Here is a 57671-nt window from a genome sequence, read left to right on the forward strand (position 1 = left end):
TCTGAATAGCCCCGAGTTTCGTAGACACCCTCGGGTTAGATTTTCTGCTGCTTCTCGAACTCGACGGGTGACAGCATCCCGTTCCTGACGTGTTTGCGTTTCGGGTTGTAGAACATTTCGATGTAGTCGAACACGTCCTGGCGAGCTTCATCGCGTGAACGGTAGACCCTGCGACGTATCCTCTCTCGCTTCAGAAGATTGAAGAAGCTCTCGGCCACCGCATTGTCATGGCAGTTGCCGCGTCGGCTCATCGAGTGAACCAGATTGTGGTGCCTGAGGAACGAGGCCCAGTCCATGCTGGTGAATTGCGAGCCCTGATCGGAGTGGATCAGCACTTTGTCCTTCGGTTTGCGTCGCCACACCGCCATGAGCAGAGCCTGCAATACGACGTCCGTGGTTTGGCGGCTCTGCATCGCCCAGCCGATGACCCGGCGGGAATAGAGGTCGATGACGACGGCCAAATAAGCAAAACCTTCGCAGGTCCGGATATAGGTGATGTCCGTGACCCAGGCCTTGTCCGGAGCCGCTACGTCAAACTGCCGGTCGAGCGTGTTGTCGATAGCGACGGCAGGCCTGCCGCCATAGATGCCGGGACGGCGTTTGTAGCCAATCTGCGCCTTGATCCCGGCGAGACGGGTCAGACGCGCAACCCGGTTCGGGCAGCATATCTCGCCCTGATCGAGAAGGTCGTCGTGCAGCTTGCGATAACCGTAGACCTTCCCGCTCTCTTCCCATGCCTTCAGGAGCAGATCGGTCTGTCGTTTGTCCTCGTTGGCTCGCCTGCTCAGCGGGTTCTTCAGCCAGGTGTAAAATCCACTGGGATGAACCCGCAGAAGGCGGCACATCGTCCGCACCGAAAACTGCAAGCGATGCAGAGCAATGAACGCGTACTTCACTTTGCATCCCTGGCGAAATACGCGGCCGCTTTTTTTAGGATATCTCGCTCCTCGGTAACGCGAGCCAGTTCCTTCTTTAGCCGCCTGATCTCCTCGGTCTCGTCGTTGCCCTTGGCGTTCGACGCAGCAAACTTCTTCTTCCATTCGTAGAGCGAATGCTGGCTGACGCCGAGACGCTGCGAAACCTCAGCAACCGGATAGCCTCGCTCCGTGATCTGGCGCACCGCGTCACGCTTAAACTCTTCGCTGAAATTCGATTTGCTCATGATGCTCTTCTTGCCTCAAAATTAGGAAAGAAGGCGTCTACAAATCTCGGTGCTATTCACCGTCACGCTTAAACTCTTCGCTGAAATTCGATTTGCTCATGATGCTCTTCTTGCCTCAAAATTAGGAAAGAAGGCGTCTACAAATCTCGGTGCTATTCAAACGCCGGCAGGAGCGACCGCTCTTTTGGGCATCAGAGGAATTGGTCCAGAGTTCGCTACAATACTCTACACGGAAGGCCTGTTCCGACACTCAGCGGGAAATCCGCGATTGCGAGCGACAATGGTCGAGCTCGCCTGGCTATGGCTGCGGCATCAACCAAAGTCGGCGCTAACGATATGGTTCAAAGAGCGCATCACACGCAACAGCGGCCGCCTTAAAACGCCGATGATTGTAGCACTGGCTCGCAAGTTGCTGGTTGCTCTGTGGAAGTACGTGAGTTCCGGTGTCGTAATAGAGGGCGCGATCATGAAAAGCGCCTGAACGCAAACGCAGACACTATCGTCAGCACACTCATCCTCAGGGCCTGATCAGTCCTGACGGATCCAGGTGGACGGACCGGGAATCCTTTTGGCTCTCAAACGCCGATCTTGAGTTTGGTCCCGTTCTCCTGAGCCCGTGCCCGTCGAAAACGGGATAGTGGTGCAGCCGCTACGGACGGCGACCGAATGTGAGGTTGTACAGGCCCGCGAACGGGCCGGTAAGACTATGGGCTCAGACCGTGGATCCGCCAAAACGGAGAAATTCGATGCCACTCGAATGACCAATTGACAAAGATCCTGATGTGAACGGATTCGAAGCTGCCAAGCCGGTTTGCCTCATGATTAGGCCGATCGACGGTGACTAGGAAAGAAACCGACGGCAACCTCCTGACCGTCCCAGAATAGGAAACGGCAGCCTGTCCACGGCCGCCGTTTCGTGAGAAAATGGAGAAAACTGGAAGGACCCGCTCAACGGGTAAGCCGGGTCGGGCCCAGTCACGTTTCTGCCTGTCGAATAGATGGCCGCGGATCATGGAACTTCTCGTCGCCCTTGGCCTTATCGCCCTCAAGATCGCATTGCTGATCGCAATGCTTCTACTCTTGCCTTTGCCGGTGACCTGGCTGGAGCGAAAGATTGCCGGCCACATGCAGCAGCGCATGGGTCCGATGCGCGTGGGGTGGCACGGCCTGCTGCAGCCGGTGGCTGACGGTATCAAGCTCCTGACGAAAGAGGATCATATCCCTGCAGAGGCAGATCGCTTCCTATTCAAGCTGGCGCCGATCCTGGCGCTCGCTCCGCCCTTTGTGGTTTTTGTCGCAATCCCCTTCGGCGAGACCGTCTCAGTGCTCAATGCAGAGATCACGCTCTACGTTTCCAACCTCAATGTGGCTCTGCTCTTCGTCTTCGCGGTGATGGGTCTGGAGGTCTATGGCGTCATCTTCGGCGGCTGGGCCGCCAACAGCAAATACGCCGTTCTCGGCAGTCTGAGGACCTGCGCACAGATGATCAGCTACGAAATCCCGATGGGTTTCGCGGTCGTCGGCGTCGTGATGCTCGCACAGTCGATGAGCCTGGTGGACATCGTGCGCGCCCAGAGTGATCTCTGGAACATCGTCTACCAGCCGATCGGGTTCTTCGTCTTCTTTGTTGCGGGATTGGCCGAAGCGCAGCGCATTCCCTTCGACCTGGCCGAAGCGGAAGGGGATCTCGGCGCAGGGTTCCATACCGAGTACAGTGGTATCCGTTTCGCGTTCTTCATGGTCAGCGAATACGTCATCGTGCTCCTGGTATCGGTCCTCTCCGTCATCCTGTTTTTCGGCGGCTGGAACGGTATACTCATTCCGCTGCCGCCGCTTCTCTGGTTTGCGCTCAAAGTGGCATTCTTCATTTATGTGTTTATGTGGTTCCGTTTCACCTTGCCCCGCTATCGCTATGACCAACTGATGGCGATCGGATGGAAAGTCTTGCTTCCTCTGTCAATGGCGAACATAATTATCACTGGTATTGCTTTCACTTAGGAGCCAAGGCGGCTTGTCCACGCGCCTTCTAGGTTCGGTGTCGATCTGACGAAGATGCGTGCAGCAATCGAAGGGACTACAGCGACCCTCCCGCGTTGGAATAGACGCACGCCGCTGTAGAACGGCGCGACGATGTCACGCGTGGTCGACAGAGCTGGAACATGGATCGGCTGGGCGCTTTTTGCCGATCTGGCGAGCGCCTTTACGCTGACCTTTGGCTATATGTTGTCCAAGCCGGTGACCATGCAGTATCCGGACAAGGAGAAGTGGCTCCCCTATTCGCGCTATCGCGGCCATCACTTCCTCAAACGCGACGAAGAGGGCGAGATCAAGTGTGTCGCGTGCGAGCTTTGCGCTCGCATCTGCCCCTGCGACTGCATCGAAGTCGTTCCCTACGAGGACGAAAACGGCAACCGACACCCAGCAAAATTCGAAATCGACACGGCCAGGTGCCTTTTCTGCGGCCTGTGTGAGGACGCCTGCCCTGCGGACGCCATTGCACTTGGCCAGCAGTACGAATTCTCGAGTTTTTCGTCACGCGACCTCGTGATCGGACGCGACGATCTGCTCGAAAAACCTGGAAAGGCAATGACCGGCGGTGGTGTCGTCGCCGCACGCCTGAATACGGATGAGGACGTGCTGGTCGAAACGAGCGAACCGCGCGGATACAACTGGTGGCGCAATATCCGGCGAACGTGAGGAGCAGCAAACCGGGTCGCGCATATAGGAGGCTCAGATGCTTGTCGGTGAAATCGTGAAGGATAAGGGTGCTGGAGTGATCGCAGTCGCTCCCGACCAGGCGATGGTGGAGATCCTGCGGCTCTTTCGTGACAACAATATCGGCTTCGTGGTCGTCAGCCACGCGCCCGGAAGGTACATGGGCACGGTCTCGGAACGGGATTGCTGCAATGCGCTTGCGGAATATGGGCCTGAGGCAGCGCTGATGCCGGTCGCCGAGATCATGAACCGCAACGTGGCGATCTGTTCGGCTGTCGATGGGCTGCCCCTGGTGATGTCGATCATGACCCAGAGACGGACACGTCATGTGCTGGTCATTGAGGAGGAGGCCATTGTCGGCGTCGTCAGCATCGGCGACGTGGTCAAGCACCGGCTCGACGAGGCGCAGCGCACGGAGCGGCACCTGTTCGAATACATTGCCGGGGCCGGCTACCACTGAGAGTGGCTTTGCGCCCAGAGGTCGGGACACGGGCCTTGCAGGCGCCTCGCGCGCAAATCCTCATGCTCCTCGCCAGACCCGGTTCGTGCCGTCGATTGCGTGCGCTGTTGCTGCCTTGTGAACCTTAACCGGACACGGGTATTCACCGCGCCTCATCAAGCTGTTGAGGCGAAGAGACCGATAGTTTTCGGGAACAAAGACAAGACCCTTGGGAAACGGCTTTTCGACCTTGAGCTGCGCTACCAGTTCACCGCGGGTTGAACAAACGACCACCTGGTCGCCGTCCGAAAGGCCAAGCTTAGCCGCATCCTCAGCGCTCATCGCGACATAAGGATCGTTGGCGACCGTGTTCAGGATCTCCGAACGCTCGGTCAGATAGCCATTGTGGAATAGACAGTTGCCGGTGACGAGCAGGAGCCCGTCGTGCGGTTGCGAAACGGTCGGCGGTGCATGGAAGGCTTCCGCCGGTGGCGTCGGGCCTTCTTTCGTGAAGGCACCGTCGGCACCAAGTCCGGTCCAAGTGAGCGCCTGATAGGCCGGTATCAGCCGGGCGATCTCATCGAAAACCGCGACATGCGTCGAAGGCTGCAATATTTGGCCGCGCTCAGCTGCGACAAAATCGAAGATAGCGAGATTGCCCCGCGCCTCAAAGACTGGTTCCCGGAACTTGGCGACCTGCTGGATGCGACCCTCGTTGTTGGTAAAGCTGCCGGGCTCTTCACCGTAGCCCGCCGCTGGCAAGACAACCTCGGCCAGTGCGGCCGTCTCGTTAAGGAAACTGTCCTGCACGATCAAGAGATCAGCGGCGCCAAGTGCCCGCGCCACGAACTCCCTGTCCGGATAAGAGACCAGGGGGTCAGTTCCGACAAGGTAGAGCGCCCCCATTTGCCCAGCCACGCAGAGATCCAGCATCGCGTCGAGGTCACCACCCGGCCCATGGGGGATTTCGGCGCCCCAGTTCCGGGCAAGAGCGGCGCGCGCCGTCTCGTCGACAACCGGCTGCAGCCCCGGCAAGCCGCCCGCCAGGGCCCCCATATCAAAGGCGCCCAGCTGGTTGGCGCGGTCGAAGAGGAACTGCAATGCTGGGGTCTTGCCGAGGAGGCGAAGCAGTTGCAAGAGATTGGTGAGTTGCTGCAACGCTCCCCGCGCGTCTGACGATCTCAGGAGGTCGACACTGACAAGCACGGTGACAGTGCTGCCTTCGTTGAGTGCTGCGGCCAGACGATCCGGTCCATCGCCGCCATTGCCAGCCACCGGGCCGCCGACTGCCACGCCGATCTCTGCAACAGCGTCACCTGACAGTTTGTCACCGACGGCCGCAGCAAGTCCGGCAACCACGGCTGCAAGGCTCGCGACCTCTCCGCCAGGCGATACACGAACCACAGCCTTAGCATCGGCGTCGAGGCGGGACGGTCGCGTCGAGAGCATGAGTAATCCAGTCCCGCGCCGCCTGGCGGCATCCCGCAGCAGATACTCGGTGACCGGGTTTTCCTCGGTCACGTTGCCGCCGATAACAAGCACGCGATCGACGCCGATCACGTCCGTCAAAGGTGCACGACTGTAGCCTGCCATCAACGGGGCAAGCGCGTCGAAGGGTGTGGACCAGCGCGACGAGCTGTCGATGTTGTTGGTCGCAAAGACCGTGCGCATGAGCTTTTGGAACTGATAGAGAACTTCATTGGGCAGGCGCGGCGAGACAAGTCCGCCGGAAGCCTTGCTTTCGACCGCTGCTAGCCGCCGGCGCAGATAGTCTCCTGCTTCGTCCCAGGAGACCGGCACAAGAGTGCCGTCGCGGCGGATCATCGGTCGTTTGATCCGATCATGCCCTTCGATGAAGTCAAGGCCGAAACGGCCGCGTGCGCAGAGCGTTTCGCGGTTGACGCCGTGTTCCTCCTTGGACCGGACACGCATGAATTCGCCCTTGCGCGCGCCGACGGTCAACTGACATCCCGTGCCGCAATGCGGACAGATCGTGTCGACCTCGGCGAGATCCCAGGGCCGAGCCTTATAGCGATAGGGAAAGCTCATCAGCGCGCCGACCGGACAGACTTCGATGCAGTTGCCACACTGGTCGCAACTGGCAAGACTGCCCTCAAAGCCGGTGACGGCCGTATCCATGCCTTTCTCGACGGTGCCAAGGGCGACCGCGCCGACGACCTCCTCGCACATGCGCACGCAGCGCTGGCACTGGATACAGCGGTTGACGTTCATGATGACGACCGGGCTCAGGCGAATGTCGCGAGAATGGAAGACCCGCTTGGGATCGTGAAAGCGGCTTCTCCCCGGACCGTAGGCCATCACCATGTCCTGAAGCTCGCATTCGCCGCCCTTGTCGCAGATCGGGCAGTCGAGCGGGTGGTTGGCAAGGAGCATGTCGAGCATGGACGAACGTGTTTCATCAATCAGTGGCGTATCCGTTCGCACGACCATGCCTTCAGTGACGGCTGTGGCGCAGGACGGCTGTAGCCGCCGCAGTCCCTCGATCTCGATGAGACACATGCGGCAGGAGGCAAGCGGCGGCAGGCGCTTCAGGTAGCAGAAGGTCGGAATTTCGATGCCCAAGCGCTGGGCGGCCTGCAACACCGTCGAGCCGGCCTCGACCTCCAGTGTTTGCCCATTGATCGTAACGCTCACCATGACCTACTCGCCCGCGCTAGGCGCTCCTTAGTGGAACGGACACTTCCGCTCCTCGATATGGGCGACAAACTCCTCGCGGAAATGCGCAAGCGAGGCCCGCAACCCCATCGCAGCACCGTCACCCAAAGCACAAAACGTATTGCCGAAAATGCCCTTGCAGAGCATATCCAGCTGCTCCATATCGCCGGGGGCGCCCTCGCCCGCTTCGATCCGGCGCAGCACTTTCACAACCCAGTTCAACCCCTCGCGGCAAGGCGTGCACTTGCCGCAGGACTCGTGGTGAAAGAACTCGATGATGCGGGTGGCGACCTTGACCATGCAGGTCGTGTCGTCGACGACGATCACGCCTGCCGAACCCAGCATCGTGCCGGCAGCGGCAAGCGAGTCAAAATCCATTCCGACGTCCAGCCCCGGCTCCGGGATCACCGGGGCCGAAACGCCACCTGGTATTACCGCCTTGATCTTGCGACCGGCCGGCGGCCCGCCGGCATGGTCCTCGACCAGTTCTCGAAGCGGGATCCCCATCGGCAGTTCGTAAAGCCCGGGCATGCGCACCTGTCCGCTGACGCAGTAGAGCTTCGGGCCGGGGCTCTTTTCGGGTCCGATACCGCGGAACCAGTCAGGGCCCCGCGCCACGATATGCGGCACGCAGACCAGCGTCTCGACATTGTTGATGACAGTTGGGCTGGCATAGAGCCCCGCAACCGCCGGGAACGGCGGTTTCAGGCGCGGCTGCGCCCTCTTGCCCTCGAGCGAGTCGAGCATCGCGGTCTCTTCGCCACAGATATAGGCACCAGCACCGCAATGGACGTGGACGACGAAGTTGAAGTCCGAGCCCAATATCCGCTTTCCGAGATACCCTTTGGCCTTGGCCTCGGCGATCGCCTGTTCCAGCCGCCTGATCGCCAGCACATACTCGCCGCGAACATAGACATAGGCGACCTCTGCCCCGATCGCATAGGCGCTGATCGCCATGCCTTCGACCAGCTGGTGCGGGTCGCGCTCCATGACGATCCGGTCCTTGAAGGTGCCGGGCTCCCCTTCGTCAGCGTTACAGCAGAGATATTTCGGCTTGTCGGCCCGCTTGGGTACGAAACTCCACTTCATGCCGGTCGGAAACCCTGCTCCGCCACGGCCACGCAGGTTCGACCGCTTGATGAGATCGATGATCTCGTCGGGCGTATGTTCCTTGAGGGCTTTGTGAAGCCCTCGGTAGCCGCCGCCGGCCTCATAGGTCGAAAGAAGATGCCCATCCTGCACGCTCACATTCTTCAGAAGAACCGGTTCGTACATGGCTATTCCCCCGGCCGTTCGACGGCAGCGAGATCGGCGCCGGTCGTGTCAGGCACCATGGCGCGCAGCCGGGCAAGCAGCGCGTCGATCCGCTCGATGTCGAGATTGCCGTGATAGTCGTCGCCGACCTGCATGACCGGAGCCATTTCACAGGCGCCGAGGCATTCGACGGTCGAGAGCGTGAACAACCCATCGGGGGTCGTGCCGCCCTTCTTGATTCTAAGGACGTCCTCCATATGCATCAGCAGATCTTCGGATCGGCGCAGCATGCAGGAGACATTGTCGCAGAGCTGCAGGTGGAACTTGCCCACTGGCTCGGTATGGAAGAGCGTGTAGAAGGTTGCGAGCTCGTAGACCCAGATCCGCTCGACGCCGAGGATTTCGGCGACTTCCTCCAGCACCGGGCCGGGCAGATGGCCATGTTCGCGCTGCGCGATCAAAAGTGCAGGCATGATCGCCGAGCGCTGGTCGGGATACCGCGCCGCCGCCTGTTCGATCTTCTCACGCATCGCCATCACGTCCAAATCTCCGCTACTTGTCGACCTCCGCCATCACAGGATCGAGGCTGCCGAGCACGGCGATCATGTCCGCCAGATAGCGGGCGTTCGTGACGCCGAAAACGCCTTGAAGGTTGACGAATGAGGGTGCCCTGACCTTCATGCGGAACGGTTTCGGCGACCCGTCGCTGATGATGTAGAACCCAAGCTCCCCCTTGGGCGCCTCGATTGCCGAATAGACCTCGCCCTTCGGCACGCTGAAGCCATAGGCCGACAGGTCGAAATGCTGGATCAATGCCTCCATCGAGCAATGCACCCGTTCCTTGTCGACGGGGAAGGCAATCGTCGGCATGTCGACCTGGAACGGCCCCTCGGGCATCTGCTCGATGCATTGTTCGATGATGCGCATGCTTTCACGCATCTCATCGACCCGGCATCGCCAGCGCGCATAACAATCGCCTTCATTGCGCGTGATGACATTGAAATCGAGCCGGTCGTAGATCTCGTAGGGCTCGTCACGACGGATGTCCCAGTCGACGCCGGAAGCACGCAGGTTCGGACCGCTCAGGCCGAGATCGATGGCGTCTTCGGCGGTGATGACGCCGATCCCTTGGGTGCGTTTCAGGAACACCCTGTTGTCTTCGAGCAGCCGCTCATAGTCGCGGATGCGGTTTGGGAAGATGTCGCAGAACTCCCTGATCTTTGCGAAGAACCCATCAGGCAGGTCCTCGCGAACGCCACCGACCCGGCAGAAGGAGGTGTGCATGCGCGCGCCGGTGACCATTTCGAGGAGATCCATGATCATTTCGCGCTCGCGCATGACGTAAAGCAGCGCGGTCATGGCGCCGAGATCCATCGGAAGCGCGCCGGTGATCAAAAGATGACCGGATATGCGCGCGAGTTCCGCCATCATCACGCGGATATATTGTGCCCGGATCGGGGCCTCGATGCCCAAGAGCTTCTCCACCGCGAGCGCGAAAGCCAGGTTGTTCGAGGGCGGGCAGAGGTAGTCGAGCCGATCGGTCAGCGGGAAGATCTGCGTATAGGTAAAGCTTTCTGCCAGTTTTTCCGTGCCGCGATGCAGGTAGCCGATATGGGGGTCCACCCGCTTGACATACTCACCGTCCAGTTCGAGCACGAGCCGGAGGACCCCATGGGTGCTGGGGTGTTGGGGTCCGAGATTGAGAAGCACTTCCTTGCTGTTGAGCGCTTCTCCTTCCGGCCTCGTGAGCTCGGTGACTTCGGTCATCTCAACTTTCCGGTATCGATCGGTCTCCGTGGTTCATGTGGTTTCGGGGCGGTCCAAAAGGAAACCGCCCGCACTTCCTCCCCCTATGGAATGTTCCGTGTGGCGAGGTCGGGCTGGGTCGGCGGCGGACCTTCGGCGCCAAACGGGTTCAGCTTGTCCTTGTACCCCTTAAGCGGAAAGTCCTTGCGCTGGGGAAAGCCCTCGAAGCCCTCCCACATATAGATCCGTCGCAAGTCGGGATGCCCCTGGAACCGGATGCCATACATGTCCCAGGCTTCGCGCTCGTGCCAGTTGGCGGTGCGCCAGACCCCGGTGACCGAGGGAACCTCGGGCGGATCGCCAAGCCGACACTTGATACGGACACGCCAGCGGTTGGGCAGCGAATAGAGATGGTACACCGCCTCAAAGCGCGGCGTTTCGGGATAATGGTCAACGCCGCAGATGTCGGAAAGGAAGTTGAACCTGAACTCGGGTTGGTCCTTCAGGAACCGGCAGAATTCGACGATCTTTTCGGGCGGAGCCACGAAGACATCGATGCCATGCGCAGTCCCGAGATCCTCGATCGCTTCCCCGAAGCGCTCCAGGATCAAAGCGCGATTGAGAGACGGCTCGACACTCATGATGCCGCCGCCCGATCGAGAGGCGTTCCGGCGAGCGCACGGGACTTCTTGATCTTTTCTTGCAATAGCAGGAAGCCATGCATCAGCGCCTCGGGCCGTGGCGGACAGCCGGGCACGTGCACGTCGACTGGCACAAAGGTTTCAGACCCTTGCACCACGGCATAGGTGTTGTAGACGCCCCCTGAAATGGCGCAGGTCCCCATGGCGATCACCCAGCGCGGCTCCGGCATCTGGTCGTAAAGCCGGCGCACAACGGGGGCGAACTTCCGGGTCACCGTGCCGGCGATGATCATCACGTCGGACTGCCGCGGCGAAGGGCGAAACACCACGCCGAACCGGTCGAGGTCGTAGCGCGCGCAACCCGCCGAGATCATTTCTATGGCACAGCAGGCGATGCCGAAGGTCTCGGGCCACAAGGCCGACCTTCGGCTCCAATTGATGACGCTCTCGGCCGTGGTGAACAGCACGCTGTCCTGGATGGTGTTTCCTACTCCTCCCATTCCAGCGCTCCCTTCAGCCAGGCGTAGGCAAAACCCACGAGAAGCAGCACGATGAAGACGAACATTTCGAGATAAGCGACGAGACCAATCTCTTTGAGGACGACTGCCCAGGGGAAGAGAAACATCGCCTCGACATCGAAGACGACCAGGAGGATCGCAAGGATAAAGAACTGCACCCTGAAGCGTCCCCCGGCCGCCTCGCCTGCCGGGTCCATGCCGCATTCATAGGGCATGTTCTTTTCGGGATAAGGATTGGACGGCCGCAACAGCGAGGAAACAAAAAGCGTCGCCCCCACCACCAGAACAATTCCGGCGATCATGAAAAGAACCGGCAGGAAATCCGCTGCAGACATATCGCGCAGCCCGGTCACCCATCGGGGGCGTTGCTCAAGCCGCGATCGGCTCCTTCGGGCCGGTAACGCGGCCGCCCAGTAGGCGGCTAAGGGCATTCCTTTCCTAAACTGCTAGTTTATTCTGTCGGATAGGCCAATGCAAATGCGATCGCTCAGCCGCCGAAGGCCGACTGCTGGGCGAGCTTCAGAAACCACGCCGGAAACAGGCCGATGCCAATCGTGCCGGCGGCCGTGACGGCGAGTGCGGCACCGACGAGGGGCGTCAGGGCCGGCTCGAACGCCCGCTCCGGTTCGCGCATGAACATCACCATGACGATGCGAATGTAGAAATAGGCGGCGACGGCGCTCAGGAGCACCGCGATCACCGCCAAAAGGACGAAACCGCGCTCGACGAGCGCGACCAGCACGTAGAACTTGGCAAAGAAGCCTGCCGTCGGCGGAATGCCCGCCAGCGAAAACAGATAGAGCAACATCAACAGCGCGAGCCCCGGATGCAGCTTGGCGAAGCCGGAATAGTCCTCAATGACTTCGCCCGAGAAATTGCCGTTCCGCATCATGATGACGGCGCCGAAGATGCCGAGGTTCATGAAAGTGTAAATCAGAAGGTAGAGCATTACGCTGGCGATCCCATCCGCACCGCCGGCCACGATGCCCAAAATGGCAAAGCCGGCGTGGGCGATGCTGGAATAGGCGAGCAGGCGCTTGAAGTTATCCTGCACCAGCGCCACGAAGCTGCCGAGCGCCATCGTCACCACCGCGATAACGGCCAGTATGATCCAGACGTTGGAGCTTGCGACCAACGGGTTGAGGAACACCCTGAGGATCACCGCGAAGCCTGCCGCCTTGGGCCCGACGGACATGAAGGCGGTAATCGTCGTCGGGGCACCCTCGTAGACATCCGGCACCCACATGTGGAACGGCACCGCGCCGATTTTGAAGACCAGCCCCGCGACAATGAACACGACGGCCACAAGCAAACCCGGATCGAGCGGATCATTGCTGACTGCCGCCGCCATCCGGTCCAGTTGCGTCGTGCCGGTAAGGCCATAGACCAGCGAAACACCATAAAGAAAAATCCCGGTCGAGACGGCGCCAAGGATGACGTATTTCAGTGCAGCTTCGTTTGAGCGTTGTTCACGCCGAAGGAAGCCAGTCAGCACGTAGGTGCACAGCACCATCAGTTCGAGGCCGACATAGATCGACAGGAGATCGGTCGCAGACGCCATGATCATCATGCCGGCAAGCGCAAGCAGCAGCAGCACATAGTATTCGCTGCCGCCGATCCCTTCGATATCGGCATAGTTTCGCGAGAGCAGGAACGTGAGCAGGATCGACAGGTAGAACAGCGATTTGAAGAAGATGGAGAAGGGGTCGGCGACGAACATGCCCGCATAGGCCGGCTGCGCCTCTCCTGACAGCGTGAATGTCGCCACCGCAGCGACCAGCACGACCGCGACCGAGGCCCAGACAAGAAGAGCGTCCTTTCCCTTCGGCAAGAGTTGCCCGCCAATCAACAGGATTGAGGACCCGACAACCACGATGATTTCCGGCAGGCTTACAAGGATCGACGCAAGGAGCGCTGCGGCGGTCATGGGCCGTTCCCCCTGTCGTGGACCTGCTGCAAAAGATGCGTGACCGAGCTGTCGATGATGGCGAGAAAGGGCTTGGGGTAGAACCCGACCCAAAGCACGAAGACGGCGAGCGGCAGGATCGCCACCAGTTCGCGGCCGTTGACGTCACGAACCTTGAACCGCGCGCCGACGGTTGCCGGACCGAGCGCGACTTTCCGGTACATGCCAAGCAGATAAGCCGCGCTCAGCAATGCGCCCAATACGGCGACTGCGCCAAGGGTGAGGTTGGCCGCAAACCCGCCCGATAGCACCAGCAACTCGCCCACGAACGCGTTCGTTCCCGGCAACGCCATCGACGACAGCACGAACAGCGCCAGAAATCCGGTGTAAACGGGAGCCACCTTCATCAAGCCGCCATAGTCGGCGATGCTGCGGGTATGGGTGCGCTCGTAGATCAGGCCGACGAACAGAAAGAGCGCGCCGGTCGTCACGCCGTGATTGAACATCTGCAGGATGCTGCCTTGAAGCCCGAGCGGGTTGAGGGCAAAAATCCCAAGCGTCACGAAGCCCATATGGCTGATGCTCGAATAGGCCACCAGCTTCTTCAAATCGTCCTGCGCCAAGGCAAGCAGCCCGCCATAAACGATCGCGAGTGCCGAGAGTGCCATCATCAAGGTCGAATAATAGACTGAAGCCTCCGGCAGCATCGGCAGCGAGAACCTCAGGAACCCATAGGCCCCCATCTTCAGGAGTACGCCGGCAAGGATGATGCTGCCGGCCGTCGGAGCCTGCACATGGGCGTCCGGCAGCCAGGTATGGAGCGGGACCATCGGCACCTTGACCGCGAATGCGACGAGGAAGGCAAAAAACAGCCAGGATTGAATGTCGAACGGCAGGTCGAGTGCCATCAAGGCGAGGATGTCGAAGGTCCTGCCACCCTCGAAGTAAAGAACGATGACGCCGATCAGGAACAGGAGGCTGCCCGCCAGGGTGTAGAGGAAGAACTTGAACGCCGCGTAGACCCGGCCGCCACCGCCCCAGACCCCGATGATCAGATACATCGGGATCAGCATCGCCTCCCAGCAGACATAGAAGAGAAACAGGTCGAGCGCCGTGAATACACCCAACATCAGGGTCTGCATGGCGAGCAGGCAGACCATGAACTGCTTCACTTTGCGGTCGATGGCGATCCATGAGGCGAGCACCGAGACAGAGCCCAAAAGCGCGGTCAGGAACACGAAGAGCGCGCTGATCCCGTCGACGCCGAGCGCAAAGGTTATGCCGAGCTCCGGCACCCACGGGTGCTTCTCGACGAACTGCATCTCTGAGCTCCCGGTATTAAAACCGGAAAGCATCGCAATGGCGAGCGCCACGTCGAGCAAGGTGAAGCCGAGCGCTGCCCACCGCACCGTCTCGTCGCTGCGCAGGAGCATCACGACCGCCGCCCCGGCGACCGGTACGAAGACGATCAGGCTGAGCAGCGGGAACGCCATCACACCCCCTACTGCCACACGACGGCAAAAACAGTGATCGCCGCGATCACGCCGGCGATCATCGCCAGCGCGTAGTGGGTGACCATGCCGGTCTGCAACCGCCGCAACGCGCCGCCGCCAACAAGGATGGCGCGGGCAAGCCCGTTCACCGCGGCATCGACGCCGTTGATATCCACCCGCAGGCCGGCGCGCGCCGTCCCGTGCAATAACGGCAGGACCACAGAGTCTGACACATTGCTCACTGCCTTTTCGTATCGCGCCAGCGGTTTCTCGGCGAGCCACAGGAAGGCTCGCGCACCCTTGCGGTAGAACCAGTCCGTATCGATGCTGATGGTATTTTCCGGTTCGAGCGCTTTCAGGAAGAGCACGAAGCCCAGTGCGGTAAACATCAGCACGCTGAGGCTCTCGGTGACATGCGCGCCCGTATAGGGCTCGAAGGCGACCGGATAGGGAAGGAGCGCATAGAGCGGTCCCGGGAAGACGCCAATCGCGATGCAAAGCAGTGCCGCCATACCCATCGCAACCAGCATGTTACTGGGGGGCTCGCGCGCCTCCAGCTTTCGATCAGGCCCGAAAAACATGTAGTAGGGCAGCTTGAGGCCCGTGTGCAGGAACGTGCCTGCCGATGCCATCGTGAGTACCAGAACCACGAGTGCCCTGTGATCCTGACCGGCGGCGGCGATCACCATCGACTTGGTGACGAAACCCGAGAAGAACGGAAAGGCTGAGATCGCGAAAGCGCCAACCATATAGAGGGCAACCGTCAGCGGCATGGTTTTGTAGAGCCCACCGAGCTCGGTCAGTTTCCGCCGTCCGGTGACCTCAATCACCGCCCCTGCGCCCATGAAGAGAAGCGCCTTGTAAAGGATGTGTGCGAAGGCGTGGCTGGTGGCTCCGTTTACCGCCATTTCAGTGCCGATCCCGATGCCCGCCACCATGTAACCCACCTGGCTGACGATGTGATAGGCGAGAAGCCGCCGACAGTCGTTTTCCAACACCGCGTAGATGACGCCATAGAGTGCCATCACAGCACCGAGCCAGACGAGAAGCTCGGTGCCTGGGAATGCGCGCGCCAGCACGTAGACGGCCGTCTTGGTGGTGAAGGCGCTCATGAATACCGCGCCTGTGACGGTCGCTTCGGGATAGGCGTCCGTCAGCCAGGCGTTCAGCGGCGGCACCGCAGCATTCAGCAAAAAGCCCGCAAGGATCAGATAGCCGCCCATATCCGTTGGTCCCGCGGCACCGCCTCCGGCGATCGGGCCGAAGAGCAATGAACCGGCGCCGGACCCGTGGAGCACGATGCCACCAAGCAGAGCGACGCCGCCCGTGACGTGCACCATCAGATAGCGGAAAGCCGCACGGATCGCGCGTTCGCCCCCTTGCGCGAAGACCAGATAGGCCGAGGCAAACGCCATGCCCTCCCAGAAGAGGTAGAGGGTCAGATAGTCACCGGCAAACACCACACCCAGCGCGCTGCCGACATAGACGAAGGCCGCCACATGCTGACCTGCCCGCGGCAGATGCAGCGCGTAAACCATGCCGATCAGCGCCATGATGGTGAAGACGGTGGCAAAGACGATGCTGAGCTTGTCGACCTTTGCAAACAGGATTTCCTGCCCGAAGACGCGCGCCGCGCCATAACTGCCTGGCTCCATCGTCAACACTGCGACGATGGCGAGAGCAGGAACGAGCACCAGAAAGACCTTGCGGACCGATCCCTTCAGGAACGGGATTGGCACGGCGCCGAGAATGAACAGGATGCCGGGATGGACGAAGTCAATCATAGTAGTCCTCGCGCCGCATGAGGCCGACTTGGTGGCCGAGGAATTTTGAGACGAAAATGATGAGCACGCAGGAGCCGAAACCATAAGCCGCCGACCAGCCGGGCAAGCGGTCCCACAGATATTCGGCGTGTTCGCGCGGAACCAGGAAATCGGCGGCGACGATCAGGACGAGCACGAGATAGAACAACCGGCGACGAGACCACGCATAGCGCTCGTCGCCAAAGAAATCGACGATGTGCCTGATCATCTGACCACTCCTTCCGCCAAGGCGATGAAATAGCCGGGGAAGATGCCCATCAGCACCGACAGGGCAGCGGTCGCCAACAGTGGGATCGTTACCAGCGGAATTTCCCGGACAGGTTCTGCCTCTCCCGGCGCCTCTGTTCCGAAAAAGGCGATATAGCTCACCGGCAGGAAGTAGGCGGCGTTGAGGACCGAGCTTGCCAGGAGGACGACGAGGAAAGCCATCTCGCCTGCCTCGACCGAGCCGAGCGCCAGATACCACTTGCTGACGAAGCCTGCAGTTGGCGGCACGCCGATCATGCTGAGCGACGCGACGAAGAAGGCTCCCATGGTCCAGGGCAGCCGGCGGCCGATGCCGGCCATGTCGCTGATGTTTCGTTTTCCCGAGGCGCAGTAGATCGATCCGGCGCAGAAGAAGAGCGTGATCTTGGAGAAGGCGTGCACGGCGATATGAATGATGCCGCCGATCATCGCGACCGGAGACAAAAGCACAGCACCCAGCACCACGTAGGAGAGTTGACTCACTGTTGAATAGGCAAGCCGCGCCTTCAGGTCGTCCCGGGTCAGGGCATAGATCGACGCCATGAGGATGGTGAAGGAGACGAGATAGGCCGTTGCGATGCCGAGCCCCAGCCTTGCGACCAGATCCACGCCAAAGACATCGAACACCAACCGCAACACGCAAAACACGCCCATCTTGACCACGGCCACTGCATGCAAGAGCGCGCTCACCGGCGTCGGTGCAACCATTGCGGCGGGCAGCCAGGCGTGCACCGGCATCACGGCGGCCTTGGCGAAGCCGAAAAGGTAGCAGAAATAGACAACCGTCAGCAGCGGCGCCGAGGCATCCACTTTCGCCAGCAGGCCCCCGGGCACAAAGTCGAGCGATCCGGCAATCTGATAGGTCAGCGCCAGCGCGGCAAGAAGCACGCTTTTCGATGCGCCCATCAGGTAGACGAGATACTTTCGGCTGCCTGCCCAGGCTTCTTCATCCTCGTGGTGGTAGACGAGCGGATAGGTCACGAGGCTCAGAACCTCGTAGAAGATCACCAGTGTGAACAGATTGGCTGCGAAGGCACCCCCGACGGCGGCGGCGAGACTGGCGGCGAAGCAGGCGAAGAAGCGGGTCTGCGCGTGCTCGTTCAAGTGCCGCATGTAGCCGATGGAATAGACCGCTGCGACGATCCAGAGCAGCGAGGAAACGGTTGCAAACACCATGCCGAGCGCATCGACACGGAAAGCGAAGGCGATGCCCGGCAGGATCTCGAACAGGCGGAGATCGAGCGTACCACCCGAAAGCACCGTGGGTGCCATCGAGATGACGATCGCGAACATGACGACCGCGGCAAGCGGCGAGACGGCGTCCCGGATTTTGTCGTGCTTGTTCAAGAGGAGAACTGCCAGTGCCGCCAGTCCTGCGACGGCGACGGCAAGTAGCGGCCGGATTGATAGCACCGGATCCAAGCCGCTATCCTTTCATCGTCGTCACGTCGTCGATCTTGAGGGTGGGCTTGTTCCTCACGAGGGCGACCAGAATGCCGAGGGCGACGGCAACTTCCGCCGCGGTGATGGCGATGACGAAGATCGCGACGATCTGCCCGCGAAAGTCACCGTAGTACCGTCCAAAGGCGATGAAATTGATGTTGACCGAGTTGAGCATAAGCTCCAGCGACATCAGCACGACCAGGATGTTGCGCCTCAGCAGCACACCCGCGGCTCCGATCACGAAGAGGATCACGGCGAGCGAAATGTACCACCAGAGCGGAACCATCACCCGGTCTCCTTCCGGGCGAGCACAATGGCACCAACGAGTGCCGCCAGAAGGATGATCGAGGCGACTTCGAACGGCAGGAGATAATCAGCGAAAAGGACCGTGCTCAGCTGCCTCACCTGGTCACCGGCGCGCGACGCGGCGGGCTCAACCGCCGAAAAACGGCCGCTCCAGAGCACAAGCGCAAGCATCTCGACCCCAAGCAGGACGAGAAGGGTCAGTGCGGGCAGATTTCGCCCGGGCACAAAACGCTGCAGTACCGCTTCGCGCACGTCGATCATCATGATCACGAACAGGAAGAGGACCATGATGGCGCCGACATAGACGAAGATCTGAACGACTGCCAGCAGTGGTGCTTCAAGCAGGACAAAGATTGCCGAGATCTGCAGGAAACACGCCATCAGCGCCAATGCGCTATGAACAGGGTTCCGTGCCAGGACGACTGTAAGGGCGGTAACTACGGCCCCCGCAGCAAACAGAAGGAAGAACCCCTGGCCCATGACGCAGCCTCTCCCGCGCGAACTATTCCGCGGCGCTTGATGGCCGGAATTCAGAGAGCGCCGCAGTTTCAGTTGCGTTTATAAATTGTGCCCCAAGGAACGGTTTTTCACAAGAATATTGTCTGCAACTTAGTTGAATGAGGCCTGATAGGTCGTCAATGCGATCCTTTTGGCGAGCCGCATGCGGGTGCTTGCCCAAACAACATCAATTGCTAATATGCAATATCGGGTAGCAGCCAATTGAAACGAATACCCAGTCCGTCGGTTGCGGGGAATATTCAAATATCAAACGTTCGATTCTGTGACGGCCTTAGGGAGAGGCGAGCACGATGCGAATGTGGTTTCCATGGTTATCCTTGCTTGCACTCACTCTGATCGCGTCCACTGATGCGTTTGCGGCCGAAAGCGGTCGACGCCTGGCGCTCGTCATTGGAAACTCGACATACGAAGCCGCCGGGTCGCTTCCGAACGCGTCGCGCGACGCGAGGTCGTTCGGCGCGTTCCTCTCCTCCCAAGGATTTGATGCTGACATTGTTATCGACGCGGACCGCAGCCGGTTGGCCGAAGCGGTCGCGCGCTTTTCGCGCAGAATAGCTGCCAACGACGTAGCACTTTTTTACTATGCCGGACACGGCATGCAGCTTCGCGGCGAAAACTACCTGGTCGCCACCAACGCCAAGCTTGCCAACGAGTTCGACGTTCATGCCGAGACCCTCGCGCTTGCCGATGTGGTGCGCGCGATCGAGACGAAGGCAAAGATCGCGCTCGTCTTTCTGGACGCCTGCCGCAACAATCCGCTTGCCAACCGCCTCAACGAAGAAATCGAAGGTGCAACCCGAAGCCTTGCGACGCGGGGACTGGCCCCGATTGAGACGGAAAGTGCCGGCACCTTGGTCGCCTTTGCAGCGGCACCCGGGCAAATCGCATCTGACGGACGCGGCGAGAATTCGCCATTCACTCAGGCGCTCGTCAGCCACCTGGCGAGCCCAGGCCTTGAGATTGGGACAGCCTTCAAGCGGGTCATCCGCGATGTGAGAGAGGCAACCGCCGGCAAGCAATCGCCGCAGATCCTGTCTTCGCTCTCGCTCGAATTTTACTTCGGGCCCGCCTTGCAACAATCGGAGCAGGCACCCGTTGCCGCCCCGGTGACAGATCCGAAAACTGTAGCGGCCGAGGCAGACTTTCAGAAAGCACTGCGGGTGAACACTGCACGTATCTGGGCGTTCTTTCTCGCAAAACATCGCGATGGCGAAAGCGCCGATGTCGCCCGACAAATGCTGGCGGTGATGGAACCTGACGCGGCTTCTTCCCCGTCCTCGTCAACGCCGCAGGAACGCGAGAACGAACTTGTCCCTGACAAAGCCAAGCGAACCGAGATCCAGCTGGCCCTTGCCGCGAAGGGCTATGACACGGGAAGTGCCGACGGAGTGTTCGGTGCGCAGACCCGAAGGGCCATAAACGACTACCAGAAATCCGCTGGACTTACGGAAACGGGCTATTTTGGTGAATCGACCGCCAAGTCGCTTGGCATCAATGTGGTCAGTGCTGCTGACGGTCTTTATTCTTCGCCCAAAGCGCGGCGGTATCTACCGAAGGATTTTGTCGGCCTAGAAACCGATCAGCGCGTCTGGAAGGCCATTGACTGCGACCCGTGGCAGGACAAGGTCTACGGCTCGTTCAGGGGCCACATGTACCTGGTGATACAGGCGCAATGGGGAACATGGAACTCGGCGAATACGGCCGCGAAGCGCTGTGGTGGTCACCTCGCCACAATCGGTTCGAAGGAGGAGAATGATTTCATAACTTCGCTGATCAGCAAGGAAGATCGCTTTTTCTTCATCAACTTCAACGATGGGTATTCTCACAAATTCGGCCCCTGGATCGGGTTGGTCCAAGATGAAGGCGGTCGCGAACCCAGGGCCGGCTGGCGTTGGGTCACCGGTGAGGCACTGACATTCACAAAGTGGCTGGAAGGTTCACCGAACGAAGACAACCCAGGCGATGACGTCGGCATGTACTTCGTGGGTATTGAAGGAAAGCACGACATGAAGTCGGTGCGGCTGGAGACTTGGGCGGATATGCCATCAACGGATTCCACCCACAGTTTCGTCATCGAATTCGATTGATTGCAACGCCTCGCATAGTCGCTCTGTGCGCTACGGCGCCGCGTGTCGCTAAAAGGCAGCGTTCAACTGTTTGGGCAACAGAGAAATTCCTTGGAAAAACGATATCTAGCCTCTTGGCCGCACTTGCTGTTGGCAGAAGTGCTCCAGACGATACATCATGCGATTTTACGCGCCTCCGATCTCCGTCGAGCGGTCGTGTCCTCCTTCACCTGCAAAGAGGCGGTTTTCGGTCAGACCAGGGTCGCGCCCGTTCAAGCTCGCCAGCGAGTTGGAACAATGTCGCCTCATCGCCGAAGCGGCCGACGAAATGCGTGCCGATCGGCAAACCGCCGTCCGTCCAGAAAAGCGGGACCGACATTGCAGGCTGTCCGGTCACGTTGAACACCGGCGTCCAAGGCATGAAGGCGAACGTGTCTGCGGCAAGTCGTTCGGCAATCCCAAGCTTTCGAAGCAACCAACCGGCCTTGGCGCGGCCGATCGCACGGATGATCGTCTTCTCATGACGGGAAGGCTGGAGCGTCCCGATCGGCGGGGGCAAGCGTGAAAGCACTGGCGTCATGAGTGCGTCATGGGTCTCGAAGAAGGAACTGACGCCGCGCGCTGCCAGCTTGAGGTAGCGCAGGGCCTTTGCAAGATCGCTTGCGGAGAAAGCCTGTCCCAGCAGGCCCATGCCAATCGTGGAAGCGTCGAAGTCCTCGACCCTGATCGGGACACCGGCCGCTTTGGCCGCGTCCTCCATCTCCACGCGCAGTTCCGCGGCAAGCACGGTGAGAAATGATAGTGAGAATGCCTCCGCATCGACTTGGGGTGCTACCTCGACGATCTCGTGACCAAGTTCGGAGAGCAGCTTCGTCGCGTCAGCAAATGCGGCAAGGACCTCCGGTTCGACTTTACCACCGAGCATCGGCGCTGAGGAAACCGCGATACGTAGTTTTCGGGGCGGCCCTCTGACGGCATCGAGGAATGAGCCCGAGGAGGGCGACAGATAGTGCGGCGCACCCACGTCGGGTCCCTGCACATAGTCGAGCAAAGCGGCCGAGTCGCGCACCGACCGGGTCAGTACATGCTCGACGGCAAAACCCGCCCAAGGCTCTCCGATATAGGGGCCAGACGGGGTGCGGCCGCGCGTTGGTTTCATCCCAAACACCCCACAGGCCGATGCCGGGATCCGGATCGAGCCGCCACCGTCACCCCCAGAGGCGAGCGGCACGATGCGAGCTGCGACTGCCGCTCCTGAACCGCCGCTGGAGCCGCCCGGCGTGCGCTCGAGGTCCCATGGGTTCCGAGCCGGGCCGAAGGTTTCGGATTCTGTATAAGGCGTCAGCCCGAACTCAGGGGTGTTGGTCTTGCCGAGGATGATCAACCCTGCCTTCTTCCAGCGCTTCACGATTTCGGAATCGCCGCCGGCGGCAAGCTTCGCCCAATGGCGGTTGCCATGAGATGTGGGCACACCCTCTACCGCGGACAGAAGGTCTTTCATCAGAAATGGAACGCCTGCGAAAGGCGCACTGACATCCACAGTGGATGCTGCGCTCCGGGCCTGTTCGAGCAAGGTGAGAACAACGGCGTTGAGAGCCGGATTTCGAGTTTCGATCCTTGCGATTGCTGTCTCTACCAGCTCAAGAGCTGACACGCCCCCGGCCTTCACCAGTTCCGCCAATCCGAAACCATCCAGATCGTCGTACTCAACCAGCATGGACTTCCCCTCGAGTTCCGCTTGAGATTCTATTCTGAAAAGCCCGGTTCGAGAAAGCCCGGGTTTCTCTCGCCAACCAAGCAGTCTATCGAGCATGCCGAAGCGCCTGGCCGGAGGAAAGATCGGAACCGTCTATCCAGCGACAATAGGGGTGTTGCCAGCGTTTCTATCGCGTATCGGCCGTAAGTTTCCCGATGTGGTGCTTCATGTGACGCGCGGCTCGACCAGCGACATCATTCGCGGACTGGAGAACGGCCAGATAAATCTCGGCTTCATCCGTCCGGTCGAAAACATCGGGTCCTTGCGCTTCTTTTCGATCGCGCACGAGCGCTATCTGCTGGCGGTCGAAAAGACGAGCGCACTTGCGGTTCGAAGCGAGATCGACATCGAGGACCTTCGCTCCGAGAAGATCATCGCCTTTTCCCGTCAGAACCTCTCCTATTCGGAGCGCTATTTCTCCCAGATGTTCGAGACCCATGGCCTTCCTCAGTGCGGAGCAGCACAAAATGTAGTTGCATGCCGGGAATTCCCGCCTCGACAAGTTGCGTGTTTTAACGCATGCTCATGGAAAATTTCAACTGGCATTGGGGACACAGATGCGGTTGATTGTTTTATCAGCGTTATTCGGAGCCACGTTTTCGGTTTCATACGCAACCGATTTTTCGGAAGACTTTGCCGCTGGCAGTGTCGGTAAGAGTTGGTGTGGTTGCCAGATTGACCAAAACCGGCCGGTGACCTTCGGTTCTGACCCCCAAGAGGTTGGCGACAAGCACGCACAGATTACGGTTGATCCGTCGATAGCGGACAATGAATGCGAAAAAAGCGAGCAAATTAAGTGTAATGCTGCAACCAGTGGCGCCAAGACCGCAATAAGCGGGTCAACCTTTCAACACGACGAAGATTTCCCGGATGACCTCGGGCCGTCCTTCATCGAGGGGTTATCGGATTACACCATCCTCAAATCCGGCACCCCGGCCATTCAACGCCAGGAATTGCGTCTCGTAAAAAATCTGGAACATGACAGTGCGGACGCACATGAGTATGTGATTACTTTCCGCATTTCGAAGCCCGATACCACCATCAGGACGCGCTGGATTACGGCTCAGTGGAAACAGGAGCCGCTCCCATCATATGGCGTCGGCTGGAGCCCCAGTCCGTTTCTCGCCCAGCGTTATGACGGCGGCGTGCTCTATGTCACTGTTCAGGATGAAAACTGCAGGTGTCTGATCGCATCCGCCAAGGCTCCCAATCAAACTTTCAAATGGGAGAAAGGAGCACTGTCCAAATGCAAGGTGACCTACCCTAAGAAGAATGAGGGTCATGCGTGTACCAGTGCGCTCGTCGCCCGTTATGGAAAGAACCCGTGGCTGGACGCGCCTTCATCTGGGTGGACGGAGATGCGCTATCTCATCAAAGCAGGAAGAGAGAAGCGCGACTTCATTGAAGTCTATCAGGACGGTCGGTTCATCGTGCGGGTATCCGGGAAGATTGGCTACGTGCCGAAGCCGGGCACGAAGATCAAGACGAAATTCAAGATCGGACACTACCGGGACTACATGCCCAGCACGGACGTACTTGAGGTCGATTCGGTGAGGGTGTCGCCCAGATGAGAGGACTTACTTCGCGCCGCGCATGTTCGCTTGCGCTGTCAGCAGCCTTACTCCTATGCGCTATCCTTGTAAGCGGCACTCGATCTGCAGCAGCCACTGAGAACGACAAAATACATCGTCCAATGTCAGCTTCCTCCTTTGCGCGCGGAGCGGAAATCAAACAGGTCTCATTCGAGTGCGACGTCACGCCATCTAAACGATGTGATCTAAACACGTTTGTGCAGTACGCACGCGTGTGCGCTTTGCTAGTGGTGCAGAAAGGCAGCCTCCTCCTGGAATACTTCAATCGCGACGATGGCTTCTGCCCCGAAAGGGGGGCGATCAATGAGCCGACCCGACGCTACGGCATCGCTTCGGTAACAAAGGCGATTACCTCAACCTTGATCGGACATGCGATCGCCACTCGCTACGGGGCAAGAACGCGCGACGATTTCAGGCGGATCTTGAAGATGCCTGTAGGTAGGTTTGTGGAGCGAATGCACGTTCCTCCCCCAAGCGCGTACGCAAACGTGCCATTGCAAGACGTTTTACGCATGCGCTCCGGAGTCCGTTGGAATGAGTTGGGCTGGCACGGGCTGTTCTCCGATGCGAACCAGTTCAGTCTAGATGTGCGAAACCTCAAGATGAACGTTCGGGACTTCGCGAGGCGCTATCGAGCGCGAAATGAGGACGGCGACGAGAGCTTCAACTACTCGGCTCTGGATGCGGCGGTCGTCGCCCTCGTTGCGGAGCGCATGGTGGCCCCATCCTCCCTCACTGATTTCCTCGCGAAAGGCATCTGGTCCGCCATAGGCGCACAAGGCGACGCGTCGTGGGGCGTTGACGGGGACGGAACTGCGATCGGACCATGCTGCTTCAAAGCCGAAGCCGGCGATCTCGCACGATTTGGCGTGTTCGTTCTGAACAAAGGAAGAGTGGGCCGTAGTCAAATTGTTCCGGAGGCATGGTTCGATATAGCAACCAGAACAAACACAGTCGACGACGACGCGATCGACCTCGAGAACCGCTATCAGAACATCGGGTGCCCTTTGGAGTACCGATACTTCTGGTGGCGACGACGCGGACACTCGGACTTCACTGCGATCGGTCGGGACGGCCAGTTCGTCCACGTCTACCCGGACAGCGGGACCGTTGTCGTCCAAATTAGCGATTGGAGGGCTTGGAGCAATGGATCAGCAAGAGAGTGCCTGACCTTCAGGGCACACGACGCTTTGGTGCGCGCTGCTGTGAAGGCGCAAGAAGTGCCTCACACCGCTTCTACTTCGCCGAACTAGTTATCGTTCAATCACGTGCAACGTTTGGGAAAGGGCATCCGCATGTCTCAAGCGCTCAGGAAATCCAAAAGAGCTCCGACGACGCCGGCAACCGCCACCGCGAAAACCAAGGCCACAAACACGAATGTATCTTCCCCCGCGCCCACCGGAACGGTGGGCTCGTGGGAGGACGATCCTGAAACGGCTGTAGGTCTGACGGTACCAACACCGGATCTTTCCAAGCTTCCCCTTGCGTTCTCGTTCCCAACGGGGGGGCCGCCGCCTGCCGTATACGCACACGGAACGTACGAGTTCCGTTACTGGGCGACCGCGGCCGCGTTGAGGCGAGGCGCCGATTATTGGGCGCAACGGGTACCGCTGACGCAATGGCAAGGGGGACCGAGCCTCAACGTCGTGCTCGACAATGGATTCGAGCTAGACGCCAACTACAATCGTACTGGGTTGAACTTCTTCCACGGTCCGGGTGTGACTGGAACGGTCTTCACCTGCGAAAGCCCCGACGTAAGCTGTCACGAGGTAGGCCACGCTGTGCTTGACGCTTTCATGCCCGAGCTATGGGGCGTCGCCAGCACGGAGATCGCGGCCTTTCATGAGTCCTTCGGCGACATCAGCGCCTTGATGTCGGCCATCCAGATTCCATCGCTGCGGACCGCTGTCCTCGCCGTCAGTGACGGAAACCTGTACACGACGTCGCGTCTCTCAAGGCTCGCGGAGCAGCTCGGAAGCGCTCTCCGCGCGCAGGATCCAGGCCTGGCTGAGGCGGACTGCCTGCGCAGTGCGGTCAACTCGTTCAATTATCAGGACCCTATGACGCTCCCGAGTGCAGCGCCCCTGTCGCAGCTTTCGTCGAAGCCGCACTCCTTCTCGCGTATATTCACGGGCGCCTTCTTCGAGATTCTCGGGGTTTCGCTCGCTGCGAAGGCGGCCAATCCGGGGGCACCAACCGAGACAGAGTTTCTTGCCGTTGCCGACGACCTCGCCGGATTTCTCGTTCAAGGTTTGAAGTGGTCGTCACCAGTTGTCACCAACTGCTACGCCCAAGTCGCTGCAGGTATGGTGATCGCGGCTCAGGCAGACCCGACCTATTCGTCGATCGCCAGGGGCGTGTTCGTGGGAAGAAGCATCCTTTCCCTGCAATCCGCGTCCTCGCTGCCAATGATGGCTAAGGTCAAATCGCTCACCGCCCCTGCGAAATCGGCTATGGCCGAGCGAGTGCCCCTACCGATGGTCGGGCTACCGGCATCCCAGTATGGCATCGACGGCGTGCTCTTCGTGGAGGCCGCGGCCGAGCCGCGCGAATTTGACGTGACGTCCGCCGGCTTCAATGCCGAGCCAATCGCACCCCAGAGCGGAACTGCGGCGGCGAAGGCCTTCGTCGACGACCTCTTCATGAGTGGCCAGATCGACTACGGCACGGTCGTCGACCCGGAGCGCCGTCTGGTGCGCAACCACAAGACAAAAACCCACGCACTCGTCAAGATCGACGGGGGCGCGCGCCTTGAGCGCCGACTTTTCAACTGCGGCCTCTGCGCGCGCGGCACCTGCCACTAGAAAGAAACAATCGGGTGGTGCAGTAGGAAACCCGCGAGACCAAACGGTCGTCGTGCCCATGACGAGCCATCCAACGCATTCGCCCAAGGGCGCGTCGATTGGGGAAATGGCACCGCTCACACCCGACGGAAAGATTGCGCAGCGCGCCGCCACATCATCGTCGCCAGGACCCACGAGGCGCTGCCAATTGGCAAGTGGTCAGTCAGCGGCGGTACGGGCACACCGTACCCCAATTCTGCGTCTTCTATCTTGGCGGGTCAGACGAAAGCAAATCAAGTGACTGCTTGGCTCTCGCCTCCCATGCCTTGGCCCCCTGATCGCTTGCGAAAGAAATCGCCTCCTCAAACAATCTCTTGGCGTCCGCGGTCCGACCCGTTTGCCTCAGCAATTCTCCTCTTAAACGAAGCAGCTCAGGCATGTAGTAGTGCTCGCCGGTACGTCCTGCGAGATCCAATCCCTGGTCAAGCGCAGCCGCTGCCTCGCCAATCCGTCCCATTCGAAGATAGCTATCTGTAAGTACGCCCAGATAGCATGTCTTATCGACCTCCTGATCACCCATGTTGTCGCAAATGTGCTTCATCTGTGCGAGGCCGGAAGCGTCCTGGCTGCTTGCGGCCTTGACCCACCCGGAAAAAAACGAAGCGAAGTTGAGCCAAAGCTGGAACCCGTTGCGTGTCGCGAGTGGCACGAGTTCGTCCACCAGCCGCGCGAGCGTCGCAACGTCCTGGCGAAGAGACATCAGTATGCAACCGTTTCCCAGATACGCAGCGAGCCGGTAGTCAGCTTGTCCGCGGGTCTCCATTTCAGCCGCTTGGAACAATTCCATGGCCGCGTCGGCCTCCCCAAGTATTTGCAGCGTCCACGAGAGATAGAGCATCGACATGCTTGGAAAGTCACTTCCGACCTCATGGGCATGTTCGCGGTACTCGAGAGCCTCCAGCAACACCTCTCGCGCCTGTGGAAACCTGCCGCGTGCGAAAGCGCACATTCCCCCGAACTGCAGCCCGAGTACAAGGGCCTTGATATTGGTATCCCTACGGCCAATCTCCTTGAGCTGGTTGCTCGCCCATTCCGCGTCAGAGAACCGGGCGGAGTTGAACGAAGTTCCAAACAGGCCATCCAGTGCCCGGATAGCCGCCTCCGAATCCCCTGTAGCCTCGCTCAGTCGCATAACGTTCCGGTACGCGTCGCTGCCGTCCCCGGTCATGTATCCGTATGCAGCGTAAAGGACGTCGCCCCTTTCGAGTTCGAGGGTCAGTTCCTTGCAGTCGCGTACCCTCGACGGCGGCATTTTTCCGACACATTCGATCCCCTTCGAGAACATGTTCGCAGCCTCGACCTTCGCCCACGTCGCCCCAAGCTTCCTACCCGCCCTAAGCCAGTATTCGGCAGCGCGCTCAAACTGCGTTGCCGCATGGTAATGCTGGGCGAGGATCTCGGGATGTTCCACGACCGTCCTCGGTTGGACTACCTCGATCGCCTCGGCGACAAGGGCATGAAGCTCCCGCCGCCGATCCCGGAGCAAGGCCCCCTGGGCGGCCTCCTGTAACAAGCTGTGAGAGAAGGAGTAACGGGGCCAGTTGCCGAAGGGCTGCGGTGCGACGAGCCCTACCGCGACAAGGCGTTCAATCTGCGGCCGCAACACCTCGCTCGAGAGACCGACAACATGAGCGAGCGTCTTCAGGTCGAATTCCCGGCCGATCACAGCCGCAGTCTGCGCGACTGCCTTGACCGCGCCGAGCTTATCCAGACGAGACATGAGCGCGGACTGGAGCGAGATGGGGACGGCTACGTCGCTCTCCGACTTCGTCTCGGACGGTTCGGACGAATGGGCAGCAAGCATAAGGGCCGACCGGGCGAGTTCCTCCAGATAGAGGGGAACCCCTTCGGCTTTGCTGAGAAGCGTCGAGATGACGCCGGAAGACAGATGGTCCCCTTCCACGACATGCTGGACGAACTCGCCAGCCTCCTCCCGGGAGAACCGCTCTAGAGCAAGGTGCACAGTGACTACTTTGTCGAACTCGGCCCTCGTCCGGCTTTCTCGCGAGGTCACCAGCAGGAACACCGGAAACTGCTCAACGCCGTAGGCGAGCGTCTGGAGGAACTTGCCGGAGGAAGGATCGATCCATTGTTCATCTTCCACAAAGAGCATCAAGGGGCCGGCGCTCGCCAATTGCCGAAGCCAGTCCAAAAACACTTGGCTGATCGCGGTCTCCTGTTCGGACGCGGCAAGCCTAGACGGCTCGTAATCCGGTTCAACCGCCAGAAGCCGTGTGAAGATCGGGTACGAGATCGACAAGGGGACGGTACTAGCCGACAGAGCGGACCGCAGCCTCTCAGATGGCATCGGCGTGTCCTCTGTAATGCCAACCTCCTGCTTCAGCAGTCTCAAGAACGGAAAAAGCGCGCTGTTGGTGAAGGCAGGGCCGCACTGCGCAACGAGCGCCTTCGATCCGGGAAAGCTTCTGCCAACCTCATAGAGCAGGCGCGATTTACCGATCCCCGGCTCTCCGCTTATAAATGCGATCCGCCCGTTGCCGTCAGCTCGCACGGCGTCCCAAAGGGTCCCGACTGCCTGCAACTCACTCTTTCTCCCCACCAGCGGCGTCGCTCGGAGTCCCCCCGCAAAGCGGTATTGCCTCGCAATCGGCTTGAGGGCGCGCCGGATGTGAATGGGACCACTAAAGCCCTTCAGGGTTTTCCCGCCGACATCGGCGTACTCCACGGCGCCAGCCGTTGTTTGGTAGGTGTTCTCATCGACATAGATGCCGTTCGGTTCGGCAATCGCCTGAAGGCGGTGCGCGAGATTCGGGACATGCCCGAACGCCACCGTTGAAATCCCGGCAGGCGCACCCTCAATATCGCCGACGACGACCAGACCGCTTGCAACCCCTATCCTCACGCTCAGTCGCGAACCGTCCGGCGTCTCCATCTGTGGCACGGTTGTCACGATGTCGAGCGCCAACTGTATCGCGCGCTCGGCATCGTTCTCCTCCGCCGCAGGGAAGCCGAACAGGACCTGCAGCGCGTCACCGACATAGTTGGCAACGAACCCCCCGTGCGACCTTGCAAGCCCGCTGCAACGCGAAAGGAATGTCTGTGTGAGCTGGCTGAAGTCCTCAGGGTCGAGCCTGGAGGCATACTCGGTCGAGCCGACCATATCGCCCACCAGGATCGTCAGCTGCCGCCGTTCGACTGGAGTCCGATACCCCCCGGACTGCCGCGCAGAATTGCCGAGCGCAGCGATCGCTGCAAGCAGCTTGCGGCGGGGCCCCAAGGGGACGCCGAGTTCGCGCAAATCCTGATCAGAAAGCAGCGCAAGCGTGTCAAAGTCGATTTGTGCGTCGACGAATTTGTCCGCCAAATGCGGCAACCCGATCTCGGCCAGCCATGTGGTGACGTCGTTCATCGCGGGCCCACCCAGTTGAAATAGAGGAGTAACTCAACTTGCGCATTTCTTAAGTTCAAGCTACTCTCCTAACCAATGCCATTCAACAATTTGAGTTTATTCTAGGCGCGTCCACATGGTGTGGCCGCGTATACTTGCAGTGCTGCGAGAGCGATTGGTGCGGTCCGTTCGTAGTGCATGGTATGGAATGGCGTAGTGAACGGCCCGGACCCCTCGACGGCAGCACAGGAGGGGTCAATGTGAAAGAATGTAAGTTTTACGGGGCTGTAGCCCTTCTCTCGTTACTTGCGGCCTCGCCTGCATTCGCGGCCAACGAATGCCCCGGGGCAAGTCAGATGCCTTGGAGGGATTACCGCGGCGGGTCATTGGTCGCGCCCACGCCGGAGGAGCGGCGCGACGTGATAGACCTGCTCTCCCAGTATGCGTGGACGATGGACAACCGCGATTTCAACGGGCTGGCCGCTTTGTTTGTTGACACGGGACAGTACTTCCACTGCGACCCGGGCAATGTGAATGCCGTGCTTGCCGTTTCGGCAGGGTCGCTGGCCAAGCAATTCCAAACAATGTTCGCGAACCTTGCCGCCACGAACTCCAGCGCCACTCGAGTGCTTAGCAGCATCCTGATTGGGAAGAGAGACGACGGTACCTTCGAGGTTGCCTTGACGATCCAGGTGACCATTGAGACGATCGGGGTCAGCGCGGCGCAACTTGACTACACGGCCAGGCTATACGCGACGATCAAGAAGGACGGCGATTTGATGAAGTTCGTTATCCTCAAGGTCGCCCCCTCCCAGTCCGGGATTCAGGCCAGCGCACGTTGATCATCTGTGAAGGCCGCAAATGAGGGAAGGAAACGTGAGGCGCCTCGTCCATCTTGCCGCGGCGATTGCGGTGGCTGTCTTTCTGCTGGTTGCCTGGGAGATCGACGCTCTTCGAGAACTGCGCGCTAGGCCGATCCAGGAAGCAGGCCGCTTCTCAGCTCCTGACGCAAAAGCCGCAACAGTCGTTGCGCAGACCGTGTCGTCGTACGACCTTCTTCTTCGGTGGAACGGCGACGTGTTGTGGGCCCCGGCGACGGCGAGCACCGATCCGGTGACCAAATTCGGCGACGAGGCCAGATCGGTGTTCGGCCCCATACCGGACGGCGTCTGCACGGGGCCGAACTCCAGATCGGTCGGTGTCGAGGTTGACGGAAACGCTGTAAGGCTGGAACCGAACCTCTCCAAGGCAGGCGCTCCGCTCGAATTTGTGCACCGTGACGTCGAAGGACGACTAGTGAAGTGGACGACTGTCGTCGACCGCTGTGACAAGCCTTCGCTCGCCGGGGACGTGACTTTCTGTGCAATGAACTCGCGGGTCGGGCGGATCACGCGCAACCATGTGCAGTGGCTGTTCCTCTGCCGGAAATCGTCCGAGAGCCTGGAAATCGAGGCGGATTCCTACTGGACGGAGACGGATCCACGGTTCTCCCGCTACAGCGCGATCGGGTTCAACGATGTCACGGGTGAAATCGCATTCCTCGACGGCCGGAAGGACCGCTCCGTGTTCAACTGGAGGGACCGCTTCCCCCCACCCGGAGGGACGTCGTACGGCGACGTTGGCGGGCGGCGAGCTGCTGAAGAACTATACGACGGCAGTGCGAAGGTCGATTGCGTAGTCTGTCATGACAACAAGAAACCCACCGTCATCGATCCGCACATGCAACAGGCGAGGGTCGGCTATTTCGAGAGCAGGCACGATCGGCGGGCCGTGTTCGGCATGGGTAACTTCCTTCCTGGCCGCGTTTCGAGGCAGGAGCTGCCGTTTCGCGTGATTGGTTCAGGATACGCGGCCGCCCATGCCGGCACGCTGCTTGGCGCCAAGTCCTTCTTGATAGACGGCCATCCGTGCTCGGACTGCCACAGCCTTACGACGCTGGAGTCGGGGCGCCGCTTTGCCGCCGACGCCACTGGGAAGACGCCTGTCATCACGAGCGCGACGGTGATGCAGAACGCGGCCCTCTTCGCGCAGAAGATAGCTCTCGGGCTCGTGCAGAACCACAGGACCGAATGGGCCTCCGCCTCTGGAGCGGGCCGGATCAGCCCCTGGATGGTACCCGAACATGGTGGCAATCTGTGGAGAGGCGTCCGCACACTCAATGAAGAAGACTGGTTGCGCCTTAGCCAATGCGCATGGGGCCTCGGAGAAGCAGAATGTGGATACAAGCCGCTGTTCACGCAGTGCCCGCCCCCCGGCGGCGGCGGGGATACCTTCGTGCCGGTGGACTTTTCGGCCGATGTCCACTCCCAACCCGCCGCTGCGAGTGGTGCGCGAATGATCTTGCGCCTTTCATGGAAGTACCTGAACGGCTACGGCTACGTACCGGCCCGCGACGACGTACGTTTCAACGTGGCATTCGAGACGACCGACGTGCCTTTGGTCCGCGGACCACCGACTCAGCACGAATACCCAACGATCGACGAGGGGAAAGGAAAGGACTTTGTCGCAGAAGCAGGAGGCGTCGGCCGCTCTGGATCTGCGACGCTCCTCAAAGACGTTTCCTTCGTCGGGCATAAAAAATGGACAGATCCCCTGCCCTCCAACGTCGCTCGATTGTATTCGGTGGATATCCCGGCGGCATGCGGGAAGCGGTATCTGTTCAGGATCCTGCCCAAGCGTTTCTGCTTCGACAATTCGGGTGAACGGTTCAGTGAAACTGAACACCTTTTCTATAAGGATATGTATTGCGGAAAATAGACCAGAAAAGGAGATAGCCGCGTTGTTTCCTCCGCCCTGGAAATCACACGAAGGATCGTTCACTCCGTTTGGCAGCGACGGCTTACAGTTATATTCTACGATACACTCTCAATCATAGCCGGCCATTATATAGCATCGATATCGTTGGCGTACGACAATATGGGTCTGACCAAAATAACCCTTGCTGAATACTTATATGAACCTCCATTATAGAAAGCGAAATTATCAGGCGGACGGTTCGAAAGATCGCTTATTGCGTCAACAGAAAACGTGACTTGGGTCCTGACGATATGGTCAAGTATTTCATTCTTTCGCTCTCAATGCTCGGCATTTCATCTGTTTGTTCGTCATGCATCAAAACACTCTCGGACGACTTTTCCCAACTGGAACCGTCATCAATCTGGTTTGTCTGCCATCGGGACGAAAATAGTTTCTCTTTCGGGAAAGTCCCTGGTGAGGCAAGAACAGCTATGACTGCGACGGTGAGGCCGAGAGTCGGCATTCAAGCCTTTGCTCCGGCAGCAACCCATTCCGGTTGCCGTGATGCCGACGGCAATTACGAGCCTGACGGCCGGAACGAGCGGGCTGAACTCTGGGAAGAGGACAGCGTTTGGCTGCCGTTGGGAACAGATATTTGGTACCGCTTCGACATGTATGTGGATGACAGTGTCGTCCCGGGAGCGGACCGAACGGTGATTGGTCAGTGGAAACAAACAAGCGGTCCACTGGATGCCAGTCCTGTGCTGGCTCAGCGTTTTACCAATCGCACGTTTACGATCACCATTGAGCAGGACAATGATCGACCTGGCCGAAATCCAGCTGATGCTCAATGCCGTATTCTCGTAGCGACCGAAGCATCGTCATCAGATGAGATTGGACATGGCGGTGAACACGACGTGCTTGCGCCACCGTCGTCCGTCCCGGAAAAATCGACCGTCTTATCGATAGGACACGCTTCAGACTCGATACGCTACGACCCGATCAGAGGATTCAGCAAGGCAGTGGATTGCACGATCGACGATATATCCATTACGACCTTTCATCCTCTCCCCGAGGTTTTCGGAACATGGACCACGATGGTGTATCACGTGCGCTTTCTTCCTGACCACAACGGGCTCGTGGAAGTGTGGGCAAATGGAAAAGCGATTGCGCGCGCGGCTGGCAGAATCGGGTTCCGTCCAACCACTCCGCGCAGCAGACAATACTTCAAATTTGGCCCTTACCGAAATCATGCCTCCTATGAGACCACCTCCCGTTTAGCACACTACATCAGGAGCACGCGCCGGGAAGACGTCGACCCGCAAGGTCTGTTGACCCCCACTATGGCCGCCAAGGATGCCAGAAGAGATCGCGGCGTCGAACGATTACCCAAACCGTTGCGACGGCGCGAAATGCAAGATACGATCCGATAGCTGCCGGTATCATCGGCCAGGCTGCGAACACCCGACCTAGGTTGAGCTGATCAACGCTTACGCTTGCCAGTTCGCGACCTATCAGAGCCCTAGGGACACCTTGCCGCACGCGAATTTGGAGATAGCCGTCCTGCAGGCCGTAGAGTTCAAGAAGGAGATAAACACGGTCTGGATCTACCCACCCGCCGCCGATCGCGTGGCTGCCTATAAGAATATCCTCGTCGCGCGCACCGTCGATTTCTAGCGCGATCGACCGCGACGGGTGATCCCTCGCCTTGAACGGAATCGAACCGCACATGCCGCTGTCTATTTGAATAAGCCAATTTCATTTGATCGAGAAGGGACACGTTCCAAAGCCATGAATTCCTCGAGATTCCGTCCAGTTTAGCCACATCCCTCGACCACCTTGACTCGTGCAACCCACGATATAAACTTATTTAAGTAAATAGTAACATGATTGAGTGGACGCATGTCGCCATCGGTCACACTATTCACGATCCACGGTATCAATGCGGGGCCTTGGCAGGATAAGCTAGCCTCCGTGTTCGAACCGCATGTTTCAAGCTATGTGGCTTTGAAATACGATGGATATAACGGCTACCTGCAAATGCAGGGCCCCATACGCTTGGCTCTCGGAAGAGGTCTGCGGCAGACTGTCGAACGCGTGAATGCTACGATTGTCGAGGAGGGGCGAAAGTCGATCAGCTCATACATTATTGCGCACAGCTTTGGCACCGTACTTGTGACGTCGCTTCTCCAGCGTTTCCCTGCGAAGAAGTTCGATCGGATGATGTTTCTTGGAAGCGCTGTGCGGCGCGACTTCGATTGGGGAGCGCCAGGCTTTCGTGGGCATCATCTTCATCTCACGAACATGCACGGCGGGAAGGACGAAGCAGTCCCTTGGGCTAGGGCCGCGAACCGAGCCAGAAAAATGCCGGTTGTCGGCCGGGTCTTCTGCGATCTGGTCGGCGATGCAGGGCGTGTCGGTTTTGACGGCCCTGCCGACGTCGTTCACAATGTTGTCGTCCCGCTTTCGGACTGTCCCATATGCGAGATAAGAAACCAACAGGACAGGGTGAGCGTTCACAACATCGCTTTCGCTGGCGGGTTGCATTCTGACTACTTTGTTGATCCTGAGAATGTTCATGCGCTGATCATTCCCTATCTTTTTGGCATCAGCCCCGAACGTTACGTTGCATTTACAACAGCCTGTCGAGCGGCTCGCGAACATGAGCGGACGTATGGGATCAATGCCAAAAATGACCACGATGCCGCGATCTTGCACCTCCCGATAGAATACCAACACGGGAAACTGATGACGGCCGGAATGCAGCTGAAGGAAATGCTGGAGGTTCATCTCGACCAATACAGGATCTCAACGCGCGCACGCCAACGGGAGATCTCTATGCCATTCTTTACGCGAATGATGCGCGAGCTCGTTTGCGAAGCCTACGACCATCCCGAAGACCGGCGCAAAGCCGGAGCCTTGCTTCCCCGCATCGCAATGCAGCGCGCGATCATGAGCATGATGAAAAAGGAAGCGTGGCGAGATGGCGGCCAATTCAAATGATGATCCGCAATCCGAGTTTTTTCTAGCGGCGCAGGAATTTGCTCGGGCGCTCGGTGTCGATGTCGAGGTGCTTCTCGCGCAGTATCTGCAGGAAGCGACCGACACGGCGGCCGCTGACCCGGACTGTCTGAAATCTACCGAGATCCAGCTGTTTCTTCAGGACGGTGTTTTGGCGGCCGACAGGATCGCGCACATTGAAAACTGCATGGCCTGCACTGCCATGGCCGAGACGATCGTTCCGGAAGGCTCCAATCTTGCGGACTACCTTTCCAGCGCCAAGCTTCAGGCCGAAGAGAGGCTGCAGCGGAACAAGAGCACCTGGCTGCAGTCCCGCTTGTCGATCGACGGGCGCATTGTTCTTCAGGGCGTCACGAGACGGGTTTCGAATGTCGCTGTCGTCGACGACCTCAACCTGTCGGTCGAAAGCGGTGAAATTTGCGCATTGCTCGGGCCAAAAGGTTCGGGCACGTCGATCGTCTTGCGCATGATAGCCGGACTTGAGCCCGTCGATGCCGGCTCGGTCATACTGGACGGCACAGATGTCACACACATCCCAGCGGGCAGGCGTCGCGTGGCTTCTGTTCTCGACAGCGCGTCGCTTCAATCTCACCTGAGCGTTGGTGAGAACATTGCGTCGGCATTCGAATTCAAACGGACGTACGGCGCACGGGCACTTGCCGACGAGATCGTAGTATTGCTCGACCTGGAAGGCGTCATGGGACAGACGCCAGCGAGCTTGTCGGACGCGCAGCGCGCGCGTGTCGTTCTTGCCCGCGCACTCGTCAGTGACCCAAGGCTTCTTCTGTTCGACAGCATGCCTCTCAAGGGTGATATTTCGTCGTTGTGGTTGGAAATAGCCGAACTCCATCGCGAACTTGGTCCGACGATGGTGATCAGCACCCACGACCAGGCGGAAGCCATGCGCCTGGCGGATCGGATCTGTGTGCTGCTGAATGGGCGTGTCCTGCAAACGGGAAGGCCGGAGGACCTGTATAAACGTCCCGACAATCGCGCGGTTGCCGGCCTGATCGGCTACCCGCAAATGAACTTTCTGCCAGTAACGACGCTTGGCAATACGGGCAACACATTTTCTTTATCGATCGCCGGAGTGGAAGACATAACGGTATCTTCCCGATTTCCGATCGACGCCGCCACCCCGGCGCCCCATGCCGTCGGCATTCGGCCAGAGCATGTTCTGCTAACCGACCTAAATAGTTCGGGCGTCGAACTGGCCGGTACAGTTGTTGCGATTGCTCGAACCGGAGACACCGCAACGGTGACAGTTGCCACCGACGCCGGCCAGGTCATTGCGGGAGGAACTGCAGCAGAGATGGGCAAGATTGGAGAGCGAATTGGGCTTATTCTCCTCCGCGAACAGTTGCATGTCTTCGCAGAAGACGGCCGGGCTATTTAGCAACAGCATACCTGATCCGAACGGTCTAGTCGTATCCCGAGCTTCGATGTCAAAGATGGCGGCCCGTGAAGCCCACCAGACTAGCCAACGATCCAATTGATACATTATGCGATCCTAAACGCACAAATCAGAAACATTCCGTGATCAGCCCGAAATGGCAAAATAGCATCAAGAAAAAGCGGTCAGAGTTCGGCTATCCGCCGAGCCCTGACCGCATATCCAGAGCGTTCAAACTAGAGCGATGCCACCGCGACCTTCGGCGGCTGCCAAGAGCCGTTGATGTGCCGTAACTACTTCAAGGCTGCCGGATATGAGACCAATTAAACGCGACAAGCTTTAGTGGCAGAATGAGCAATATGCGTCGTAGATTGGGCCGTTTGTACCGTTCCGGCCGACTGATCCGCGCCTCATACTTCGCGCATCAACTTCACCGGAGAATCCCATGACGGTCTACAATATCGCTCCCGTAGATTTTGGTGGCGTCAACCGCGCACTGGCCAAACAGCTTCCATTTGACCACCCACTCGCGACGGGGAAAGGGCGACGAATGCGGTATCTCTGAACACCGAGCATCTAGGCACCGTCATGATAACTGGGCCTGGCGCTGGGCACATCGAGACAGCTTACGCATTCCCATCCGAGTTCGTCGCCATACACAACGCCCGCTCATCGGTCGCGAGTGGAGGCTGCATAGTGACGAGCCTTGCCGGAGTAAATCCATCGCCATGGACGAAATTCTGATCCTCACCCCATTCTACGGCAGCCTTCTCGGAAAAATGGCCGAGACGAATGAACCCAGCGCGAGCGCGAAGTCAACTCGGTGGTCTCACGCGCGATCAATCGTCGGCATTTCGGAGTGAAACCAATGAAAGATGAACGCATTGAGACTGATCTGATCGGATCTCTCGCGATACCTGCGAACGCACTTTACGGTGTTCACACGCGGCGTGCAGAACTAAATTTCGACGTCTCTGGTCACCGCCTCAGGGATTTCCCAGAACTCGTTCAATCTATGGCGATGGTCAAGAAGGCTGCTGCGCTTGCGAACGCTGAGCTCGGACTACTTCCGAAAGAGAAGGCTCAGGCGATATTACTAGCCTGTGACGACCTCATCGCACTGAACGGCCTGGACGAGAATTTCCCGGTCGACATGATGCAGGGCGGTGCCGGCACCTCCACAAACATGAACGTCAACGAAGTCATCACAAACCTGGCGCTACTAAAGCTCGGCGCTAGGATCGGCGACTATACAAAGCTCCACCCGAACGACGACGTCAACCTCTCGCAATCGACCAACGACGTCTATCCGACGGCTCTTCGGCTGACCATTCTCCGCGTGTCCGAAAGCCTTATTTCTTCCCAGGTAGGGCTACGTGACTCGTTTCGAATGAAGGCAGACGAGTACGCGCAGGCGTTGAAAGTTGGCAGAACCCAGTTGCAAGACGCTGTTCCAATGACCGCCGGGCAAGAGTTCGGCGCAATGGCGGACCTGATTGACGAGGATATCACACAGGTCCAATCCGCCGCAAAGCTCCTGAGGGAAGTCAATCTTGGTGGATCAGCGATCGGTACGTCCATCAATGTACCACGTGGCTTCGCTGCTATCGCGATTATGCACCTTACGGAAATTTCGGGTATTCAAGTCGCTCCCGCTCGAAATCTGATCGAAGCGACCTCCGACACCGGTGGCTTCGTGTCATTCTCCAGCGTACTGAAACGTATCGCCGTCAAACTTACTAAAATCTGTAACGACCTGCGGCTTCTAAGCAGCGGGCCGCGCGGAGGTTTCGGCGAGCTTAGATTGCCACCGGTGCAGGCTGGCTCCTCAATCATGCCCGGAAAAGTCAATCCCGTTATACCGGAGATGATGAACCAGATCGGCTTTCAGGTGATCGGCAATGATCTGACTGTAACCCTCGCCGCAAGTGCGGGCCAGTTGCAGTTGAATGCGATGGAGCCCGTTATCGTTCTAAACATCCTCCAGTCGATGCGAATGCTGTCGCGGGGAATGGAAGTGTTCAAGCAGCGTTGCGTCGATGGGATCGAAGTCGACGTTGACCGTTGCAAAACACTTCTTGACCAATCACTTGTCCTTGCGACGCCGTTAGCGATGGTGGTCGGCTACAACAATGCTGCCTACCTGTCCAAGAAGGCCCTCACCGAAAAGCGCGAGCTACGACAGGTCGTTGAAGAAGAGGGGAGCCTCGACCTTGACCAAATCGAGCAGCTTTTTGAACGTAGCAGTGACTTCGCGGACCCGCTGAGTTTACGAGCATAGCCAAACGATCGAGATCCCTGGGCAGCCGAACGGCTGAGAGCAACAAGGGGCGGGCTTTGTATTTCGGCGCGCCGAAATTGCGCACGCTGCCAACGCATTAGTATCTTTCGAACCCACTATAGCGCCCCTTTTAGCGCCCCTTTTAGAAGCAGAGCTCGCAACCACATACTGTGGATGCACTATTGGAAGAACCCGCGATACAAAAATTCGTTAATTGGGTTCGCAGGGAGCCTCCCGGCTTCTATGACGGCACGAAACGCAGCGGTCGACTGCGATGATCGCCTCCCTTGACCAAACTCATTGCTGGTGGCTTGCCATACCGTAGGCATCATCGCGCTGCTCACGCCGCACCCTTGTTGCCGTTGCTCGAGAACCGACTGCAAAAACCGCCGGCAGCAAGGCCCAGCGAACAGGCGTGATCGAGGTGACCGTGCGTAAGATCAATCTTCGTGAAGTCCGGAACGATCAAACGAGTTAACACATCGGTTCATACTGGCGGCAACGCCAAAAAAAGACCATGGCAAACGCGGTGCGCGTTGGAGTCGGTTCGCGGTCCCTTTCTTGAGATGGCCGAGCGCAAACGGATCAGCTTTGAAAAGAGCAAAATGCACTGTGGTTTAGTCACTCTGCCCTGTTCCGCTTGAGCGCGTCCCGCATCAAACTTGGACTAGCAACTATCGAAAAATCACCATGACGGCACAGGTTCGGGCAGCCTGCACGACAGGAAACCTCGCGACGGGCCTGATCTCATGGTGCGCCGGACCACCGTTCATGGCGGCTGTAAAAAGGAGACCGCGGATGCATAACGCCACGCTTTCAAAGCAGACTTCGACCCCCACCATCGTTGTACGCAGCCCGTACGACGGAACCGTCGTCGGTACCGTCATCGAGACGAAAGCTGACAGCCTGGACCAGTTGATTGATCGTGCCAGACTGGGCGCTCAGATCGCGCGCTCACTGTCGCGCCATGAGCGGTGCGCGATCCTGGAGAAAGCCGCTAGTGCCGTCGACGCTCGCAAGGAAGACTTCTCAGTGTTAATCGTCCGGGAAGCTGGGAAGACCATCACCCAGGCCCGGAAGGAGGTTACTCGGTGCGTCAACACGCTTAAGCTTTCCGCGGACGAGGCTAGACGCAACGCCGGAGAGGTTATCCCATTCGATTCCTATGCCGGTTCAGAATCTCGTCAAGGCTGGTACACGCGAGATCCGTTGGGAATCATTGCTGCGATCACTCCGTACAACGACCCTCTCAATCTTGTCGCACACAAGCTTGGCCCCGCCATCGCCGGGGGCAACTCGGTTCTTTTAAAGCCTTCAGAGCTGACTCCGTTTTCCGCCGTGAAATTGGTTGATGTGTTGGTCGATAGCGGCCTCCCGGAAGAAGTCATCACCGTGGCCGTTGGCGGTGCGGAGTTGGGCCAAGCTTTGGTATCGGCGCGAGAGGTACGTATGATCTCTTTCACCGGCGGCTATGCGACCGGCGAGGCGATTTCCAAAAATGCTGGCATAAAGAAGCTCGCCATGGACCTTGGCGGAAACGCACCCGTCATCGTGATGGAAAACTGCGATTTCGAAGCCGCCGTCGATGGCTGTGTATCTCGAGCATATTGGGCAGCGGGTCAAAACTGTATCGGCACTCAGCGGATCCTGATCCAACGGCCGATTTACGAGCGCTTCAGAACCGTGTTCGTATCTAAGACCCTGAAGCTCAAGACAGGAAATCCCCTGGATGTAGATACGGACGTCGGTCCAATGATATCTGCCAGAGCGGTGAACCGGGCCGCTGCCATCGTCGAAGAGGCAATCGAAGCGGGCGGGAAGGTCGCGTGTGGACACAAACCAGCTGGTAGCTTGTACCCCCCAACCGTACTCGAACACGTTCCCCGGACCTGCGAAGCCTGGAATGAAGAACTCTTTGCACCAATCGTAATTTTGGAACCGTTCGATGATCTTTCCGAGGCTATCGAACTGGCGAATAGTGGAGAGTACGGCCTCCATGCGGGGATCTTCGCTAACGACCTGAACGATGCTCTAGAGGCCGCTGGCCGCATCGACGTCGGCGGCGTCATGATCAACGACTCCTCGGATTACCGATTTGATGCCATGCCGTTCGGCGGTTTCAAATATGGTAGCATGGGTCGTGAGGGCGTCCGTTTTGCCTACGAGGAGATGACCCAGCCTAAGGTCGTTTGCATCAATCGGCCGAAACGCTGACGCATCTGTGGCATTCGCCCCGAGTGCCTCAGACGTCTGACGACTTCTTCAATGCGCTTCTGAGTGAAGCGCATTGTTGTTCGGCAATCTGTTAAGACAGCGTAATGATACACGCAGCGCAGGGCGAGATTGCTGTCTTTCCGTAGCTGAAAAAGAGACCTTATCGACCCCGCGGGGAGACCTGGGTAATCCAGAGCGGGCTCGTCGGCACGAGATCCTACTTCCTTATGATTGTCGATAGTGCGAACGCAGTCAGCGTATCGCGCACGCCTGGGACTTCCGCAATCTGCTGCCAAATGTGTCTTATGCGATCAACGTCAGAGGATTCAACGCGCACGAGGAGATCGAAATCTCCGGTCATAACATCGCACGCCACGATCTCCGGAATCTTACGCAATGCCTGAATGACATCGCCGCCTCTCATTCGGTCATGCCGATAGACGAACATGAGGGCTGTAGTCACCGAAGAGCCAGGCCCCCCGCCAGTTACAATCGTATAGCCTTTGATAACTCCGTCTCTCTCAAGTCGCTCGATGCGCACCCGTACTGCATTGCGAGACAAGTTGACCTTGTTTGCCAATTCAATGTGAGAGACGCGGCTGTTTGCCTTCAGTTCGGAAAGGATAAGCTCGTCAGTTCGATCAAGGACGTATTTCACTAATTTTACTGTCCTCTAGTTCGCGAGCGCACCCGTTGGCACCATAGTAGGAGAAGTGGATTTGCTGTGCAGCGCATTGCAAACTCGTGTCCTTCGTCGCTGAAGAATACCCCACCTGGAGACCTTACGATCCAGTCGTCTTGCCGATGCGCTAAACGTCGCCATTCAAGGTGGCGGCCCGCTCGCTGATCTCGCCAAGACGATAAGCTCAATCGCCCCCGACCTCGGCTGGTATCGGTCGAGAACCGGCCCCTTCGCCAGCATCAATTTCGTTCGTGGACATGCTCATGCGTTGATAGTGGGGCCGGGAGGCATGGAAGAGCGGGACGATGTGCATATCGGTGCGACAGTCATGGCTCCTTATGGGCGCTACCCGGATCATCGCCGCAAGCACCTGAAGAGCAAAGGGACGGTGTCCCCACATAGATATCGGCGCCTGGCCTTGTGGGGAGGGGTCGCAATCAATAACGGGACGGATATCCGGTGCGGTCATGTCGTACCTTCTGCGGGCTCTCGGGCGTCGATTGCGGGTGAGGTCAATTAGTCCCGCCAAAACCCGTGATGGAATTCGAAATGTTAAGATGGCGGGGAGATATTTCACCCGCCCGCGATCAGAACCGGGGCGTCCCGGTGCGTACCGCCTCCCCCACCTGCCACAGATGAAAGTTCTCCGGCGAAAAATCCTGATAGGTGTTCACGACGGCGAACATCGGACGCTCGAATTCTTTGTCGATCAGACCGGCGCCTTTCGCCCAGGCTCGCCGAAGCGCGCGCTCAACTCCGGTGAACTGCGTTTGGCTGCGGCGTTGTTTGCTCTTTGATTCCATGCCTGGATCCTCCTTGGCGATCGACCAGCGATCGCCATAGAAAGTGACACATCTTCAACCGGTCGTCAATAGATTGTCAGACAATCGTCAATGGAGCCTTTGCGGTTGTAAGCAAACTCGCTTCTACTGGTCGGCGCCCTCCAACTCGCGCAAATGGCGTTCGAGCTTTGCTCCCTCCTGTTCAGTGTGATCGACCGCCGCGCGGATGGAGGCATCGACGTCTCCAGCCTTAAGCGACTCGATCAGCGGCCGATGCTGTTCGATAATGACTTCCGGAACCGGCACGAGGGCATCGCTTGAAGCGATATATATTCTGATCTGCTGTTCCACCCGACTGTACTGCTCGGCCAGACGCCGATGCCCAGAAAGATCGATGATCGCCCTATGCAATGCGAAATCGGCATCTGCGATCTTCCTGTGGCTGCCCGTAGCGCAAGCCTCTTTCAGTCCGTCAAACACCTGATCGAGCTTTGCTCTGACGGCAACTGACTGACCGGCGTCTGCCATCTTCGCCGCCACGAGCTTGGATCCAAGGGCCTCAAGACTTGACCGCAGTGTGTAGAGTTCCCAGGAATCTTCGGCACTGAGTGATACCACTGCCCAGCCGGTATAGGGAATCTGGTCGATCAGTCCTTCCTGAACCAACTGGTGAAAGGCCGTCCGCAGCGTCGCGCGCGAAACGCCCAACTGTTCTGCCATTCGGATTTCGGTTAGCCGCGTTCCGGGCGGTATCTCTCCAGATACAATTCCATCTCGAAGTGCATCAGCAGTTTGCGCTTCGGCGCTCAGCTTCTGCACTTTTTTTATCTTGAAATTATCTGGTTCTCTCATGACTAGCAAATCCCGATGCCCTTGATTATTGTCGACAATAGATCAATCGCGCAGCAACCGGAAGCTAAAAACGAGCATCCGGGCACGGGAAAGCCGACCCCTGCAAGCTACAATTCGAGGACATGTCAGGGGGCCAGATCCCTGCCTCTTACCTGGCATCCAACTGCAAAGACCGCCCTTCCAACATCTTCGGGAAGGCGGTGTTTGGTCTGGTCGGACGAGGGTTTTGAGCAGTGCGTTGTCCAGTTCAAACGCCGCTTGGTGCGTCCCAAAGGTTCAGCGATCGGCCGATTCCCTTTTCTTTAGCGTTTTCATAGATCTCATAGCCCCAACTGATATCGAACACCGCCATGCCACATGCGATGAAGATGATCCGCTCGTTAGCGTTCTCACGCCCCGGCTTCTTGCCATTGACCACGTCACCCAGACCCGTCGAGTCCCGCAACGCAGGCAACCTGCCAGCATCAATCAGTCGATATAACGGCCCGCCAATCACGCCGTTGTAGTATGCCTCCTTGTTGCCCGAAGCCAAGGCGTCCTCGACGTACGCCTCCTGGAGGGGCGTGTGATCGTAGACAATCTTGCAACCCGTCAGGAACGATTCGTCGGCATTGACGGGTCCCGAGATTAAGATCGTCGCGCCATCTTTGATCCATTCGTCCTTGAAGTGGAGTGGTTTGAGCCGCGACGCCGCGACTGTTATGACATCGGCGTCGCGAAACGCAGCTTCGCTGTGGTCAATGCCGACCGCCGCGACGCCGTATTTTTCGATGACCCAAGTGGCGAATTCCACCGCCTTGTCCAGGAAGAGGTCGAAACAGACGACTTTCTCAACGTTCTCCAGTTGAGTCATAATCGCTGTGAAACATGCTTTATTGATCGGGCCGCAACCGACTACCGACACCACCTTAGCGTTTCGGTTCGCAAGGTGTTTGGCCGCCACTCCGGGGACAGCGCCCGTTCTGGCAGCGCTCAACAGGTTTGCGGACATCAGCGCAAGAGGCGCACCCGTGTCCTTGTCGTTGAGCATCATCGTTAAGATGGAGCGTGGGAGACCCTTATCACCGTTGGCGTGGTTGGACCCGTACCACTTGTTGCCACAGACATCGAACCGCCCACCCAGATATCCGGGCATCGCAGCGAACCGACGATCAGGCCCGGCCACCGGCATGTTCGGAAACTTCGTCTCCCGCGGGAAAACGATGTTCATGCCATGATTGTTGTGGTTGGCACCGCCCATGAGGTAATCACCCTCGCCCAGCAGGCTAAAGGTCTCCTCGCATACGGTGACGCAACGCTCCGGATCAAGAACGCCAGCGGCAATCATGTCCGGTTCTGAGAGGTAGAGAAAGTCGATCTTAGGATACATTGCAGCAACCTTTTTGAGCGTATCTGGAAATCATGTGTCGTTTGGCATCAGGGCATCAGGTCAAAAACGCAGCAGTGGCTTGATATCGTAGAGGCGGCAGCCGTCGTTCAATGCGCTTGCGCGCATAAGGAAATTCAGTTTTTCAATGCGTTCACCTGACCGGGGAGCGCCATTTTTTTGGAAAGGGACGTGCAGACCGACGGAGAAGTCCATCACCACGTCATCAACGACGCCGCCGGACCTGCCCGACGGAACCGCGATCATCCCATGCTCTTTCGCAAACTGGTAGGCATCCATTGCTTCGGTGACGGTCCCAACCTGGTTCGGCTTCAGAATGAAGCCGTCGACGGCGCGTGTCTGATGCGCACGACGCAGCAGTGCTAGATTTGTGACGGTGAGGTCATCCCCGAGAACGATTGTCCGCTTCAATTCCTCGACGGCTTTCGAATAACCGAGCCAGTCATTTTCATCGAGGAGGTCCTCGATGAATACGAGATCGAACTTCTCCGTCAGCGACTTGGCGTAGGCGATGAGTTCATCGCCGGATACGCGCGTGCCCTTCAGCAGATAGGTGCCATCCTTCTTGTCGTACATTTCGCTTGAAGCGCAATCGAGCGCAAAGGCGACACGGCCTGCGAAGCCGCATCTGTCTATGGCTTCACTCATCAGCTCAAGGATCACTTCCGGGTCATCCGACGGAGCGGCATAGCCATACGAGCTCGCAACTTGCGGTTTGTGACCAAGGTGCTCGGTCAGCACCTTGCAGAGCTGATGGAAAATCGCCACCGCCATTTCGACTGAATAGTCGACACTCTCAGTTCCGTACGGGACGATGAGAAACTCATTGAAGGCTTGTACGAAACCCTCGTACCTCCCGCCGTTCACGACGTTGAAGCACGGCACGGGCACGGTTTTGATGTCGCCATCCGCAATATAGTTGTAGAGCGGAATTCCGCGCGCGGCCGCCGCCGCGCGAAATGCAGCGATAGATGTCGAGTAGATCGTGTTGCCGCCCAGATTCCTCTTATCCGGAGACCCGTCGAGTGCAATCATTCGCTGGTCAATCGCGCGCTGGTCAAAGACGTTCATTCCGACCAGTTCCGGTCCGATCAGTTTGACCGCCTTATCGACCGCCTTGTGGACCGTCAGCCCCTCATAGGAGGATGGGTTTCCATCTCTCAGGACGAATGCTTCGTACATCCCTACCGACGTGCCTGTGGGAGCGGCCCCGCGGCCGATTGCGCCGCTTTCCGTACGAATTACGACTTCTACCGCCGGACGACATTTGCAATCGATGATTTGCTGAGCCCGGACGGATGCGATCCTGTCTTCAGTAAGCATTGGCCAGCTCCGGAACGTAGACGATGGTCAAATCGCACAGGTTGGTGCCGGTGTTGCCGGTGAAGACCGTGCAATCGACGGACTCCAGCGCTTCGTAGCAGCTGTGTTCACGAAGCGCCTGGTAGAAGCTGATGCCGTGCTCAGCAGCCGCTCCGAAGCTGGTGGAATCGGTGATTCCGCCCGCAACTTTCGAGGTACCGTCGGTGCCTTCGCTATCGATCGACAGGAGGCAAGCGCCCTTTGCCTTGGCGGCGGTGATCGCAAAGCTCACGGCCATCTCCTGACCTGGCCCGCCGTGGCCTTTGATCAATTGGTTGTCTAGGATTTGCGTCGTGACTTCTCCGGAGCTGAGGAGTACGCACGGCGCTTTCACCGGATTACCATAGGTCTGGATCTCACGGGCCATTGAGGCAAAGAACGTACCTGCGTCTCGGCTTTCCCCTTCCAGGAAGGACGAAACGATGACCGCCTGCAAACCCATCTCTTTGCAGATTTCCTTGGCATATATGCAGGAGTCCGGAAGCGTGTTCAGCAGGAAATAGGTGTTGTCAGGAAATGCTTTCGGGGTTTCCGCTTCGGGCCCGGCGGTCATGAGGTAGTCGACCACGCTCCGGGGCAGTCGTTCGGTGACATTGCGATTAATGATTGTTGCCCGCGCGTCGTCTAGCGTCGTCGGATCGGGACCGATCGGCGTGCTTTTATAGGCGGTGTATGGGACAGCGATATCCCCGGTGGCTGGCGAACCCACTGCGTCGCTGATACCGAAGCCAATAAGTTCAGCGCCTACATCCTGAATTCGCTTTGCCAGCATCCCACCGTTCAGTGCCGAAATATGGCGGCGGACGGCATTAATTTCATAGATCCCTGCTCCCGACTTCAACAGGACATCGGTCGTGTCGATCTCGTCTTGCAGACTGATCCCGTCGATTGGGCAAGACATTAGGGCCGAGCTGCCACCGCTGATAACGACGATAAAGAGGTCTTCAGGCCCTGCTCCATCAACAAGTTCGATGATCTTTTTCGAAGCGCGATGCCCTTCTTGATTTGGCAGCGGGTGTCCGCCGACAAACACCTCCGTCTTATTGAAGCGGTCGGAGTCTTCGCGAATTTTCACGATCGCAATGCCTTGGGTAAGACGATCCCCAATAACATGGTCAACCGCCATCGCCATGTGATTGCATGCCTTACCCGCTCCGAAAAGATAGACGTTGCGTTTACGGGACAGGTCCCAGGAGCGCTGACCGATATGAAGGGTGTCGCCGGTCATGTGCATAATGCTTCTGATGCGGCGATAGCTGTCCAACCGATCGAGAGTTCGATCGGCGATCTCCAGCACAATTCGGCGGGACCCTACGTCTCCCCGCGACAGAATTCTCTCGGAATTTCGAATTTTGTTCATCGATAAAGCTCGTGGCTATGCCCCTTGGATAGATCCGTGGGACGACTTGAGTGAACGTAGTAGATTGTCTAACAATCTATTGTCGTCATGTCTAGAGAGCGCAGAACGGTATTTCGGCTGCGCGTCTCGCTCCACCGTGTTCGCGATGGGCGCGATGCTACTGCGGGAAGTCCGCCAGTGAAGGCGTCCGCTCTACCTCCATCAGGCGGCAAGAACCTGTGAGAAAAAGTCTCGAGCCAATCTGTGCCGAGGCTCTTTAAAGATCACGTCTGGGGGCGCGACTTCAACGATCTGGCCGCTGTCCATGAAAACGACGCGGTCCGCAACCTGCCTTGCAAATGCCATCTCATGGGTCACGCAGATCATCGTCATTCCGTCCCGGGCCAATGAGACCATCACATCCAGCACCTCGCGGACCATTTCGGGATCCAGCGCCGAAGTAGGCTCGTCGAACAACATCACTTTCGGGCTCATACACAGCGAACGTGCGATCGCGACGCGTTGCTGCTGACCGCCTGAAAGCTGGCCCGGATACTTATTGGCCTGCTCCGGTATGCGGACGCGCTCCAAAAGCGCCATTGCCCGATCCGTGGCGTCACGCCTGGACATCTTCAGAACGCGGGTAAGACCGATGGTGCAGTTTTCAAGGATCGTCAAATGTGGGAACAGGTTGAAGTGCTGAAACACCATTCCGATATCCCGACCAGGCTCAGCGCGCGACGCAAGCCCCTCGCCGACGGGCTGTCCATCGACAGAAAGTGAGCCTTTTTGGAAGGCTTCGAGACGGTTGATGCAGCGGATCATGGTGGACTTGCCAGAGCCGGAGCGTCCGCACACGACGATGCGCTCGCCCTCCCCCACGGAGAGGCTCACGTCACGTAGCACGTGAAAGTCGCCATACCACTTATTGATGTTCTTGAGCTCGACCGCACCGGCGCGCGTCGGCCTCACGAGTTGAAAGGCTGCCATAGTCCTGTCCTTGTTTAGCGTTGCTTTTCTACCGAGAGACGGCGCTCCACGCCCGCCGAGTATTTCGACATCCCCCAGCAGAACACGAAGTAGAATGCCGCTGCGAAGGCGTAGCCCGTATAGTTCACGGTCGGGGCCGCCCAGGCGGGGTCGATGCGTGCCGCCTCCACGGTCTTGATCAGGTCAAATATTCCAACAATCGCGACCAGCGAGGTATCTTTGAAGAGACCGATGAACGTGTTGACGATCCCAGGGATGACCAGTCGAAGTGCCTGCGGAAGAATGATGAAGGATGTGCACTGCCAATAGCTCAGCCCCAATGACATCGCGCCTTCGAACTGTCCCTTCGGAATGGCTTGCAAGCCACCGCGTATGACCTCTGCCATATAGGCGGAGGCGAAAATCGCGACCCCTAGAAGCGGGCGAGCCAAGCGATCCACCGTGATGCCCTGGGGCAGAAACAGCGGCAACATCGTATTGGCCATGATGAGCACAGTGATCAACGGCACGCCGCGAATTGTCTCGATGAAGCCCACTGACAGATACTTTACGAGGGGCAGTTCAGACCGGCGGCCGAGCGCCAGAAGCACGCCGAGTGGGAGCGAGAAAACAATGCCGAACGTGGAGACGACAAGTGTCACCAACACGCCACCCCAAAGAGAGGTCGGAACATGCGCTAAGCCGAGCCGCTCATTTCCGAGGAGCATGACGTAGGAAAGAAGCGGGAAGAAAAGGAAGAAATATGCCACGCCCCATAGCTTCCACGGTGCGCGCCTCCACAGCAACCACACTATTCCCACGGTAAGCGCAACGAAGAACACGTCTACACGCCATCGCTCGGCGACGGGATAGGACCCGTAGATGAAGTAGTTTAATTTGGCTCCCACGAAGGCCCAGCAAGCCCCTACCTCACGGCCGACCACTTCGGCGCGACAGGCTGCCCCGTCTGATCCCGTCCAGACTGCGTCGACAAACAGAAAACGGATCAGCGGCGGCGCGCACAGATAAACAAGATACAGAACAAACAGCGTGGCGATGGCAGTGGGGCCGTCGGGAAACAGATGACGCCGGATGCTCGGGAGCATTCCCTCGCGGACAGAAGGCGGTGGCTGGATCTCGACCAGTTTATCCGCAACGAAATGAGTTTGGGCGAGTGTCGATACCATGGCTCTTACCTTTCGACGATCGCAACACGAGCGTTGTAAGCGTTCATGGCGGCGGATGTTGTCAGACTGATCGCGAGATAGACCCCCATTGTCATGGTCACGATCTCAATTGCTTGTCCGGTTTGATTGAGCACGGTGCCCATGAAGACCTGAACGAGATCGGGGTAGCCGATCGCCACTGCCAGAGATGAATTCTTGACGACGTTCAAGTATTGGCTTGTTAGTGGCGGCAGGATTACGCGAAGCGCCTGCGGGAGGATGATCAGTCGCAGCGCCTCACCTGATTTCAGGCCGATGGCCCGGGCAGCCTCCGCCTGGCCTTTTGGCACCGCGAGAATGCCAGCGCGCACGATTTCACCGATAAAGGCTGAGGTGTAGATCGACAAACCAAGAACAAGAGCGATGAATTCCGGATAAATGCGCAGGCCACCGGCGAGATTGAACGTCCCCTTCGTCGGGAATTCGACTGACCAACCACCTGCCACGACGATGACAAGGAGTGCCAGCAGTGGAAGCCCGAATACCGCGTCGCCAACGGCACGCACCAATGCGTCGGACGCTCCGCGACCTTGTAGGATCAAGCGAGCCCGGCGGAGGAGCAATAGCATCGCGAACGTTGTGCCAAGCACCGTAGGCAGGAACCAGGTGCCCGTCTCCGAGGAGATTGCAGGAACAAAAAGCCCTCGCGCATTTAGCCACATACCCGGAGCCAGATGCAGCGACGTACGCGGGTCGGGCAAGGCCGCAAGCACGGCATTGTACCAGAACAACAGTTGCAGCAGCAGCGGCAGGTTACGCAGCACTTCGACATAACCGGTGGCCAAACCAGAAATGAGGCCAATCCGCGACAAGCGCGCAATGCCAACGGCAACGCCTAATACGGTTGCGAGCACAATCCCGAGCGCTCCGACGACGAGCGTATTCAGCAAACCGACGAGGAACGCTGCGCCATAAGTCGAACCGGCGGCCGAAAACGAAATCAACGTCTGGCTAATGTCGAAGCCCGCGATGTTTCCGAGAAAACCGAATCCGGCTGTGATCCTGGCGCTGCGCAGATTTTCAAAGACGTTCAGAAGTCCCAGAGCCAATACGCCGACGACCACGAGACCGAGGATGGCCTGATAAACGAGGCCGCGAACTTTTGGATCGTACAAGCAGCGCCTCACGTCCGGGCGGAAATATGGTTTCAGCATCGGGTTGCCTCCTGGAACACGCCAAAGCGATGCGCAGCGTGTGCCGCGTCCGCGTTCAATGACGCGGTCCGCGGTTGCTGTATGTTAATATTCGGAATAGCTGGCGCCGGATTGCGCTGGCGCTCACATCCGGCGCCGTGTTGATCAACGTACCGGTACGCCGTACTGCAGACCGCCCTTGCTCCAGAGCTCGTTCAAACCCCGCTTCACCTTCATCGGCGAGTCTTCGCCAAGGTTCCGGGCGAAGATCTCGCCGTAGTTCCCGGTAGCGCGGATTACGTCTGCGGCCCAGGTAGCGCTCAGGCCGAGCGATTGACCGAACGTGCCTTCGATACCGAGCAGGCGGCGCACCTCGGGGTTCTCCGACTTCATCATTTCGTCGACGTTGTGCTGGGACACGCCGAGTTCCTCGGCGTTCACGAGCGCGAAATGCACCCACCGGGTCACATCAGCCCAACGGGGATCGCCTTGGAGGACCGTGACAGAGAGCGGCTCCTTGGAAATCACTTCTGGAAGGATGACATGATCATCAGGCTTAGACAGCTTCTGCATATAGCCGTAGGTTGTCGTTGCATCGTCGGTGAAAGCGTCGCAACGCCCGGACTCGTAAGCTTTCACGGCAGCATCCGCATCAGCGAAGGTAAGCGCCTCGTATTTCAAACCGCGCGTACGGAAGTAGTCAGCAAGGTTCAATTCCGACGTGCTTCCCTGCACAACGCAAATCGAAGCGCCGTCGAGTTGACTAGCGGTCTGGATGTTGAGGTCCTTGCGGACCATGAAACCTTGGCCGTCGTAGTAGTTGATGGCTGTGAAATCCAAACCGAGTTCCGTGTCGCGGGACATTGTCCACGTCGTATTGCGTACGAGAACGTCTACTTCGCCGGATTGCAGGACCGTGAAACGATCCTTTGCCGAGACCGGAACGAACTTTACCTTGTCTCCGGAGCCGAATACCGCTGCAGCGATGGCTCGGCAGTAGTCGACGTCGAAGCCCTTCCAGTTACCGTCCTCGTCCGGATAGCCGAACCCGGCAAGGCCCGGGTGAGAGGCGCAAACAAGTTCGCCCTTTTTCTTGATCGTCTCTAGATCCCTGCCCTGGCTGACAGCGGGCGTCAGCATTACGGTCAGCGCTAGTGGAATGATGCTCAGCTTGTTCATCTGTTACCTCCCTTTGAACAAATCAGACATCTGCAATGCAGATGTTCCTCTGCGATGCAGTCATGGGTCCCGTGCGATGTTCCTTCGCTCCGAGAGCTGATTGCTTCGCATCCCCTGGGGGGGAAGCCTTCGCTCGAAATCCATTCGATTTTGACTTCAGCCGGTTTCGGCCGTTGTCCAGCGTTGCTGCTGTCGAGACTTCGACCATATTCATGTTCGCCGTTCGCCTCGTGATGGATCCGTAAAGCAGCAGACATCGTCCGCCGCTTCCGCTTCGGTTATCTTCCGAACGAATATTTTCTCACTTCCGGGTCCGCGCCTTTAGAAAGCGTCGCGGAACATGAACCAGTTGATTGCCGCTGCCAGATAGAGCCGCTGGAACATGTGGAAAGGAATCCCTTGGATCGGCGTCACCGGGAACGGCAGCGCTTGCGCGTCTCCTCCCAGATAGTCAGCAATCGCCCGCCCCATCGCCGTTCCCATGGCGATCCCGCGGCCATTGTATCCCACCGCCACGAGCAGCCCCTTCTCGGGCTCGTGCAGGTGGGGAACTCCGTCTTGCGTCAACGCGACACGTCCGGCCCAATTGTGCTCGATCGGGATACCTGAAAGCTGCGGGAACAACCGTGCAAACGCACCGCGAAGATGTGAAAAATCCTCAGGCCGCGTCGGGTCTCCAAATTGTCCTCGCCCGCCTATGACCAGCCGGTTGGCTGGATCTTTGCGAAAATACAGAACGAGCCTGCGTGTGTCGGATGCCGTCCGGCCTTGCGCAAGAATTCCGGCTGCTGTCGCGTCGTCGAGCGGCGCGGTGGCAAGCTGAAAACTATTGGCCGCGATGATCGTCTGGCGCAGGCCGCCGATCAAATTCCCGGTATATCCATTTGTCGCCACGATCACGTTTGTCGCTTTGGCTGTTCCGGTGGAGGTTCTAACGATCCATCCTTTGTCTTTGCGCTGCAAAGATTGCACTTCAGCGTTGTCGAAAATGCTCGCGCCTTTTTCCATCGCGGCTCGAGCAAGTTCGCGCGCATAGCTCAGGGGCTGCAATGAACCACCGCGCGGGTCGAGCAGTCCGCCCACATAACAAGGGGAGCCAATCGCCCGCTCGGTCTCCTCGCGGCTCAACATTTTGATCGGCACGCCACGTGCCATCCATCCCTCGGCGCGCCGCTCCAGCATTTGAAGCGCCGCCTCCGAATGGGCAGGTGTCACCGAGCCGGGACGCATGGCATGGCAGTCCATGGAGAACCGCGAGATCAACTCGAAGACGAGATCCGGAGCCGAACCGACGAAGTTCAAAGCACGCTCCCCAGCCGCAGCGCCAAAACGACCAGGTGCTTGGTGCGGATCTAGCTTGAACCCCGGATTGACCTGCCCGCCATTTCGGCCAGAGGCACCAAAACCGACAGACCGCGCCTCCAAAACCGCGACGCTTGAACCTCGCTCCGCCAGGTGCAAGGCGGAGGACAATCCCGTGTAACCGCCGCCAATCACGACGACGTCGACTTCGATGTCGCCGCGCAACGCCTGGATGCCCGCAGGGGCGCGGCAGGCGGTTTGGGCCCACAACGAGCTCACTATTCCGCGATCCTTAGGTCGGTCCTGCGGCATGGCCGCCTCCTCGTTGAGGGCTAACAACGTCATGCGGCCTGTCCGTCGACGCCCAGCAGCGCGGGAACGCCAGTCAGATCAGGAAGTTCGGCATACGGCAGCCAATCCGGGTTGCCCGCTTGCTGAAGCCGATTGATCCAAACGCCGCGAATTCCGAGCTGGTGGCATGCTTGCATGTCCAACACCATGCTCATGGCGACGTGAACCGTTTGCTCCTTGGTTACTCCCATTGTCCGGTGCGCGTATTCAAAGATCTGGCGCGACGGCTTGTAAGCCTGCGCCTTCTCCGCAGTTATGACGTAGTCGATCGGAACACCGAGACGTTCGACATTGTGGACGATCAAATTCTCGTCGGAGTTGGTGAAGATCGCGAGCTTGTAACGGCTGCGCAGACGCCGCAATACGCCCGGAACCTCCGGATGGGGTCCCATCGTTGTTACCGAATGCAAGATCCGCTCCACATCTGCGGGAGTGTAACCAATCGCATGATGGTCGAGCGCACTCTTCAACGATAAGCAGAAAACATCCTTGTAGAGGCGGTGGGGACGATCCTTTTCGAACTGGCGCGAGAAGCCGGAGAAGGTGTCGAGCAACGTCGCTGAACTGACGAGCACTGCGCCAGCCGAACGGATCTGCAGCGCATCGAATTCCGCCAAGAGCACCTCCCGCCACTGCACGAGTGTGCCATAGCAGTCGAATGAGATGACGCTCGGTATCGGGTTGAGTTGAAACACCTGTGCCTCCAATCAAAATCTTCTCGTCGCGGGCTGAACCGCGGCATTTCATCATGCTCCCCCACAGGAACACAACTTGAGTTGAGCCGTCAGCGTTCGGACGCGACCGAACGCGCACAATCCCAATCCTGAACGGGGCACCCAAAACATAGCCATCGACAGACCACTGGTTTGACGCACCGCGATGAGCCCCAAGCTCACCGCCCCGCAATCCCATAAATACTTGCTGATTGGCGATTGTCAAACAATTAATTCTCGACCATAAAGACGAAGGTGATCGACAAGCTTGGTCCCGAGCAGAAAAGTAAACCCTTGAACATCAAGCGCCACCACAAACGGCGTGGCGTCAAAACGATGGATATCGCCCATGTCGAAACCAGCCCTCCTGCCCGCAGTCATCTCGCAACCCAATCAAATCGAAACAGAAGCGCTCGACAACGCCGGGCAGCCGACCAATCACCTGGATACCGACATACCGCAGTTTCGCCGGCGCGGCTTCCAAGCCCCAGGGCTCGAAAAATTCCGGTTCGGGGTCTGGGAAACCACGCCCGGCACCTGGAAACGGCAGGTGCCGGAAGCCGAGTTTTCCCAGATACTTGAAGGCGAAGGCACCTTCACTAGCGAAGACGGTTCGACGGTGGCTTTCCGCGGAGGCGACACACTCTTTTTCCCGCAGAATTGCGCAGGTACGTGGGTCGTCACCAAAACGCTCCGAAAGACCTTCGTCGTAATTCCGGATTGATAGATTGCCAACGTCATGTGTTGGGGAGGCCCTAAGGCGACTCCAGCCGTGTCAGAGGTTCGAAGCGATTATGGCCGCAGGACTTCCGCGGGCGCAGCAGCGATCCGCGACCGAACCGACATTACAGTCACTTCGCAACAGCGACGCGGGCTAACAGCATTTCTGAGCGATCGTCCCTGCACGTTCGCCGCTCAGGAGGGAAGGCGGTGTTCATGCACCGCCTTCTTGGATTTCCGCTCGACATAGTCGTCCGAACAATCAACTCCAGTGTTGTCCCTTCCAAGGACTGATTGCCGCTAACGCACCACTCGCCCATCATCGGCCATTCTCCGGTTCACCGCCTCTGGCGCATAGTTGCTACGCCCATCATGGATGCGTGCGCGACACGGCGCCCTGACGTCCTTTGTCAATGTTTTGGCCACGGGAATGTCGACATTGGTCACCTAGTCCAGGAATGGCCTCAAATAGCTGAAGAGAGCGAACTGACCAATGCACAGCTCAGGAGCGCAGCCATGCCAAGAGCCACACGTAAACGTCCCAGCAGTCGGAAACCGTTCAAGCTGGTCTGGTCCCCTCCGGGCGGAGGTCCGGACAGACTGATCCACTGCCAGTTGAGCGTCAGCGGTGCCACGGGTTGTTCGCTGAGGGTCAAGTTATGCGCTGCCAAAAGCGACGCCGCCGACAGCGAGTTTATGATAACTGCCAAGATGGCCTACAGGTGTCCGACATCGTGAGCACCCTCGGGTTGCCCTCAGCGAGAGCCGCCCACTTAGACGGCTCTATCGATATTGGCGTTGCATCACTTGTGCATGCTCACCAACAAACTGAATAAGAGCTCGCAGCCGTGGAAGGCGTCGTAGATCCTGATGATACCCTAGCCAAGTATCCCTTCCAGGGGGAGCCTCTGACACGTCGACACGCTTCACCCCCTCCATCGAGTCCCCCAGCGGTCTCGGAAGAACGGCCATACCTGCACCATCTGCGCATAACCGTGCCTGAACATCGCGATTGTTGCTCCGCATCGAAACTTTCGCATTCGGGAACCGGCCCTTAAGCCAAGCCACATCGGGCATGCTTCCAAATGCCTCATCCATAATGATCACGCTGAATCCCGCTCCTGTGCCGGGCGAAGGGTCGTTCGATCCTTTGGCGACATACAGGCCATAGGGAATATGCAGCAGCTTGCGTGAAATGACTTCCGGCTCGGTGAAGGACCGAATGCGGAAAACCAGATCGGCTTCGCGACGCGCCAGGTTCAAAAGCCTGGCGTCAGTGAGAATTTCGATGATTACACTGGGATGCAAACGTGCGAAGTCGGCAAGGATGGGGGCGAGAATATGGATGCCGAACCAGTCAGAGCACGATATCCGCAAGGTTCCGGACAGCGTGTTCTCGGTGCCCGCAAGTTGCCGCTGGAGTGCCAGCGCCTCCTCCTCCATCCGTTCGGCGTGCCCCATCACGACGGTGCCCTCATCTGTCAGGACAAACCCGTCCGGTGTGCGCTGGAACAGCGAGTGGCCGACCGCGGCCTC

At 58.6% G+C, this 57671-nt stretch carries 48 protein-coding genes and 3 pseudogenes (1 of these 51 running past the window's edge); 20 read left to right on the forward strand and 31 right to left on the reverse strand.

What is annotated here, in order from left to right; all coding sequences use genetic code 11:
- Positions 1-35 precede the first annotated feature (35 nt).
- A protein-coding gene (locus tag ASD01_RS32155; protein WP_156553061.1) for an IS3 family transposase occupies positions 36-1162 on the reverse strand; the annotation gives its coding sequence in 2 pieces (ribosomal slippage) (positions 36-934 and positions 934-1162; 1128 coding nt in all).
- 151 nt (positions 1163-1313) lie between these two features.
- Between ASD01_RS32155 and ASD01_RS35080 the strand changes: the two are divergent.
- From ASD01_RS35080 to ASD01_RS32180, 4 genes and pseudogenes are all read left to right on the forward strand, one after another.
- Positions 1314-1643, forward strand: a pseudogene (locus ASD01_RS35080) (IS110 family transposase); the annotation flags it as partial.
- Positions 1644-2173: 530 nt separating this feature from the next.
- Entirely contained in the window at positions 2174-3160 is a 987-nt protein-coding gene (nuoH, locus tag ASD01_RS32170; protein ID WP_060644861.1) for an NADH-quinone oxidoreductase subunit NuoH, read from the forward strand.
- 132 nt (positions 3161-3292) lie between these two features.
- Positions 3293-3859, forward strand: a complete 567-nt coding sequence (locus ASD01_RS32175; RefSeq protein ID WP_060644862.1) for an NADH-quinone oxidoreductase subunit I — start codon at positions 3293-3295, stop codon at positions 3857-3859.
- Between the two features lie 37 nt (positions 3860-3896).
- Positions 3897-4337, forward strand: coding sequence for a CBS domain-containing protein (locus tag ASD01_RS32180; RefSeq protein ID WP_060644863.1), 441 nt, complete (start codon positions 3897-3899; stop codon positions 4335-4337).
- A 60-nt stretch (positions 4338-4397) separates the two neighbouring features.
- Here the strand turns inward: ASD01_RS32180 and nuoG are convergent, their stop codons facing one another.
- The 14 genes from nuoG to ASD01_RS32250 all read right to left on the reverse strand — a co-directional run bounded on the left by nuoG (position 4398) and on the right by ASD01_RS32250 (position 18848).
- Positions 4398-6974, reverse strand: a complete 2577-nt coding sequence (gene nuoG, locus ASD01_RS32185) for an NADH-quinone oxidoreductase subunit NuoG (protein WP_060644864.1) — start codon at positions 6972-6974, stop codon at positions 4398-4400.
- Positions 6975-7001: 27 nt separating this feature from the next.
- Positions 7002-8267 carry an NADH-quinone oxidoreductase subunit NuoF gene (nuoF, locus tag ASD01_RS32190; RefSeq protein WP_060644865.1) on the reverse strand — a complete coding sequence of 422 codons (1266 nt, stop codon included), beginning with the start codon at positions 8265-8267 and terminating at the stop codon, positions 7002-7004.
- 2 nt (positions 8268-8269) lie between these two features.
- Positions 8270-8782, reverse strand: coding sequence for an NADH-quinone oxidoreductase subunit NuoE (gene nuoE / locus ASD01_RS32195; RefSeq protein ID WP_060644866.1), 513 nt, complete (start codon positions 8780-8782; stop codon positions 8270-8272).
- Between the two features lie 16 nt (positions 8783-8798).
- Positions 8799-10013 carry an NADH dehydrogenase (quinone) subunit D gene (gene nuoD / locus ASD01_RS32200; RefSeq protein ID WP_060644867.1) on the reverse strand — a complete coding sequence of 405 codons (1215 nt, stop codon included), beginning with the start codon at positions 10011-10013 and terminating at the stop codon, positions 8799-8801.
- 83 nt (positions 10014-10096) lie between these two features.
- Positions 10097-10633 (reverse strand): NADH-quinone oxidoreductase subunit C, encoded by a 537-nt coding sequence (locus tag ASD01_RS32205; RefSeq protein ID WP_060644868.1) that lies wholly within the window; start codon positions 10631-10633, stop codon positions 10097-10099.
- Complete coding sequence (locus ASD01_RS32210) at positions 10630-11133, reverse strand: NuoB/complex I 20 kDa subunit family protein (protein ID WP_060644869.1); 504 nt, start codon at positions 11131-11133, stop codon at positions 10630-10632. The genes ASD01_RS32205 and ASD01_RS32210 overlap by 4 nt, the downstream gene beginning before the upstream one ends.
- Positions 11121-11486 carry an NADH-quinone oxidoreductase subunit A gene (locus ASD01_RS32215; RefSeq protein ID WP_029742550.1) on the reverse strand — a complete coding sequence of 122 codons (366 nt, stop codon included), beginning with the start codon at positions 11484-11486 and terminating at the stop codon, positions 11121-11123. The genes ASD01_RS32210 and ASD01_RS32215 overlap by 13 nt, the downstream gene beginning before the upstream one ends.
- Before the next feature lie 152 nt (positions 11487-11638).
- On the reverse strand, positions 11639-13078 hold the full coding sequence (locus ASD01_RS32220; protein ID WP_060644870.1) for an NADH-quinone oxidoreductase subunit N: 1440 nt from the start codon (positions 13076-13078) through the stop codon (positions 11639-11641).
- Positions 13075-14550: a complex I subunit 4 family protein gene (locus tag ASD01_RS32225; RefSeq protein ID WP_060644871.1), complete on the reverse strand. Its 1476-nt coding sequence runs from the start codon at positions 14548-14550 to the stop codon at positions 13075-13077. Before ASD01_RS32225 ends, ASD01_RS32220 begins: the two co-directional genes overlap by 4 nt.
- Positions 14551-14558: 8 nt before the next feature.
- The gene (locus tag ASD01_RS32230; protein ID WP_060644872.1) at positions 14559-16334 is read right to left on the reverse strand and encodes a Na(+)/H(+) antiporter subunit D; all 1776 of its coding nucleotides are present in this window, start codon (positions 16332-16334) and stop codon (positions 14559-14561) included.
- The gene (locus ASD01_RS32235) at positions 16327-16581 is read right to left on the reverse strand and encodes a hypothetical protein (RefSeq protein ID WP_060644873.1); all 255 of its coding nucleotides are present in this window, start codon (positions 16579-16581) and stop codon (positions 16327-16329) included. Before ASD01_RS32235 ends, ASD01_RS32230 begins: the two co-directional genes overlap by 8 nt.
- Positions 16578-18041, reverse strand: coding sequence for a monovalent cation/H+ antiporter subunit D family protein (locus tag ASD01_RS32240; protein ID WP_060644874.1), 1464 nt, complete (start codon positions 18039-18041; stop codon positions 16578-16580). Before ASD01_RS32240 ends, ASD01_RS32235 begins: the two co-directional genes overlap by 4 nt.
- Positions 18042-18045: 4 nt before the next feature.
- Positions 18046-18348 (reverse strand): NADH-quinone oxidoreductase subunit NuoK, encoded by a 303-nt coding sequence (nuoK, locus tag ASD01_RS32245; protein ID WP_029742540.1) that lies wholly within the window; start codon positions 18346-18348, stop codon positions 18046-18048.
- Positions 18348-18848 carry an NADH-quinone oxidoreductase subunit J family protein gene (locus ASD01_RS32250; RefSeq protein ID WP_029742539.1) on the reverse strand — a complete coding sequence of 167 codons (501 nt, stop codon included), beginning with the start codon at positions 18846-18848 and terminating at the stop codon, positions 18348-18350. The genes nuoK and ASD01_RS32250 overlap by 1 nt, the downstream gene beginning before the upstream one ends.
- Positions 18849-19177: 329 nt before the next feature.
- Between ASD01_RS32250 and ASD01_RS32255 the strand changes: the two genes are divergently transcribed.
- Positions 19178-20974: a caspase family protein gene (locus tag ASD01_RS32255; RefSeq protein ID WP_082584716.1), complete on the forward strand. Its 1797-nt coding sequence runs from the start codon at positions 19178-19180 to the stop codon at positions 20972-20974.
- A 205-nt stretch (positions 20975-21179) separates the two neighbouring features.
- On the opposite strand, the gene ASD01_RS32260 is transcribed toward ASD01_RS32255, so the two are convergent.
- Positions 21180-22670, reverse strand: coding sequence for an amidase (locus tag ASD01_RS32260; protein WP_060644876.1), 1491 nt, complete (start codon positions 22668-22670; stop codon positions 21180-21182).
- A gap of 118 nt (positions 22671-22788) precedes the next feature.
- Here ASD01_RS32260 and ASD01_RS37070 point away from each other — a divergent pair.
- From ASD01_RS37070 to ASD01_RS32280, 4 genes and pseudogenes are all read left to right on the forward strand, one after another.
- A pseudogene (locus tag ASD01_RS37070) lies at positions 22789-23154 on the forward strand (LysR family substrate-binding domain-containing protein); the annotation flags it as partial.
- A 112-nt stretch (positions 23155-23266) separates the two neighbouring features.
- Positions 23267-24280, forward strand: coding sequence for a heparin lyase I family protein (locus ASD01_RS32270; protein WP_029742533.1), 1014 nt, complete (start codon positions 23267-23269; stop codon positions 24278-24280).
- Positions 24281-24402: 122 nt separating this feature from the next.
- Entirely contained in the window at positions 24403-25554 is a 1152-nt protein-coding gene (locus ASD01_RS32275; RefSeq protein WP_029742531.1) for a serine hydrolase domain-containing protein, read from the forward strand.
- Positions 25555-25596: 42 nt separating this feature from the next.
- The gene (locus tag ASD01_RS32280; RefSeq protein ID WP_060644878.1) at positions 25597-27105 is read left to right on the forward strand and encodes a gluzincin family metallopeptidase; all 1509 of its coding nucleotides are present in this window, start codon (positions 25597-25599) and stop codon (positions 27103-27105) included.
- A 244-nt stretch (positions 27106-27349) separates the two neighbouring features.
- On the opposite strand, the gene ASD01_RS32285 is transcribed toward ASD01_RS32280, so the two are convergent.
- Complete coding sequence (locus ASD01_RS32285) at positions 27350-30514, reverse strand: AAA family ATPase (RefSeq protein WP_034796799.1); 3165 nt, start codon at positions 30512-30514, stop codon at positions 27350-27352.
- Between the two features lie 398 nt (positions 30515-30912).
- Between ASD01_RS32285 and ASD01_RS32290 the strand changes: the two genes are divergently transcribed.
- The 9 genes and pseudogenes from ASD01_RS32290 to ASD01_RS32315 all read left to right on the forward strand — a co-directional run bounded on the left by ASD01_RS32290 (position 30913) and on the right by ASD01_RS32315 (position 42138).
- Complete coding sequence (locus tag ASD01_RS32290; protein ID WP_234798847.1) at positions 30913-31335, forward strand: hypothetical protein; 423 nt, start codon at positions 30913-30915, stop codon at positions 31333-31335.
- Positions 31336-31369: 34 nt separating this feature from the next.
- Complete coding sequence (locus tag ASD01_RS32295) at positions 31370-33250, forward strand: hypothetical protein (RefSeq protein WP_060644993.1); 1881 nt, start codon at positions 31370-31372, stop codon at positions 33248-33250.
- A 275-nt stretch (positions 33251-33525) separates the two neighbouring features.
- A complete protein-coding gene (locus ASD01_RS35090) occupies positions 33526-34662 on the forward strand; it encodes a heparin lyase I family protein (RefSeq protein ID WP_244495320.1) in 1137 nt (378 codons plus the stop codon).
- Positions 34663-34777: 115 nt separating this feature from the next.
- Positions 34778-34906: a hypothetical protein gene (locus ASD01_RS37320; RefSeq protein ID WP_257785213.1), complete on the forward strand. Its 129-nt coding sequence runs from the start codon at positions 34778-34780 to the stop codon at positions 34904-34906.
- A 225-nt stretch (positions 34907-35131) separates the two neighbouring features.
- Complete coding sequence (locus ASD01_RS32300) at positions 35132-36232, forward strand: alpha/beta fold hydrolase (RefSeq protein ID WP_029742892.1); 1101 nt, start codon at positions 35132-35134, stop codon at positions 36230-36232.
- Positions 36213-37646: an ABC transporter ATP-binding protein gene (locus ASD01_RS32305; protein WP_060644879.1), complete on the forward strand. Its 1434-nt coding sequence runs from the start codon at positions 36213-36215 to the stop codon at positions 37644-37646. The genes ASD01_RS32300 and ASD01_RS32305 overlap by 20 nt, the downstream gene beginning before the upstream one ends.
- A 499-nt stretch (positions 37647-38145) precedes the next feature.
- Positions 38146-38387, forward strand: a pseudogene (locus ASD01_RS35875) (hypothetical protein); the annotation flags it as partial.
- 124 nt (positions 38388-38511) lie between these two features.
- Positions 38512-39924 carry an aspartate ammonia-lyase gene (locus ASD01_RS32310; RefSeq protein ID WP_029742890.1) on the forward strand — a complete coding sequence of 471 codons (1413 nt, stop codon included), beginning with the start codon at positions 38512-38514 and terminating at the stop codon, positions 39922-39924.
- Between the two features lie 798 nt (positions 39925-40722).
- Entirely contained in the window at positions 40723-42138 is a 1416-nt protein-coding gene (locus ASD01_RS32315; RefSeq protein ID WP_060644994.1) for an aldehyde dehydrogenase family protein, read from the forward strand.
- Positions 42139-42355: 217 nt separating this feature from the next.
- On the opposite strand, the gene ASD01_RS32320 is transcribed toward ASD01_RS32315, so the two are convergent.
- On the reverse strand, positions 42356-42796 hold the full coding sequence (locus ASD01_RS32320) for an Lrp/AsnC family transcriptional regulator (RefSeq protein ID WP_060644880.1): 441 nt from the start codon (positions 42794-42796) through the stop codon (positions 42356-42358).
- A 115-nt stretch (positions 42797-42911) separates the two neighbouring features.
- Here ASD01_RS32320 and ASD01_RS37680 point away from each other — a divergent pair, with 115 nt between their 5' ends.
- Entirely contained in the window at positions 42912-43340 is a 429-nt protein-coding gene (locus tag ASD01_RS37680; RefSeq protein ID WP_458574514.1) for a dimethylsulfonioproprionate lyase family protein, read from the forward strand.
- A 67-nt stretch (positions 43341-43407) separates the two neighbouring features.
- Here ASD01_RS37680 and ASD01_RS32330 read toward each other — a convergent pair whose 3' ends face one another.
- The 12 genes from ASD01_RS32330 to ASD01_RS37325 all read right to left on the reverse strand — a co-directional run bounded on the left by ASD01_RS32330 (position 43408) and on the right by ASD01_RS37325 (position 55766).
- Entirely contained in the window at positions 43408-43623 is a 216-nt protein-coding gene (locus ASD01_RS32330) for a hypothetical protein (protein WP_060644882.1), read from the reverse strand.
- 123 nt (positions 43624-43746) lie between these two features.
- Positions 43747-44454: a GntR family transcriptional regulator gene (locus tag ASD01_RS32335; RefSeq protein ID WP_060644883.1), complete on the reverse strand. Its 708-nt coding sequence runs from the start codon at positions 44452-44454 to the stop codon at positions 43747-43749.
- 247 nt (positions 44455-44701) lie between these two features.
- Positions 44702-45823, reverse strand: a complete 1122-nt coding sequence (locus ASD01_RS32340; protein ID WP_060644884.1) for a tyramine oxidase subunit B — start codon at positions 45821-45823, stop codon at positions 44702-44704.
- Between the two features lie 60 nt (positions 45824-45883).
- A complete protein-coding gene (gene eno / locus ASD01_RS32345; protein ID WP_060644885.1) occupies positions 45884-47164 on the reverse strand; it encodes a phosphopyruvate hydratase in 1281 nt (426 codons plus the stop codon).
- Positions 47154-48563, reverse strand: coding sequence for a glycerate kinase type-2 family protein (locus ASD01_RS32350; protein WP_060644886.1), 1410 nt, complete (start codon positions 48561-48563; stop codon positions 47154-47156). The genes eno and ASD01_RS32350 overlap by 11 nt, the downstream gene beginning before the upstream one ends.
- Positions 48564-48764: 201 nt before the next feature.
- Complete coding sequence (locus tag ASD01_RS32355) at positions 48765-49532, reverse strand: amino acid ABC transporter ATP-binding protein (RefSeq protein WP_060644887.1); 768 nt, start codon at positions 49530-49532, stop codon at positions 48765-48767.
- A gap of 14 nt (positions 49533-49546) precedes the next feature.
- Positions 49547-50698: an amino acid ABC transporter permease gene (locus ASD01_RS32360; RefSeq protein WP_060644888.1), complete on the reverse strand. Its 1152-nt coding sequence runs from the start codon at positions 50696-50698 to the stop codon at positions 49547-49549.
- A gap of 5 nt (positions 50699-50703) precedes the next feature.
- The gene (locus tag ASD01_RS32365) at positions 50704-51891 is read right to left on the reverse strand and encodes an amino acid ABC transporter permease (RefSeq protein WP_060644889.1); all 1188 of its coding nucleotides are present in this window, start codon (positions 51889-51891) and stop codon (positions 50704-50706) included.
- Positions 51892-52035: 144 nt separating this feature from the next.
- Positions 52036-53049 (reverse strand): amino acid ABC transporter substrate-binding protein, encoded by a 1014-nt coding sequence (locus ASD01_RS32370; protein WP_060644890.1) that lies wholly within the window; start codon positions 53047-53049, stop codon positions 52036-52038.
- Positions 53050-53370: 321 nt separating this feature from the next.
- On the reverse strand, positions 53371-54696 hold the full coding sequence (locus ASD01_RS32380; RefSeq protein ID WP_244495321.1) for an NAD(P)/FAD-dependent oxidoreductase: 1326 nt from the start codon (positions 54694-54696) through the stop codon (positions 53371-53373).
- On the reverse strand, positions 54693-55397 hold the full coding sequence (locus ASD01_RS32385) for a haloacid dehalogenase type II (protein ID WP_063979547.1): 705 nt from the start codon (positions 55395-55397) through the stop codon (positions 54693-54695). Before ASD01_RS32385 ends, ASD01_RS32380 begins: the two co-directional genes overlap by 4 nt.
- A gap of 240 nt (positions 55398-55637) precedes the next feature.
- Positions 55638-55766 (reverse strand): hypothetical protein, encoded by a 129-nt coding sequence (locus ASD01_RS37325; RefSeq protein WP_280138798.1) that lies wholly within the window; start codon positions 55764-55766, stop codon positions 55638-55640.
- Between ASD01_RS37325 and ASD01_RS32390 the strand changes: the two genes are divergently transcribed.
- The gene (locus ASD01_RS32390) at positions 55765-56139 is read left to right on the forward strand and encodes a cupin domain-containing protein (protein WP_060644893.1); all 375 of its coding nucleotides are present in this window, start codon (positions 55765-55767) and stop codon (positions 56137-56139) included. The two genes, ASD01_RS37325 and ASD01_RS32390, sit on opposite strands and share 2 nt — an antisense overlap.
- A gap of 779 nt (positions 56140-56918) precedes the next feature.
- Here ASD01_RS32390 and ASD01_RS32395 read toward each other — a convergent pair.
- Positions 56919-57671, reverse strand: the 3' portion of a protein-coding gene (locus tag ASD01_RS32395; RefSeq protein WP_060644996.1) for a LysR family transcriptional regulator. It continues 117 nt past the right edge of the window; 753 of the gene's 870 nt are visible here — the last part of the coding sequence; its start codon lies beyond the right edge, outside the window — the gene reads right to left on this strand; it ends in the stop codon at positions 56919-56921.

The organism is Ensifer sp. Root423 (assembly GCF_001426275.1).
In the GTDB taxonomy this organism is placed as follows: Bacteria; Pseudomonadota; Alphaproteobacteria; order Rhizobiales; family Rhizobiaceae; genus Ensifer; species Ensifer adhaerens.

Excerpts from the sequence above, each read along its gene's own strand:
- nuoH (WP_060644861.1), top strand. The coding sequence starts at position 2,174 with ATGGAACTTCTCGTCGCCCTTGGCCTTATCGCCCTCAAGATCGCATTG.
- ASD01_RS32175 (WP_060644862.1), top strand. The coding sequence starts at position 3,293 with ATGTCACGCGTGGTCGACAGAGCTGGAACATGGATCGGCTGGGCGCTT.
- ASD01_RS32180 (WP_060644863.1), top strand. The coding sequence starts at position 3,897 with ATGCTTGTCGGTGAAATCGTGAAGGATAAGGGTGCTGGAGTGATCGCA.
- nuoG (WP_060644864.1), bottom strand. The coding sequence starts at position 6,974 with ATGGTGAGCGTTACGATCAATGGGCAAACACTGGAGGTCGAGGCCGGC.
- nuoF (WP_060644865.1), bottom strand. The coding sequence starts at position 8,267 with ATGTACGAACCGGTTCTTCTGAAGAATGTGAGCGTGCAGGATGGGCAT.
- nuoE (WP_060644866.1), bottom strand. The coding sequence starts at position 8,782 with ATGGCGATGCGTGAGAAGATCGAACAGGCGGCGGCGCGGTATCCCGAC.
- nuoD (WP_060644867.1), bottom strand. The coding sequence starts at position 10,013 with ATGACCGAAGTCACCGAGCTCACGAGGCCGGAAGGAGAAGCGCTCAAC.
- ASD01_RS32205 (WP_060644868.1), bottom strand. The coding sequence starts at position 10,633 with ATGAGTGTCGAGCCGTCTCTCAATCGCGCTTTGATCCTGGAGCGCTTC.
- ASD01_RS32210 (WP_060644869.1), bottom strand. The coding sequence starts at position 11,133 with ATGGGAGGAGTAGGAAACACCATCCAGGACAGCGTGCTGTTCACCACG.
- ASD01_RS32215 (WP_029742550.1), bottom strand. The coding sequence starts at position 11,486 with ATGTCTGCAGCGGATTTCCTGCCGGTTCTTTTCATGATCGCCGGAATT.
- ASD01_RS32220 (WP_060644870.1), bottom strand. The coding sequence starts at position 13,078 with ATGACCGCCGCAGCGCTCCTTGCGTCGATCCTTGTAAGCCTGCCGGAA.
- ASD01_RS32225 (WP_060644871.1), bottom strand. The coding sequence starts at position 14,550 with ATGGCGTTCCCGCTGCTCAGCCTGATCGTCTTCGTACCGGTCGCCGGG.
- ASD01_RS32230 (WP_060644872.1), bottom strand. The coding sequence starts at position 16,334 with ATGATTGACTTCGTCCATCCCGGCATCCTGTTCATTCTCGGCGCCGTG.
- ASD01_RS32235 (WP_060644873.1), bottom strand. The coding sequence starts at position 16,581 with ATGATCAGGCACATCGTCGATTTCTTTGGCGACGAGCGCTATGCGTGG.
- nuoK (WP_029742540.1), bottom strand. The coding sequence starts at position 18,348 with ATGGTTCCGCTCTGGTGGTACATTTCGCTCGCCGTGATCCTCTTCGTG.
- ASD01_RS32250 (WP_029742539.1), bottom strand. The coding sequence starts at position 18,848 with ATGGGCCAGGGGTTCTTCCTTCTGTTTGCTGCGGGGGCCGTAGTTACC.
- ASD01_RS32255 (WP_082584716.1), top strand. The coding sequence starts at position 19,178 with ATGCGAATGTGGTTTCCATGGTTATCCTTGCTTGCACTCACTCTGATC.
- ASD01_RS32260 (WP_060644876.1), bottom strand. The coding sequence starts at position 22,670 with ATGCTGGTTGAGTACGACGATCTGGATGGTTTCGGATTGGCGGAACTG.
- ASD01_RS32270 (WP_029742533.1), top strand. The coding sequence starts at position 23,267 with ATGCGGTTGATTGTTTTATCAGCGTTATTCGGAGCCACGTTTTCGGTT.
- ASD01_RS32275 (WP_029742531.1), top strand. The coding sequence starts at position 24,403 with ATGTCAGCTTCCTCCTTTGCGCGCGGAGCGGAAATCAAACAGGTCTCA.
- ASD01_RS32280 (WP_060644878.1), top strand. The coding sequence starts at position 25,597 with ATGTCTCAAGCGCTCAGGAAATCCAAAAGAGCTCCGACGACGCCGGCA.
- ASD01_RS32285 (WP_034796799.1), bottom strand. The coding sequence starts at position 30,514 with ATGAACGACGTCACCACATGGCTGGCCGAGATCGGGTTGCCGCATTTG.
- ASD01_RS32300 (WP_029742892.1), top strand. The coding sequence starts at position 35,132 with ATGTCGCCATCGGTCACACTATTCACGATCCACGGTATCAATGCGGGG.
- ASD01_RS32305 (WP_060644879.1), top strand. The coding sequence starts at position 36,213 with ATGGCGGCCAATTCAAATGATGATCCGCAATCCGAGTTTTTTCTAGCG.
- ASD01_RS32310 (WP_029742890.1), top strand. The coding sequence starts at position 38,512 with ATGAAAGATGAACGCATTGAGACTGATCTGATCGGATCTCTCGCGATA.
- ASD01_RS32315 (WP_060644994.1), top strand. The coding sequence starts at position 40,723 with ATGCATAACGCCACGCTTTCAAAGCAGACTTCGACCCCCACCATCGTT.
- ASD01_RS32330 (WP_060644882.1), bottom strand. The coding sequence starts at position 43,623 with ATGGAATCAAAGAGCAAACAACGCCGCAGCCAAACGCAGTTCACCGGA.
- ASD01_RS32335 (WP_060644883.1), bottom strand. The coding sequence starts at position 44,454 with ATGAGAGAACCAGATAATTTCAAGATAAAAAAAGTGCAGAAGCTGAGC.
- ASD01_RS32340 (WP_060644884.1), bottom strand. The coding sequence starts at position 45,823 with ATGTATCCTAAGATCGACTTTCTCTACCTCTCAGAACCGGACATGATT.
- eno (WP_060644885.1), bottom strand. The coding sequence starts at position 47,164 with ATGCTTACTGAAGACAGGATCGCATCCGTCCGGGCTCAGCAAATCATC.
- ASD01_RS32350 (WP_060644886.1), bottom strand. The coding sequence starts at position 48,563 with ATGAACAAAATTCGAAATTCCGAGAGAATTCTGTCGCGGGGAGACGTA.
- ASD01_RS32355 (WP_060644887.1), bottom strand. The coding sequence starts at position 49,532 with ATGGCAGCCTTTCAACTCGTGAGGCCGACGCGCGCCGGTGCGGTCGAG.
- ASD01_RS32360 (WP_060644888.1), bottom strand. The coding sequence starts at position 50,698 with ATGGTATCGACACTCGCCCAAACTCATTTCGTTGCGGATAAACTGGTC.
- ASD01_RS32365 (WP_060644889.1), bottom strand. The coding sequence starts at position 51,891 with ATGCTGAAACCATATTTCCGCCCGGACGTGAGGCGCTGCTTGTACGAT.
- ASD01_RS32370 (WP_060644890.1), bottom strand. The coding sequence starts at position 53,049 with ATGAACAAGCTGAGCATCATTCCACTAGCGCTGACCGTAATGCTGACG.
- ASD01_RS32380 (WP_244495321.1), bottom strand. The coding sequence starts at position 54,696 with ATGACGTTGTTAGCCCTCAACGAGGAGGCGGCCATGCCGCAGGACCGA.
- ASD01_RS32390 (WP_060644893.1), top strand. The coding sequence starts at position 55,765 with ATGTCGAAACCAGCCCTCCTGCCCGCAGTCATCTCGCAACCCAATCAA.
- ASD01_RS37325 (WP_280138798.1), bottom strand. The coding sequence starts at position 55,766 with ATGGGCGATATCCATCGTTTTGACGCCACGCCGTTTGTGGTGGCGCTT.